The sequence below is a fragment of the Shinella lacus genome (assembly GCF_010994755.1).
Lineage (GTDB): Bacteria > Pseudomonadota > Alphaproteobacteria > Rhizobiales > Rhizobiaceae > Shinella > Shinella lacus.
Genome location: NZ_WHSB02000023.1, coordinates 1 through 57,671, shown reverse-complemented (window position 1 = coordinate 57,671; position 57,671 = coordinate 1). Strand labels below are relative to the sequence as shown.

Here is a 57,671-nt window from a genome sequence, read left to right as displayed (position 1 = left end):
TGGCGGCATGTTTCGAGCAGATGTCCTCGGAAATGTCGGCGACGGTGTCGCGCGTCTCGCCATAGGGACGGAGCTGGCCGAGCGTCGGCACGTTGCCCGCCCGCATCGTCAGCCCCTTCTCCAGCATGCCGGCCGAAATGTCGGCGCGCGCACCAAGGCTGTCGGAGCCGAGCACCACGGAAACGACGCTGCGGCCGTTGCGGGTGGCGGAAGACACCTGGTTGAAGCCCGAGGCGCAGATGAAGCCGGTCTTCATGCCGTCGGCGCCATCGAAGCGGCCGATCAGCATGTTGAAGTTCGGATATTGCTTCTTGCCGGTGGTAAAGCCTTCCAACGCGAAATAGGAGGCATATTGAGGGAATTCACGCTTCAGCGTCACGGCCAGCACCGCGAGGTCGCGCGCCGTCGTGTACTGGCCCTTGCCGGGCAGGCCGTGCGGATTGATGAAATGCGAAGAGCTCATGCCGATGCGGGCGGCCTCCGCGTTCATGCGCGCGACGAAACCCTGTTCCGAGCCGCCGACCGATTCGCCGATCGCCACGGCGACGTCGTTGGCCGACTTGACGAGGATGATCTTCAGCGCGCTGTCGAGCGTCATCTTCTGGCCGGGCTTGTAATACATCTTGCTCGGCGGTTCGGCAGCCGCGTTCTTGGTCATCGTGACCGTGCTTTCCAGCGTCACCTCGCCGGCCTTGATGGCGCGGAAGACCGTGTAGGCCGTCATCAGCTTGGTGAGGGAGGCGGGATACCAGCGCTGGAAGGCGTCCTCGTGCTCGATGACTTTCAGCGTGTTGACGTCCACCAGCATGCGCGGGTTGGCCGCCGCGGTGGTTGCCAGAAGGGTGGCTGCGAGCAGCAGGCTGGAGCCCAAAATCCGTGCGCTCCGGCGCGTCGTTCGTCCGTTCATCTGCAAGGGTCTGTCCTCGAAATCGGGAGTTGTCTCGAACCGTCGCCCTATTTAACCTATATGGCACCGTGATGGCAAAGCCATCGAGCAGAGATGGCCAATTTTCCGGCCGAACAAGACAGGATGATCGCATGCCCATTCTCAACCGCGCCGCAGAAATGCAGGACGAAATCGCTGAATGGCGCCGCCACATCCACAAGGAGCCGGAAATTCTCTTCGCCGTGGAGAAGACGGCGGCCTTCGTCGCAGAAAAGCTGCGTTCGTTCGGCGTTGACGAAATCGTGACCGGCATCGGCCGCACCGGCGTCGTCGGCCTCATCCGCGGCAAGGGCGAGGGACGCACGATCGGGCTTCGCGCCGACATGGACGCGCTGCCGATCGAGGAGGCGACCGGCAAGCCCTGGGCCTCGACCACAAGGGGCAAGATGCATGCCTGCGGCCATGACGGCCACACCGCCATGCTGCTCGGCGCGGCAAAGTATCTGACGGAGACGCGCAATTTCTCCGGCAATGTCGCGGTCATCTTCCAGCCGGCAGAAGAGGGCGGCGGCGGCGGCAACGAGATGGTCAAGGACGGCATGATGGAGCGTTTCGGCATTGCCGAAGTCTATGGCATGCACAATCTTCCGGGCATGCCGGTCGGCTCCTTCGGCACGCGCCCAGGCGCGATCATGGCGGCGACCGACGAATTCACCATTACGGTCAAGGGCCGCGGCGGCCATGCGGCGCTGCCGCACAAGACGGTCGACCCCATCGTCATCGGCTCGCAGGTGGTGGGTGCGCTCCAGACGATCGTCTCGCGCGTCGCCGATCCGATCGCCTCGCTCGTCGTCTCCGTCACCAAGTTCAATGCCGGCTTTGCGCACAATGTCATTCCCGAGCAGGCGCAGCTTGCCGGCACGGTGCGCACGCTGGACCCCAAGATGCGCGAGGAGGCGGAAGCCCGCATCCGCCAGATCTGCAGCGGCCTTGCCGCGGCACACGGCGCGGAAATCACGGTCGGCTACCACCGCAACTATCCCGTCACCGTCAACCACCCGGACGAGACCAGCCATGCCGTCACGGTGGCGCGCGACATAGCAGGCGAGGCTGCGGTCGACCCGGCGCTCAACCCGATGATGGGTGGCGAGGATTTTTCCTACATGCTGCTGTCCCGCCCCGGCGCCTTCATCTTCATCGGCAACGGCGACACCGCCGGCCTGCACCACCCGGCCTACGACTTCAACGACGACGCCATCCCGCATGGGGTGACCTATTGGGTCAAGCTCGCCGAAAGCCGGCTTTCCGCCTGAAAACCACTTGGCTAAAAGGCCCGGCTTTTGTATGGGTGCAGTCAGTGGTCCCGTAGCTCAGCAGGATAGAGCACCAGATTCCTAATCTGGGGGTCGCGCGTTCGAATCGCGCCGGGATCACCATTTCTTCCAAAGATGATCCAGAACGCCGTCAGAGGATGAAGTCGGTCGCCTTGAGATTGATCTTTCCGTCAAGGAGGATGGAGAAGTCGGCGGTTCCGTCGCCGTCGATGTCGCTGAAAACCGTCGTCTTGCCGTCGGCGATTTCATAGCGCAGTTCGCCGGCCTTGCCGGTGAAATCGCCCTGGCCGAGGAATTTGAAGAACGGGGTTGCCCCGCTGCCGTTGTCGAGGGCGATCTTGCTGAGGTCGATCTTGTCGCCGCCCTTCTGGCTGAAATCCGTGATCGTGTCGCGGGTCCTGGCATCGGCGCCGGAATCGCCCCTGGCGGTGAACAGGAACACGTCTGCGCCCTTGCCGCCGGTCAGGACATTGCGGCCCGCGCCGCCGGCAAGGATGTCGGCGCCGAGGCCGCCGAACAGGTTGTCCGCTCCCGCGCCACCCTCAAGGCGATCGTTCCCGGCACCGCCGTAGAGCGTATCGTTGCCTGCTTCACCGCGCAGCGTATCGGCGCCGTCTCCGCCGCCCATCGTATCGTGGCCCTTGCCGCCGAAGAGGGTGTCGGAACCCTTGCCGCCATAGACCTGGTCGTCGCCGTCTCCGCCGTTCAGGCTGTCGTTACCGTCCCCGCCATAGAGCTTGTCTTCGCCGGCGCCTCCGAGCAGCGTGTCGTTGCCTTTGCCGCCAAAGAGTGCGTCCTTGCCGTCTCCGCCCTGGAGATCGTCGTTCCCATCGCCGCCGCCGATCGTGTCGTCGTCTTGCCCGCCGAAAACGGTGTCGTTACCGCCGCGCGCGAAAATGGTGTCGTCGCCTTTTCCGCCATCGACGATGTCGCGGCCATTGGTGCCGAAAAGCTGGTCGGCGCCGTCCGTGCCCTTTGTCGTTGGCGGATCAAGGGGGCGCGTCACGGTCTCAAGCGTAAACTTGCGCTGAAATATGCCGATATCGTCTTCAGCGCTGTTGCCCGACCAGCTGATGACCCAGCTGCCATCGTCAAGAACGGCGATGGAAGGATATCCCAAGGCAAAGTCGGCACCGTTTACCAGGGTTTCCCGGCCCACGGGCCTTCCCAATCGATCGAACACTTGCTGGAAGATCGCGCCGGAGATATCAGCCCAGGCAACCACCCAGCCGCCGCCGGGAAGGGACGCCGCAGTCTGCAGGGCTTGTGCGTCGAATGTCGTGGTGTTGACCCGGCTTTCAACGCCTCGCATCGAACCGTCGGCGTTGAAGGCCTGTTGATAGATGCCCAGACTGTCCCCATCCTGATATTCGGACGTCCAGGTTACCACCCAGCCGCCGTCTGCCAGAGTGGTGACGATCGGGTCGAGTATGCCGTAGTCGTCGTAATTCGCGCTGGTCAGCGTTTCCGAGTCTCTCGGCGTGCCGTCCGCGTCGAAGGTGCGAATGTGCAATTCGAACGAATCGTTGAAAAAGTCGTAGATAGTCCACACGGTCACCCAGCCGCCATCGGCAAGCGTCGCCACGCTTGGCTGGACACTGATAAGGTCGCCGGTGCTGCTGGAAAGCTGTGTCAGCCCGGTGGAGACGCCATTCAGATCGAAGCGCTGCTGGTAGATGCTCGTGTCGCCGCCCGATGTCTCCAATGTCCAGGTGACGACCCAACCGCCATCCGGCAGGGCGGCGGTGCTTTGTTCGTATTCGTCGTCGCCCACAAGGCCCGGACTGATGTCTGCCAGAAGCCCAACTGTGTTGCCAGTGGCGTCAAACCGTTGCTGGAGGACCTGTTCCGTCGTGCCGTCAGAGGTCGAAAAGTTCACGACCCACCCACCATCGGCGAGCGCGGTCACGGATGGGGAGAGTTCCAGGTCGGCCGACAGGGCATCTATGCGCGTTTCAACGCCTCTGCGGGTTCCATTCGCATTGAAGGCCTGTTGCAGGACTTCGCTATGCGTGCCTGCCAGATCGTACGCTATCCAGGTCACCACCCAACCGCCATCGCTCAGGCCGGTAACGGATGACTCGAACTCCACGTCATCCACCTGCGTGTTGACAAGCGAAATTCCGCCCATGATCAGTGCCATGAAACCGCCCCAGCCCCTCGTGCAGGTCTCGGCCCTCTGTTTCGCGTGAAAGCGCTGCGGAGGAACCCTCTAACGGCAAATTGCCGACCCCTGTTCACGGAAAGAGTAATACACAAATCGGCGATCAACTGCGCTCATTTTTTGAGACGCCGCCAAGCCTTCATTTCGCGTTGCACTCGACGAGGTTCGTTGGCGTGACGACGCAGTTTGCGGGGCGGTCGGTCGTGCAGGCGGCGAGCAAGGTGAGGGTGAGGATGATAGTGACGGGGCGCATCGGGCCTCCCTTGCGCTGCCCTGTTCGCATCGTCAGACGTCTTCCTTTTCGCGCTCCGGGGTCACCACGCGGGGCTTGGGGCGGATGGAGGGGACGAGCGAGGGTTTGGCGACGACCTTTGGCGTGGGCGCCTTGATGCCGAGCATGTTGCGGATGCGGTCGCTGACGAGTGGGCGGAAGCGGGTGGCGCGGAAGGGCATGTCGTCGGCGCCGTAGCCTTCCGGGCCGTCGTCCTTGCCGCGGTAGAGTTCCATCAGCTTGATACCGTAGAAGTCGCCGTCGACATAGTGGCGGTAGTGGCCGGCCCAGCGCACGGTGTAGATCTGGCCCTTGCGGATGCCCTGGTCGATCGAGACGTTCTTGAAACGGTCGTTGATGCAGACGACCTTCTGTCCGACCTGGAACGTGGGCATGCGGTGTTCCTTCTCAGAGCAATTCCAGCAAAAGTGTGAAGCGGTTTTGCGTTCGGAATTGCGTAAAGACCAAGATGTCGCGCCGGCTCAGCCGGTCTTCTTGCAGGTGACGCCCGATGCGTTCTCGCCCCTGGTCAGGTCGTAGAGCGTCGCCTCGTCGCCCTTGGTCCACCACTCGTAGCGGCCGCCGGCATATTTGGCGCCGGAGGCGGCCATGACATTGGCGGCGATGACCGTCTCTTCGGCGATCCGCAGGACCGCGAGCGAATTGGAGCCGACATTGATATATTCGACGACGACGCGCTGGTCGGCGTCGCACTGGTAGTTCAGCGTCTCGCGCGCCACGTTCTGTTCCGGCCCCGGAAGGCGGATGACGATGTCGGTGTTGTTCTTGAGCGCGGCAAGCCGGATCGGCGGTGCGCCTTCCTTGCCGGTCAAGTGCAGGATGCCGTTTTCGAGCTTCCACGAGGTGACCGTGCCGAGCGCGTCGAAGAACTTCTGCTCCTGGTCCATGATGGCAGGCGCGCACATCTTGCGCGTCGCGGCGGCGGGAGCGAAGGCGATGTTGCCGTTCTGCACCTTCAGCTTGCCGCGATAGGTGTTGCAGCCGCCATTGCCGCCGTAATTGCCGTCCGGCTTGATCTCCAGCGTCGTCTGCAGATCGTCGATCACGCCGTTGCCGCCGATATCCTCGGCAAGCCAGGTGCCGCCGAGACCACCCGGGACCGGCTCGTCGGCATAGGCCGGAACTGCCGCCAGAAAGGCGAGGCAGGCGAGGGTCCATACTCTCAGGCGTCGGTGCACAGATTTCTCCAATCGCGTCAGGGCGGAAGACCGCTTTGCCGGGACGTTATGGCCGACCGGGCGAAAAGGTCAAGCCGCGGGTTCCACAAGACGAACCAAGCCTTCGCTTTACAGCATTTCGATGACTTGTTGCAGGCGTCTTTCGCCTGTAGAGCCATTTGTAGAAAACAAGAAAAACGCGGAATTCACCATGGCTCCCGACCAGCGGCAGAAACGCCGCATCACCATTCTCGGCTCCACAGGTTCCATCGGCACCAGCACGCTCGACGTCGTGCGCCAGCTCGGCGGGCGCGAACGCTACGAGGTCGTGGCGCTGACCGGCAACGGCAATGTGGACCTGCTCGCCGCGCAGGCGAAGGATTGCGGTGCGCGGCTGGTCGTGACTGCCGACGAGAGCCGTTATGCCGACCTGAAGAATGCGCTTTCCGGCAGCGGCATCGAGGCGGCCGCCGGGCGTGCGGCGCTGATGGACGCGGCTTCGGGCGATGCGGATTGGGTGATGGCGGCGATCGTCGGCACGGCCGGCCTGGCGCCGACGCTGGCGGCGGCGAAGCGGGGCGCGGATATCGCGCTCGCCAACAAGGAATGCCTCGTCTCGGCCGGCGATCTGTTCGTCCAGGCGGTCGCCGAGGGCGGCGGGCGGCTCATTCCCGTCGATAGCGAGCACAGCGCGATCTTCCAGGCCCTGGAGGACGACCAGCGCCATGCCGTCGAGCGCATCGTGCTGACGGCCTCCGGCGGGCCGTTCCGCACCTGGAGCCGGGAGCAGATGGCAGGTGTGACGGCGGATATCGCCCGCGCCCATCCCAACTGGTCGATGGGGCTGAAAATCTCGATCGGCAGCGCCTCGATGTTCAACAAGGCGCTGGAAATGATCGAGGCGAAACATCTGTTCGATGTGCGGCCGGACCAGATCGAGGTCGTGGTGCATCCGCAGTCGATCATCCATTCCATGGTCGGATATGTCGATGGTTCCGTGCTGGCGCAGCTCGGCTCGCCCGACATGCGCACGGCGATCGGTTATGCGCTGACCTATCCGCAGCGCTCGGCGCTCAATGTCGACCGGCTGGATTTCGCAAAGCTCTCGCGGCTCGATTTCGAGGCGCCGGACGAGGTGCGTTTCCCGGCGCTCAGGCTTGCCCGCACGGCGCTGGAACGCGGCGGTTTGCAGGGGGGCGTGATGAATGCTGCCGAGGAGGTGGCGTTCCACGCTTTCGTCAGCGGGCGCATCGGGTTTCTGGAAATGGCCGATATTGCCGAGCAGGTGATGGACAGGCTCAGCCATCTGCCGCAGGCCACGTCGATGGACGACGTCTTCGCCGCAGACGAAGAAGCCCGGCGGGTGGCCGCCGGGCTCATCGGATAGGTCTCGCTTAATTTCGTTTAAGCAACGGCGCGGGCGAGCGCGCAGCGCGACCAGAGCGAATGCAGGGCGCCGACGAGATGGTCGATATCGGCATCCGTGTGCAGCGGCGTCGGCGTGATGCGCAGGCGCTCGGTCTTCTTCGGCACGGTCGGGTAGTTGATCGGCTGGACGTAGATGCCGAAATTGTCGAGCAGCAGGTCCGAGATCCATTTGCACTTGGCGGCGTCGCCCACCATCACCGGCACGATGTGGCTGGGGTTCGGCATATGCGGGATGCCGGCGCGGTCAAGAGCCGAGCGGAGGCGCCGCACGCGCTCCTGATGGGCGAAGCGTTCGACCTGGCTGACCTTGAGGTGGCGGATGGCGGCGCATGCACCGGCGGCGATCGTCGGCGGCAGGGAGGTGGTGAAGATGAAGCCGGAGGCAAACGAGCGGACGAAATCGCAGAGCGCGGCCGAGCCGGCGATATAGCCGCCCATCACGCCGAAGGCCTTGCCGAGCGTGCCCTCGATGAGGGTGAGGCGGTGCATCAGGCCTTCGCGTTCGGCAATGCCGCCGCCGCGCGGGCCGTACATGCCGACGGCATGCACTTCGTCAAGATAGGTCATCGCGCCGTATTTGTCGGCGAGGTCGCAGATTTCCTTGATGGGGGCGATATCGCCATCCATCGAATAGACCGATTCGAAGGCGATCATTTTGGGCGCACGCGGGTCGGCGCTGGCAAGCTTGGCTTCGAGATCCTTGAGGTCGTTGTGCTTCCAGATCACGCGCTCGCATTTCGAGTGGCGGATGCCCTCGATCATCGAAGCGTGGTTGCCGGCATCGGAAAAACAGATGATGCCGGGGATCTTCGAACAGAGCGTGCCGAGGGCTGCCCAGTTGGACACATAGCCCGAGGTGAAGAGCAGGGCCGATTCCTTGCCGTGCAGGTCGGCGAGTTCGCGCTCCAGCAGGACATGGTGGTGGTTGGTGCCGGAAATGTTGCGGGTGCCGCCGGCACCGGCGCCACACTGGTCGATGGCGTTCTTCATCGCCTCGGTGACGGTCGGGTGCTGGCCCATGCCGAGATAGTCGTTCGAACACCAGACCGTGACGTCCTGCGGGCCGCCTGCCGTGTGGCGCGTCGCCTTCGGGAAGTTGCCCTTCTGGCGCTCCAGGTCGGCGAAAACGCGGTAACGGCCTTCCTGATGCAGGCCGCCAAGCTCGTTCTTGAAGTAGGTCTCGAAGTCCATCCAGAGTCTCCAGTCCGGCAATCGCCCGGACACTAGTTACCGGACACCGTCATCGTTGGCTGTCGTTCAATCGGCTATATCAGGCGCCCTTCCGCTGCAACGATCAGCGCTGCGGCAAATTGCGCCACCTTTGAACCATTCCAATGTATCTTAAGCCCCCAAAGGCCATTTCCTGTTGATGCATGTCAAGTCTGCATGAAAAAAGGACGGTCTCAACCGTCCTTTTAATCGAACAGTTTCAACTTTTTCGAGGGGTCAGGCGGCGGCGACCGCGCGCTTGGCCATGACTTTCACCAGATTAGCCCGGTATTCCGCGCTTCCGTGGATGTCGGAAAGCAGGTCGGAGGCGTCCACGTCGACGCCGGCGGCGGCATCAGCCGACCAGTTGGCGGCAAGCGCATCCTCCAGCCCGGCATGGCGGAACACGCCGTTGGAGCCGGCGCCCGTCACCGCCACCCGCACGCCGCCATCCGCCCGTTTCGCCACGAAGACGCCGGCCATCGCATAACGCGAGGCCGGGTTGGGGAATTTGGAATAGGCGGCCCTGGCCGGCGCGTCGAAGGTGACGGCGACGATGATTTCGCCCTCTTCCAGCGCCGTCTCGAAGAGGCCCGTGAAGAAGTCGTCGGTGGGGATTTCGCGGGCATTGGTGACGATCGTCGCGCCCAGCGCCAGCATGGCGGACGGGTAGTCGGCGGCGGGGTCGTTGTTGGCGATCGAGCCGCCGATCGTGCCCATATGCCGCACATGCGGGTCGCCGATATGGGAGGCGAGGTGGCAGATCGCCGGGCAGGCCGCCTTCAGCTCCGCCGAGGTCGCGACCTCGGCATGCGTCGTGCCGGCGCCGATCCGGACCCGGCTGCCGTTGACGGAAATGCCCTTCATTTCCGCGATATGGCGGAGATCGACGAGATCGGACGGGGCCGCCAGCCGCTGCTTCATGGTGGGGATCAGCGTCATGCCGCCGGAGACATATTTCGCCTCGTCGGAGGAGGACTGCTGCTTGACGGCGTCGGTGATCGAGGACGCGCGATGGTAATTCGTGGCGTACATGGTTCCCTCCGTCAGTTGGCGGCAAGCCGCGCAGCCGCCCAGACCTTCTGGGGCGTTGCGGGCATGGTGAGGTCGTTGTTGCCGATGGCGTCGGTGATGGCGTTCATCAGCGCCGGCGGCGAGCCGATGGCGCCCGCCTCGCCGCAGCCCTTGATGCCGAGCGGATTGTTCGGGCAGGGCGTGACCTGGTGCGAGACGTTGAAGGACGGCAGGTCGTCGGCGCGCGGCATGGTGTAGTCCATGTAGCTCGCCGTCAGCAGCTGGCCCGTGTCGGGATCATAATGCACGCCCTCCAGCAGCGCCTGGCCGATGCCCTGCGCGATGCCGCCATGCACCTGGCCCTCGACGATCATCGGGTTGATGATGTTGCCGAAGTCGTCGGCGGCGACGAACTGCACGATCTTGGTCTTGCCGGTCTCCGGATCGACCTCGACCTCCGCGATGTAGCAGCCGGCCGGGAAGGTGAAGTTGGCCGGATCGTAGAAGGCGCCTTCCTTCAGGCCCGGCTCCATGCCGGAGGGCAGGTTGTGCGCGGTATAGGCGGCGAGCGCCATCTGGAACCACGGCACGGTCTTGTCGGTGCCGGCGACCTTCAGGGCGCCGTTCTCGATGACGATGTCGCTCTCGTCGGCCTCCATCAGGTGCGCTGCGATCTTTTTCGCCTTCGCCTCCACCTTGTCGAGTGCTTTCACGATGGCGGACATGCCGACGGCGCCGGAGCGCGAGCCATAGGTGCCCATGCCCATCTGCACCTTGTCGGTATCGCCGTGTACGATGGAGACGCTGTCGATCGGCACGCCGAAGCGGTCGGCGACGAGCTGGGCGAAGGTCGTCTCATGGCCCTGGCCGTGGCTGTGCGAGCCGGTCAGCACTTCGATCGTGCCGACCGCATTGACGCGCACCTCCGCCGATTCCCAGAGGCCGACACCGGCACCGAGCGAGCCGACCGCGGCCGACGGCGCGATGCCGCAGGCCTCGATATAGCAGCTCATGCCTATGCCGCGTTTCATGCCCCGGCTGGCGGCTTCCGCCTTGCGGGCGGGAAAACCGTTCCAGTCGGCGGCCTGCATGGCGGCTTCCAGCGAGGCTTCGTAGTCGCCGGCGTCGTAATTCATGATGACCGGCGTCTGGTAGGGGAAGGTGCGGATGAAGTTGGCGCGGCGCAGTTCCGCCGGCGAGACGCCGAGTTCGCGCGCCGCCGTCTCCATCGTGCGTTCGAGCAGGTAGGTCGCTTCCGGCCGCCCGGCGCCGCGATAGGCATCGACGGCGACGGTGTTGGTGTAGACGGCGCGCACATTGGCGTGGATCGCCGGGATGGCGTACTGGCCCGAGAGCAAGGTCGCATAGAGATAGGTTGGCACGGCGGAGGAGAAGAGCGACATGTAGGCGCCGAAATTGGCGATCGTGTCGACCTTCAGCGCCGTGATGCGGTTGTTCGCGTCGAAGGCCATCTTGACCGTCGAGACATGGTCGCGGCCGTGGGCGTCCGTCAGGAAGGCCTCGGTGCGGTCGCACGTCCACTTCACGGGCACGCCGGAGCGCTTGGAGGCCCAGAGACAGACGATCTCTTCGGGATAGATGTAGATCTTCGAGCCGAAGCCGCCGCCGACATCGGGGGCGATGACGCGTAGCTTGTTTTCCGGCGCGACATTGTAGAAGGCGCTCATGACGAGGCGCGCGACATGCGGGTTCTGGCTCGTCGTGTAGCAGGTATAGTGGTCCTCGGCGGAATCGTAGATGCCGAGCGCTGCCCGCGGTTCCATCGGGTTCGGCGCGAGGCGGTTGTTGATGATCTTCATTTCCGTGACATGGGCGGCGGCTGCGATGGCCGCATCGGTCGCATCACCGTCGCCGATCTGCCAGTCGTAGATGAGGTTGCCGGGCGCTTCCGGATGCAGCTGCGGCTGGCCGGCTTCGAGCGCCTTCACCGCATCGGTGACGGCGGGCAGCACGTCGTAGTCGACGACGACGGCTTCGGCCGCGTCGCGCGCCTCGCCCATCGTGTCGGCCACCACCACGGCGACGGCGTCGCCGACATAACGCACCGTCTCATGCGCGATCGGCCGCCAGGCGCCCATCTTCATCGGCGAACCATCCTTGGAATGGATCATCCAGCCGCAGATCAGGTTGCCGATGCCATCGTCCAGCATCTGCTTGCCGTTCAAGACCGCGATGACGCCCGGCATCTCCTCGGCCGCAGACGTATCGAGGCTCCTGATCTTCGCATGCGCGTGCGGCGAGCGCACGAATGCGGCATAGCGCATGCCCGGCACGGACATGTCGTCCGTATAACGGCCCTGGCCCATCAGGAACCGCTTGTCTTCCTTTCGCGCGACGCGCGCGCCGATACCTTCGACACCCATCTTCATCTCCTCCACAGAATGAGCGAATAGCGAATAGGGAGTAGCGAATAGGGGGGAGTGGCGTGGGTGCGGTGTTGCGCCCTATTCGCCACTCGCCATCCCTATTCGCTGCCCTTATTCCGCAGCCTGCCGGCCTGCCGCGCCCATGTCTTCGGCAGCGGCGAGGATGGCTTTCACGATGTTATGGTAGCCGGTGCATCGACAGATATTGCCTTCGAGGTTCTCGCGCACCGTCTTCTCGTCGAGCTGAGCCCCGTAGCGGTTGATCATGTCGACCGCAGTCATCACCATGCCGGGCGTACAGAAGCCGCATTGCAGGCCGTGATTGGCCTTGAAGGCGGCCTGGACGGGGTGAAGCTCGCCGTTGGCGGCAAGGCCCTCGATGGTAAGGATGTCGGACCCCGCAGCCTGGGCCGCGAGGATGGAACAGCTTTTGACGGCCTTGCCGTCCATGTGCACGACGCAGGCCCCGCACTGGGAGGTATCGCAGCCGACATGGGTTCCGGTGAGGCTTAGATTGTCTCGGATGAAGTGCACAAGCAGCGTGCGGTCCTCACACTCCTTGCTCACCTTCCGGCCATTGACGGTCATTGCCACTTTCGCCATTCGTTCCTCCCTGGCGGTTCCTTGTCCGCTGGGGCCGATCGATCCGACGTTACATGCAGCGGGCGTCTCGCGACGCGGGCCTGGGATCAGACGACACCAGCAATCTTCATTCGCGCGCATTGCATTCCGGCAGCCTGAGGCCGCACTCGACGCGGCCCCAACAGTCATATCATTTGACTTTTTGCGGCGCCGATCAACCGCTACTTTGGGGCGCAGGCGAAATTTCTCGTGACCGCCGATAGGCGCGGGCTTACCAAACGAAATGGAAACGATATTTATTCGCCGCTCAAAAAAATAGTTGAATGGCATGGACTTCCCGATTTCCGAGTATATTTTCGATCCCGGACAGACCAACCGTCGATGACGGCCCCGGTATGTGTCTGAGTAGAAGGGGATAGGCGGACCCGGCAAACGCGGCCGCCACTCAACTTTGGAGAAGATCTTCATGAAGAAAGTCATTGCGCTCGTTCTGGTCGGCCTCGCCGTCGCCAGCTGCACGCAGACGGAAAAGGGTGCGGGTATCGGCGCCGTCTCCGGCGCGATCATCGGTGGCGCCGTCACGGGTGACGTCCGCGGTGCTGCCGTGGGTGCTGCCATCGGCGGCGTTTCGGGTGCTGTCATCGGCAGCGTTTCCGAACAGCCGGGCCAGTGCTACTACCGTGACCGCTACGGCCGCCGCTATATCGACCGGTGCCCGTCGGGTTACTAATACCCCAATTCATGCAACCTATACGAAGCCCCGGAGTGTCTCCGGGGCTTTTGCTTTTGCGAGTGTGACGTAAAATCACCGCTCCGGTGCTTCAAATCTTGTTTCCATCCGTGTAAAACCACCGTTAACATTACGGAAAACCTAACGCGTTAGGGTCTTTTCCTGCCTGAAAGCTCTGGATGAACCAGAGCGCCCGAAGTTTGTGACGGAAGCTGCCGGTCCGCCGTTTGCCCCGCACCCCAAGGAGTAAAGGCGACGGACAACTGCGGATGCGGGATAAAGTGAACCGGCCGGAAAAGAGTTTTGCGTTTCTGAGAGCTGGCACCGCGCTCGCGGTTGCTGCCGCGTTGTTCTGCGGCCCGCTTTCCGTCGGACCGGCCTCGGCCTTCGAAATCTTCGGCATGAAGTTCTTCGAGGACGAGGAGGAAACCAACGCCGTCATCGATCCCGTCAACTACACACTGACGCTTGAGCCGGGCACGGACGACGGCGACCTGAAAGAGGCGATCGAGAACACGGCGCGCCTCAAGCAGGACGAGGGCACGCCGGTTTCCGGCGATCTCGGCCTCGTCATCAAGGCGCGTGACGACCGCGACCGCATCCTCGCCGCGCTCTATGAAAACGCCCGCTACGGCGGCGTGGTGACGGTCACCATCGACGGCCAGGACCTCGATTCCCTGCCGCCCAATCCGGAATTCAACACGAGCGGCGCCATCCCGGTGACGATCAGCGTCGAGCCCGGCCCGGCCTTCACCTTCGGCGACGTCGTCTTTTCCGGTGATGCCGAGGGGCGCAATCCGGCCGACTACGGGCTGGTGCCCGGTGCCCGGGCCGATTCCACCATCATCCTGAAGGCCGGCGAGAAGATGGTCGTCGATCTCAAGGCGGAAGGCCGGCCGCTTGCCAAGCTGACGGAACGCAACGCCACGGCCGACCACAAGACGCAGACCGTGGATGTGGTGATCGCCGCCGAGGGCGGGCCGGTGGCGCCTGTCGGCGAGGTCGGCGTGACCGGCACCAAGACGGTCGATCCGGGTTTCGTGCAGCGCTATTCGCGCATCAATGCCGGCCAGCCCTATTCGCCGGAGGCGCTGACAAAGGCCGCCGAACGACTGCGCACGCTCGGCGTCTTCTCCAGCGTCACGATCCGCGAGGCAGACAAGCTGGCGCCGGATGGTTCGCTGCCGATGACCATCGAGGTCTCCGAGGGCAAACACCGCTATTTCGGCGTCGGCGCGCAGGTTTCCAACACCGACGGTCTGGGCCTGCAGGGCTATTGGGGCCATCGCAACCTGTTCGGCGAGGCGGAATCGCTGCGCGTGGAAGGGGCGATCAACCGGATCGGCGAGACCAAGGATGTCGGCAATCTCGATTATTCGAGTGCCATCCTGTTCTCCAAGCCCGGCGCCTTCGGGCCGGCGACCACGTTCAATGCCAGCGTGAAGGCCTCGATCGTCGATCCGGATGCCTACAGGGCCTTCACGATCACGGGGGCTGCCGGCGTCGCGATCGAGCTTTCCGATACGGATACGGTGAGCGGCGGCGGCGAGGTCATGTGGAGCGACGTCGACGACGCCTTCGGCAAGAACAACTATCTCACCGTCGCCATTCCGATCGAATATGTGCGTGACACGCGCGACGACAAGCTGAACCCGACGGAAGGCTATCGCGCGATGCTGAGCGCGAAGCCGAGCTACGAGATCGAGCGCGGCACCTTCTTCTCCAGCTTCGAAGGCGCGATCACCGGCTACCAGGCGCTCGGCGAGGAAAAACGCTTCGTGCTGGCCGGAAAGATCGCGGCCGGCACGATCATCGGCGGCGACGAACTCTCCGACATTCCGGCGACGCGGCGCTTCTTCCTGGGTGGTGGCGGCACGGTGCGCGGTTACGGCTACCAGGAGATTTCGCCGCGCGACAGCCGCAACAAGCTGCTCGGCGGCCGCTCCTACGTGGCAGCCTCGGCGGAGGCGCGCATCGGCGTCACCGAGACGATCGGCGTCGTGCCTTTCCTCGATGTCGGCACGGTTTCGACGGACGAGGTGCCGGATTTCAACGATATCCGGGCGGGTGCCGGCATCGGCCTGCGCTACGCGACGCCGTTCGGGCCGCTCCGGCTCGATGTCGCGGTGCCGCTCAAGAAATATCCGGGCGGAACCTCTTTCGGGGTTTATGCCGGTATCGGCCAGTCCTTCTGACTGTCGCCCCAATTTTCGTCTAGGCTCTTGATCGATTGCGCGATTTGGATTCAAGACGTTGAGGAGCGAATGTTTGCGCTCCCCGCACGCGAAATGGATGATGCATGAACAGGCTGTCCCGAATTCTCCGCGCCACGCTTCGATATATCGGCTACGCCCTCGTGCTTGTGCTGGTTGTTCTTGTCGCGGCGATCGGATTTGTCGGTTTTACCGATGCGGGCGCGCGTTTTGCGGTTTCGCAGGTGGAGAAGATCGCGGCTGCGAGCGGACAGGTCATCTCGATCAGCGAACCGTCCGGCCTGCTCACCGGCAAGCTGCGGGCCGGCACGATCACCATCGGCGACGACAAGGGCACCTATGCGGAAATCCGCGACCTCGCGGTCGACTGGTCGCCGTGGGAACTGTTGTTCTTCAGCTTCGATGCCGAGCGCATTGCCGCCTCGTCCGTCTCCCTGCTGCGCCTGCCGGAGCCCAAGCCGGATGCGGAGAAATCCGATACGCCGTTCACGCTGCCGGTAGAGGTTCATGTCGACGCGCTGGAGGTTCCGGAGCTTTTCGTATCGGGCACGGTCGCGGGCCGCGACCAGCGCATCGTCCTGTCGGGCAGTGGCGATGCCACGGCCGATAGCGTCGCGGTCAAGCTTTCCGCCTCGGAACAGGCGCGGCCCGATGCCCGCGTCAACGCCGACATCGTCTTCAACCCGGCCGACAACCAGCTTCGCCTGGAAGCCGACGTCGCCGAGCCGAAGGGCGGGCTGCTGGCGGCACTGCTGAAGCTGCCGAACGATCCCGCCGTCGCGATCCGGCTCACGGGTGATGGCCCGCTCTCCGAATGGACTGGCCGCCTTTCCGCAGCCCTCGACGGCACGGAAATGCTGCGCGTCGACGGGCGCCATGACCTCTCGGCTAATGGGCTGCACACGATCGCGCTCAGCGGCGGCGGAACGTTCGACGCGCTGATGCCGCCGCAGCTTCGCCCGCTCTTTGCCGGCGAGACCGGCATCGATGTCGTCGCGGCCTTCGACGGCTCGGACATGCTGCGCATCGAGAAAGGCTCGATTTCGACCGGCGCGATGACGCTCGGCGCATCGGGCACCGTCAGCGCCAAGGGCGCAAACGACCTCGACGTGAAACTGGCCGGCCGGGATGGGCCGATCGATTTCCGCTGGCCGCTGGCCGGGGGCGATGCGCGCGTGCTGATCGACGGCGCCGATATTTCACTGACCGGCGAGGCGAGTGCTGCGGCGCTCCAGGTGGATGCGACGGTCGTTTCCGCCGAGCTGCCGGCCGGTAGGGTGGAAAACGTCCGCCTTTCGGCCAGGAGCGATGCCTTCAACGTCGCAAGCCAGTCCGGCCGCGTGGATGTGACGCTGGAAACGGGTGGTACGGCATTTGCCAATGCCGATCTCGACCGTATGGTGAAAGGTCCCGCGAAGCTCGTCGCTACGCTGAACGTGTCGCCAAGCGAGATCGCCTTCGACCCCGCGACGCTCGAGAGCGCCAGCATCGGCGGCACGCTCTCGGGCCGCTACGGCCTCGAAAGCCGCGAGGCGGATGTCAACTTCCGGCTCTTCGCGCTGCCGGCCGTCCTGCCGCCGGCGCTGTCCGGCAAGTTCGACACGACGATCGCGATGGAAGGACGGGTCCAACTGGCGAGCGACGGCGGCGTCCAGGTCTCCGGCCTTCAGGTCAAGTCCGGCACGCTGGAGACTGCGGGCACGGTGTCGCTCGGCGGCGGCAATCTCGACGCCGCACTGACCGGCAAGGTGCTCAACCTCGGCAAGCTGCTCGCGGATGCCTCGGGCGAGGCGGCCTTCGAGCTTTCCGCGACCGGGCCGGTGCAGGGGCTCGATGTTTCGGCCAAGGTCACATCGAGCGGCGCGACGCTCTCCGGCCGCACACTCAGCGATCTCGTCGTGACGCTCACCGGCAAAGCCGTTGCCGACAGCCCGTCCGGCGAATTGACGGCGACCGGCGCGCTCGACGGGCAGCCGATCAACGTGCGTTCCAACATTACGTCGGAAGGCGGGCGCATCTCGGTGCCGGTGCTGGAGGCGGAAATCGGCCCGAACACACTGAAGGGGTCGCTGGCACTCGCCGAGAATTTCATGCCGAACGGCATCATCCGCTTCAATTTCCCGGATCTTGGCCTGCTCGCCGCCATGGCCGGCCAGCAGGCGGCCGGCGACCTCGCCGGCCAGGTGGAAATCGCGACGACCAACGGCAAGACATCGGCGACGGTGCAGGCGTCCGGCTCCGCCATCCGGCGCGACGCGGTGAGCATCACCAAGCCGGCCGTCGATCTCACCATCGCCGACCTTGCCACCGCCGCGATCACCGGCACGGTGCGCGCCGAGCGGATCGCGTCCGGCGAGAACCGGCTTGACGCGCTGCGCCTCGATTTTTCGCGCGAAGGGCAAGCGACCAATTTCGATCTCGCCGGCCGGCTCGACGGCGCGCCGCTCGTGACGAAGGGCAAGGTCCTCCAGCGAGACGGCGGCCTCGATGTCGCCTTGCAGGCCTTCGAAGCGGCACCGCGGCGCATCGCGCTGAAGCTCGCCAAGCCGACGACCATCGGCGTCACCAATGGTGTGGCGACGCTCGACGGGCTCACGATCCAGGCAGGCCGCGGCTCCGTCGCGGTCTCCGGCCGGGCGGGGGAGACGCTCGATCTGTCGCTTCGCCTCAGTGCGCTGCCGGCCGATCTCGTCAATAATTTTGCGGCCGGTCTCGGTGCCGAGGGTGCAATCAGCGGCACGGTGACGGTCAAGGGCCGGGCGGCGGCACCCGTCGTCGACTACGCGCTCGACTGGAGCGGGGCGCAGACGAGCCAGACCCGCGGGGCGGGCATCGGCGCGCTCAGCATCAATGCCAAGGGCGCCTTCGCGAACAACCAGGTCCGGCTCGATACGGTGCTCTCCGGCGCCGGTGGTCTTTCCTTCCGCGGCGGCGGCACGGTCGGCATCGGCGGTGCCACGCCGCTCGGGCTGAAATTCAACGGCACGGTGCCGTTCGGCCTGTTGCAGGGGCAGCTCTCCGCGCAGGGTTTCGTGCTGACCGGCAATGCCAATGTCGACGTGTCGATCGGCGGCACGGCGGCGGCGCCGTCGGTTACCGGCAGCATCACGGCGGGCGGCGCGCGCCTCGTCGATGTGCGCCGCAACCTCGCGGTGGAGAACCTGACGATCCGCGTCACCATGGACGGGCGCCAGGCGGTGATCGAGACCGTCTCCGGCAAGCTCGCCAGCGGTGGCCAGCTTTCGGCGAGCGGCCGCGTCGGCATCGATCCGGCAAGCGGCTTCCCGGTTGACGTCACGGTGAAGCTCGGCAACATTACCTATGTTGACGGCACGCTGGTGACCGCCAATGTCGCGGGCGACCTGACGCTGAAGGGGCCGGTTGCGGCCCTCTCGCTGGGCGGCAAGGTGCGCATCAACAAGGCGAACGTCACCATTCCGCAGAAACTGCCGGCCTCGCTCTCCGAAATCGCCATCAAGCACCGCAACGCGCCGGCCGACGTCAAGCGCATGACGGCGGATGTCCAGCGCGACCAGGGCGGCGGCGGCGATGGCGCCTCGCGGGGCATCGCGCTCGATCTGACGATCGAGGCGCCGGGCCAGCTTTTCGTACGGGGACGCGGCATCAACGCGGAGCTCGGCGGCAGCCTGAAGATCACCGGCACCTCGTCATCGCCTGTCGTCTCCGGCGGCTTCGAGCTTCGGCGCGGGCGCATGGAGATCCTGACGCGCCGCCTCGATTTCACCAGCGCCCATATCGGCTTTGCCGGCGGCCTCGTGCCGACGGTCAACCTGGTCGCCGCAAGCACGGCCGGCACCACGGAAATCACCGTCACCGTGGCGGGCCAAGCCAACAATCCGACGGTCACCTTCGCCTCCTCGCCCTCTCTGCCGCAGGACGAAATCCTGGCACAGCTCATCTTCAACCGCTCGATGTCGAACCTTTCGGCAGTGCAGATCGCGCAGCTCGCCTCCGCCGCAAGCCAGCTTGCCGGCGGCAGCTCGACCGGACTGCTCGACAGCCTGCGCAGCAAGCTCGGCGTCGACGACCTCGACATCACGACCGACGCCGAAGGCCGGGCGGCCGTCTCGGCCGGCAAATACCTGAACGAGCGAACCTATATCGAGCTGAAGCAGGACCCGGAAACCAACGGCGCCAAGGCTGTCATCAATCTCGATGTCGGCCGTGGGCTAAAACTGCGCGGCGAAGCGGGCAGCGGGGGCAGCGCGGGTGCGGGTATCTTCTACGAGAAGGAATACTGAGGCCGATAGGCTCTCGCACTTCGCCTCACCCTGAACGTCATCCTCGGGCTTGACCCGAGGATGACGTTCAGGGTGGGGCAACAGGTGAGCCGGCTCACGCCAGCGCGTTCTTCGTCGTTTTCAGCAAAATATTCGTCTCGGTCACCGTGATGCCGTCGATGAGGCGGATGCGGTGGAGCGTTTCGTCGAAGGTGCCGAGGTCGCGGTCTTCGAGTTCGGCGATGAAATCCCAGCGGCCGTTGGTGGAGTGCAGCGCGCGCACCTGCGGCAGGCCGCGAAGCTGGGCGGCCACGCGGTCGGCCATCTTGCCGTGCACCTCGATCATGACGATGGCGCGCACGCCGCTTCCGGTCAGCTCCGCGCCGGTGCGGATGGTGAAGGCGGCGATCGTTCCCGATGAGACGAGCCGCTCGATGCGCGCCGCCACCGTCGCCCGCGAGGCGCCTGTGGCGGCGGCGAGCGAGGAGACCGGCGTGCGGGCATTGTGGCGCAGCGCGCTGATCAGCGCGTGGTCGAGATCATCGAGACTTACCATTGTGTCGCCCGGTGCTTTGCAAAATGCTGAAATGAGCCGCCTATTTGTCAGTTTTTCCTCTTTTTGCCAACAGCGTGAGGGGTAATAATCGGGCAAAACCGGGCGTACCGGCCCTCACGCACCTGCGGGGAAACCATGGCTGAAAATGACAAGCACATCGCGCTGATCGGCGCACCACTCGAAGAAGGTTCCGGCCGCCGCGGCGCGGCGATGGGGCCGACGGCGCTGCGCATCGCGGGCGTCGACACGACCCTGATCGAACTCGGGCACACGGTGACGGACGAAGGCGACCTGCGCCCGCTGCCGGCGCGCGACCTCGCCAACCATCCGAAGGCGAACAACCTGCAGATCGTCGCGGCCTTCACCCGTGCGCTCGACACGGCGGTCTACGATGCGGCGCGCGGCGGAAAGTTCCCGCTTATTCTCGGCGGCGACCACGCGCTGTCGATGGGCTCCGTCTCCGGCATGGCGCGTTATGCCGCCGATGTGGGCCGCCCGCTCTTCGTGCTCTGGCTCGATGCGCATGCGGACTTCAACTCGCCGGCAAGCTCGCCCTCGGGCAACATGCACGGCATGCCGGTCGCCTTTTTCTGCGGCGAGGCCGAATTCGCGCCGATCCTCGAAGCGGGCCGCCCGATGGTCGATCCGAAGAATGTCTTCCAGGTCGGTATCCGCTCCGTCGATGCGCGCGAGCGCGAAGAGATCGCCGAGCACGGCGTCAATGTCTACGACATGCGCTCGATCGACGAAACCGGCATGGCGCATATCATGCATGACATCATCGCCCGCATCAAAGCGGCAAACGGCCTGCTGCATGTCAGCCTAGACGTCGATTTCCTCGATCCGGAACTGGCGCCGGGCGTCGGCACCACGGTGCCGGGCGGTGCGACCTTCCGCGAGGCCCATCTCATCATGGAGATGCTCTGCGACAGCGGCCTCGTCTCCTCGCTCGACCTCGTCGAGCTGAACCCGTTCCTCGACGATCGCGGCAAGAGTGCGCGCATCCTCGTCGAACTGACCGCAAGCCTCTTCGGGCGCCGCATTCTCGACCGGCCGACCCGCAGCGCCTGAACCCCTGGAGGACTTATGACGCCGTCGACCGAAAGCCTGATCGAAACCGAGTACCGTCTCGGCGCCCATAACTACAAGCCGCTCGACGTCGTGCTGTCGCGCGGCGAGGGCGTGTTTGTCTGGGATATCGACGGCAACCGCTATCTCGACTGCCTTTCGGCCTATTCGGCGGTCAACCAGGGGCATTGCCATCCGAAAATCCTGGCGGCGATGGTGGAGCAGGCGCAGAAGCTGACGCTCACCTCGCGCGCCTTCCGCAACGACCAGCTTGCGCATTTCTACGAGGAGATCGCGGCGCTCACCGGTTCGCACAAGGTGCTGCCGATGAATTCCGGGGCGGAAGCCGTGGAGACCGCGGTGAAGGCGGTGCGCAAGTGGGGCTACGAGGTGAAGGGCGTGCCGGAAGGGCGCGCCGAGATCGTCGTGTGCTCCAACAATTTTCATGGCCGCACCATGGGCATCGTCGGGTTCTCGACGGATCCGGATGCGCGCACCGGCTTCGGCCCCTTCGCCCCCGGTTTCCGGCACGTGCCCTTCGGCGATCTCGATGCGTTTCGCGCGGCGATCAACGAAAATACCGTCGCCTTCCTGATCGAGCCGATCCAGGGCGAGGCGGGTGTGATCATTCCGCCGGCCGGTTATTTCACGGCGGTGCGCGAGCTCTGCACGAGACATGGCATCACGCTGATCCTCGATGAGATCCAGACCGGCCTCGGCCGCACCGGCAAGCTGCTCGCCGAGGAGCATGAGGGCATCGAGGCGGATGTGACGCTGGTCGGCAAGGCGCTGTCCGGCGGCTTCTATCCGGTTTCGGCGGTGCTTTCGAACAGCGAAGTGCTCGGCGTGCTGCAGCCCGGCCAGCATGGCTCGACCTTCGGCGGCAATCCGCTGGCCTGCGCCATCGCGCGTGCCGCGCTGAAGGTGCTGGTCGAGGAGGACATGATCGGCAATTCTGAGCGCATGGGCGACCGTTTCCAGGAAGGCCTCAAGGGCATCCGCTCCAATATCATCAAGGACGTGCGCGGCCGGGGCCTGATGCTGGCCGTGGAGCTCGACCCTGCCGCCGGCGGCGCACGCAAATATTGCGAGGCGCTGAAGGAGCGCGGCATCCTCGCCAAGGATACCCATGGCGACACGATCCGCATCGCCCCGCCGCTGGTCATCACCGGCGACCAGGTGGATTGGGCGCTCGAACAGTTCGAGGCCGTGCTGCGCACCTGACGGCGGCGGCAGGCGGGAAAGATCGAAGGCCCTGCGGCGACGCGGGGCCTTTCCGCATTTTCGGCACGACAAATGACCGGCGTTTGAAAGATTTTAACCAGGGCATGCATAGGATCGCATCACGAAGCAGACCAAACTGGGCAGATCCAACTGGAAAGATCCCGATGACCTCCATCAAGACGACTGGCTTTGCCGGTGACACGCTCGAAATCATTGCATTCCGCCTGCATGATCAGGAATTCTGCGTGAAGACGACCACGATCCGCGAAATCCGCGGCTGGGCGCCGTCCACGCCGATCCCGCATTCGCCGCCGGACGTCATCGGCGTGATGAACCTGCGCGGCACGGTGATCCCGATCATCGACCTCGCCCACAAGCTCGGCATGAAGAGCACGGAAGCCAACGAGCGCAGCGCCATCGTGGTGGCCGAAGTGCACAGCATGGTCGTCGGCCTCGTCGTCGACCGGGTGTCCGACATCCTCACCATCCGCAGCGAGCAGATCCAGCCCGTGCCGGAAGTGACGACTTCCTTCGACAAGGCCTATGCCGAGGGCATCATCGCCCACGAGAACGGCATGATCTGCTTCCTCAACCTGTCGCGCATGTTCAAGGAGCGCGACGTGGAAGACATGGCGGCCTGATCGCCCTCAACTATTCACGACATGCCGGAACCGCCGTGCGTTTGCACGGCGGTTTTTTATTGTCTACTTAAAAACGCAACTTTCGAGTGAATTCGAGAATCATCAGGTAATCGCTTGCCTGACGTTACGTGAATACCTCGTTTTCCAGTCTATCCGTAAGTTATTGTTATATAACAGATCCAAAAAGTCGCCGCTCGATTTTCATCAAATCTTAAGTCTGTTTCGCCATCTTTGATTGTAGAAGGAAATTTCTTCGGTCCGGCATGACGCCTCCCGCGAAGATGTATTCACCGCAGATCGTGCACGGTCGCCAAGGTGCTCCGTGCAGGAACGTCAACAACCGACGATCGCCGCGCGCCATCCGGCAAGTCTTGACGATCGCACAGAGGGACAGGTCATGCTTTCATTCGCGAAGTCCATGGATGCGGGCCAAATATTCGACGCGCTGTCACGTTCGCAGGCCGTGATCCAGTTCGATCTTACCGGCACTATTCTGTCCGCCAACGAGAATTTCTGCCGGGCGCTCGGTTATGACCTGAAGGACATCGTCGGTAAGCACCACCGCATCTTCTGCGAAGCCGGTTATGCGGCGAGCGAGGAGTACCGCCAGTTCTGGGCGCGGCTCGGACGCGGCGAATATGATTCGAGCAGCTACAAGCGCCTGCGCAAGGATGGCAGCGAGATCTGGATCCAGGCCTCGTACAATCCGATCCTGCGCCGCGGCAAGCCCTACAAGGTCGTCAAGTTCGCCACCGACATCACCGAGGCGAAGATGCGCGCTTCGGAGGATGCCAGCAAGCTGGACGCGATCTCGCGCTCGCAGGCCGTCATCGAATTCACGCCGACCGGCGAAATCCTCTATGCCAACGAGAATTTCTGCGCCGGGCTCGGTTACGATCTTTCGGAAATCCGCGGCAAGCATCACCGGATGTTCTGCGATCCCGCCTATGTGCAGACGCAGGCCTATGCGGACTTCTGGAAGAACCTCGCCGACGGGCAATTCATCTCCAACGAATTCGTGCGCTACGGCAAGGGCGGGCGGGAAATCTGGATCCAGGCGGCCTATAATCCGATCCGCGACCTTACCGGCCGGGTCTACAAGGTCGTCAAGTTCGCCACCGACGTGACCGAACGCATGTCGGCCATCAACATGCTCGGCGGTGCGCTGAAGGCGCTGGCGGATGGCGACCTGACGCAAAATCTCACCAAGGCCTTCGTTCCCTCGATGGAAGCGGTGCGCAGGGATTTCAACGAAGCGGTCGCCGGCCTGCATGACGCGATGCGCACGGTCGAGACCAATGCCAACGCCATTGCCTCGGGTGCGCAGGAGATCCGCTCGGCTGCGGACGATCTCGCCAGGCGCACCGAGCAGCAGGCGGCCTCCGTGGAGGAAACCGCTGCGGCGCTCGATGAAATCACCACGACGGTCGCCGATTCGAGCCGCCGCGCCGACGAAGCCGGGACGCTCGTCGCCAGGACCCGGTCGGGTGCCGAAAAATCCGGCGAGGTCGTCAAGAAGGCGATCGGCGCGATGGGGCAGATCGAGCAGTCCTCGCGCGAAATCTCCAACATCATCGGCGTCATCGACGATATCGCCTTCCAGACCAATCTCCTGGCGCTGAATGCTGGCGTGGAAGCGGCGCGGGCGGGCGAAGCGGGCAAGGGCTTTGCCGTCGTGGCGCAGGAAGTGCGCGAACTCGCGCAGCGCTCGGCCAGTGCGGCCAAGGATATCAAGGCGCTGATCAACACCTCGGGCGAGCAGGTGAAAAGCGGCGTGGCGCTGGTCAACGAGACCGGGCGCGCTTTGCAGGAAATCCTTGGCCAGGTGCAGGAGGTCCACTCCAACGTGGCGGCGATCGTCGAGGCCTCGCGCGAACAATCAACCGGGCTTCGTGAGATCAACCAGTCGGTCAATTCCATGGACCAGGCGACGCAGCAGAATGCGGCAATGGTCGAGGAAAGCACGGCGGCCAGCCACGCCATGGCGCGCGAGGCAGACGCGCTGCACACCCTCATCCGCCGCTTCAAGCTTGCCGGCAATGCCCAGCCGGCCCAGCGGGCGCCGTCGCCGGCACCCGTATCGCAGCTTCATGCCGTGGCGCGCACCCAGCGGGCGCCGCGTGGCTCCTCGGCGCAGGCAGCGGAGAACTGGGAAGAGTTCTAAGCGCGCATCGCGGCATGAAAAAACGGCCGGCAGCAATGCCGGCCGTTGGCGTTTCACGGGGGGTGGTCTCAGGGTGCGGGTGGCGCGCTGTTTTCGCGCGCCGGCGGCACTTCGGCCGGCGGCGGACGGTGGATCAGCGGCACGGCTTGCAGGACGAGGCTGTCCAGCCCTTCGCCGCCGTGATTGTCGACGATATCGAAAAGCTGCCGGCGCATGCGGGGCTCCCAGAACTTGTTGATGTGGGTCGCCACACCGTTCGGCCCCTCGCTTGCGGGCTGCGAGTGGAAGAAGGTGGCGATCTGGTTCGCCATTCTCGGGATTTTGCTGCCTTCCGACATGTTTGGCTCCTAACCGTTGCCCAGGCGCCGTTCCGCGCCGGACACGATGCGCTCCGCACCGGTGAAAATCTCGAATTCCTCGCCGCGCACCAGCGCGATCAGCGTCATGCCGGCGTCCTCCGCCGTGCGGATGGCGAGCGCGGTGGGTGCGGAGATGGCGATGATGAAGGGGCTGCCGATGATCGCCGTCTTCTGCACCATCTCGACGGAAACGCGGCTCGTCACGACGACGGCACCGGCGCTGCCCACATGCCCGGCGCGGCGCGCGGCGCCAACAAGCTTGTCGAGTGCATTGTGCCGGCCGACATCTTCGCGCACTGCGATGAGGCCGGTGCCCGGCACGTAGAAACCTGCGCCATGCACGGCGCGCGTCACCATATGCAACGGCTGCTGGCCGTTCAGCAGACGAACGGCGTCCGCCACCTCGTCTTCGGTGAGCGTAAGCGTCGACGAACGCACGGAGGGCGTCACGCGCACGGCCTGTTCGATCGATTCGATGCCGCACAGGCCGCAGCCCACGGGGCCGGCCATGTGGCGGCGGCGGGCGGTCAGCGCGTCGTTCTGCGGATCGGCAAGCCGGACCTGCACGTCGATGCCCTTGTCTTCGGCCACCACCTCGATTGTCTCGATCTCGGAGGGGTCGCTGATGATGCCCTCCGTCAGGCTGAAGCCGACGGCGAAATCTTCGAGATCGGCCGGGCTCGCCATCATCACGGCATGGGTCGAGCCGGCATAGGAGAAGGCGACCGGGGTTTCCTCCGGCACGAAGCGGTCACCGGCGGTGAGCCGCCCGTTGCGGCGGGCGGTCTCCGGAACCTTGGTCGACGTGGAAAAGTCCGGCACGCGGGATCCTATTCTGCTGCCTCCAGCTTGCCGCTGATCCGGCGCGACTGGCGGGCGAGTTCGTCATATTCGATCTGCCAGTCGGACGGGCCGTTCGACGGCGAGATCTGCACGGCCGTCACCTTATACTCCGGACAATTGGTCGCCCAGTCCGAGAAATCGGTGGTGATGACGTTGGCCTGCGTCGTCGGGTGGTGGAAGGTCGTGTAGACAACGCCCGGCGCCACGCGGTCGGTCACGAGCGCGCGCAAGGTCGTCTCGCCGGCGCGGCTGGCAAGGCGCACCCAATCGCCGTCGCGGATGCCGCGGTTTTCCGCGTCGTGCGGATGAATTTCCAGCCGGTCCTCCTCGTGCCAGACGACGTTTTCCGTGCGCCGCGTCTGAGCGCCGACATTGTACTGGCTGAGGATGCGGCCGGTGGTGAGCAGCAGCGGGAAGCGCGGGCCGGTCTTTTCGTCGGTCGCGACATATTCCGTGCGTATGAACTTACCCTTGCCGCGTACGAAGCCGTTGATGTGCATGATCGGCGAGCCCTGCGGGTTCTTTTCGTTGCAGGGCCACTGCACCGAGCCGACCTTTTCCAGATAGTCGTAGGAGACGAGCGCGAAGCTCGGCGTCGTCGCCGCAATCTCGTCCATGATCTCTGACGGATGGTTGTAGTTCCAGTTGAGGCCCATCGCCTGTGCGAGGTTCTGGGTGACTTCCCAGTCCGCATAACCGTTCTTCGGCGTCATGACGCGGCGCACGCGGTTGATGCGGCGCTCGGCATTGGTGAAGGTGCCGTCCTTTTCCAGGAAGGTCGAGCCCGGCAGGAAGACGTGGGCATAGTTCGCCGTCTCGTTGAGGAAGAGATCCTGCACGACGACGCATTCCATCGCGGCCAGGCCAGCCGAGACGTGTTTGGTGTCCGGGTCGGACTGGAGGATGTCCTCGCCCTGGATGTAGATGCCCTTGAACGTGCCCTCGACGGCAGCGTCCAGCATGTTGGGGATGCGCAGGCCCGGCTCGTTGTTGAGCTTCACGCCCCAGAGCTTTTCGAAGATGTCGCGCGTCGCGTCGTCAGAGATGTGGCGGTAGCCCGGCAGTTCATGCGGGAAGGAGCCCATGTCGCACGAGCCCTGCACGTTGTTCTGGCCGCGCAGCGGGTTCACGCCGACGCCGGGGCGGCCGATATTGCCGGTCGCCATGGCGAGGTTGGCGATAGCCATGACGGTCGTCGAGCCCTGGCTGTGTTCGGTGACGCCGAGGCCGTAGTAGATCGAGCCGTTGCCGCCGGTGGCGAAGAGCCTGGCGGCGCCGCGCAACTCTTCCGCCGGCACGCCGCTGAAGGGCTCGATCGCCTCCGGGCTGTGGCGCGGTTCGGCGACGAAGGACGCCCAGTCCTCGAATTCCGACCAGTCGCAACGCTCGCGGATGAATTTTTCGTCGTAGAGGCCTTCCGTCACGATGACATGGGCGAGTGCCGTGACGACGGCGACGTTCGTGCCGGGCTTCAGGGGTAGGTGATGGGATGCCTTGATATGCGGCGAGGAGACGAGTTCGGTGCGGCGCGGATCGATGACGATCAGCTTGGCGCCCTGGCGCAGGCGCTTCTTGAGGCGCGAGGCGAAGACCGGGTGGCCGTCCGTCGGGTTGGCGCCGATGACGATGACAACGTCCGTGTGCTCGACCGAATCGAAATTCTGCGTGCCGGCGGAGGTGCCGAAGGCCTGGCCGAGGCCGTAGCCGGTCGGCGAATGACAGACGCGGGCGCAGGTATCGACATTGTTGTTGCCGAAGCCTGCGCGGATCAGCTTCTGGACCAGATAGGTCTCTTCGTTCGTACAGCGCGACGAGGTGATGCCGCCGATCGAATCACGGCCGTACTGATACTGGATGCGGCGGAACTCCGCGGCGACATGGGCATAGGCCTCTTCCCAGGTCACTTCGCGCCACGGGTCCGAAATCTTTTCGCGGACCATCGGGTTGAGGATGCGGTCGCGATGGGTCGAATAGCCATAAGCGAAGCGGCCCTTGACGCAGGAATGGCCGCGGTTGGCCTGGCCGTCCTTCCAGGGCACCATGCGCACCAGTTCCTCGCCGCGCATTTCCGCCTTGAAGGAGCAGCCGACGCCGCAATAGGCGCAGGTGGTGACGAGGGAATGTTCCGGCTGGCCGATGGCGATGACCGATTTTTCGGTGAGCGTCGCCGTCGGGCAGGCCTGCACGCAGGCGCCGCAGGAGACGCATTCCGAATCGATGAAATGCTCGTGCATGCCTGGCGAAACGCGGCTGTCGAAACCGCGGCCTTCGATCGTCAGCGCGAAGGTGCCCTGCACCTCTTCGCAGGCGCGCACGCAGCGCGAACAGACGATGCATTTCGATGGGTCATAGGTGAAATAGGGGTTCGATTCGTCCTTCGGCATCCAGCGGGCGTTCGTCTCGCCGTTGCTGCGCGCCTTGACGTGGTTGTCGCCCTCATAGCCGTAGCGCACGTCGCGCAGGCCGACGGCGCCGGCCATGTCCTGCAATTCGCAGTCGCCGTTTGCCGCACAGGTGAGACAGTCGAGCGGGTGGTCGGAGATGTAGAGCTCCATCACGCCCTTGCGGATGGTCTTCAGCCGGCTCGTCTGGGTATGGACGACGAGGCCCGGCGCGACAGGCGTGGTGCAGGAGGCGGGTGTGCCGTTGCGGCCCTCGATCTCGACGAGACAGAGGCGGCAGGAACCGAAGGCGTCCACCATGTCGGTGGCGCAGAGTTTCGGCACCTGGATGCCAGCCTCCATGGAGGCGCGCATGATGGAGGTGCCCTCGGGCACGGTGATCTCGTTGCCGTCGATGGTGAGCGTCACCATCTTTTCCGCGCGGGATGCGGGCGTGCCGTAGTCGATTTCGGGAACGAGGGACATGGGAACCTCCGGATCAATTTTTGCGCCGCGGGCGGTGCCCGGGCGACTTGGTTCTGTTCTAGGACTTCGTATCGGCGAGCGTTGCCGCAACAAGCGCGTTGGCATGGCCATGGCCGAGACCGTGCGTTTCCTTCAGGAGCGCCACGATCTGCATATGCGCCTTGCCATCCTGCGCGCGGATGATGGTCTTCCAATGTTCGATCGGCTGGCCGTATTTCTTCTCGATCGAGGGAAAGTAGGAGGCCGGGCCTTTGACTTTTTCCGCTTCGCTCATTCCGCCGCCTCCACCATCGGTGCGGGCGAAAAGTCCTCCGGGAAATGGTTCATGGCGCTGAGCACCGGATAGGGCGTGAAGCCGCCCAGCGCGCAGAGCGAGCCGAATTTCATCGTGTTGCAGAGGTCGGCGAGCAGTTCGCGGTTCTTCTCCGGCTCGATGCCCTGGGCGATCCGGTCCGCCGTCTCGACGCCGCGCGTCGAGCCGATGCGACAGGGCGTGCACTTGCCGCAGCTTTCGACGGCGCAGAACTCCATGGCGAAGCGCGCCTGCTTCAGCATGTCGACCGTGTCGTCGAAGACGGTGATGCCGGCGTGGCCGATGAGGCCGTCCTTGGCCGCGAAAGCCTCGTAGTCGAAGGGCGTATCGAACAGGGCGCGCGGGAAATAAGCGCCGAGCGGGCCGCCGACCTGCACGGCGCGCACCGGACGGCCGGTGGCCGTGCCGCCGCCGATGACGTCGATGATCTCGCCGAGCGTCAGGCCGAACGCGGTCTCGTAAAGGCCGCCGTGCTTGACGTTGCCGGCGATCTGGAGCGGGATCGTGCCGCGCGAGCGGCCCATGCCGAAGTCTCGGTAGAAATCAGCGCCCTTGTCCATGATGATCGGCACGGAGGCGAGCGAGATGACGTTGTTGACCACCGTCGGGCGGCCCATGAAACCCTGCAATGCCGGCAGCGGCGGCTTGGCGCGCACGATGCCGCGCTTGCCTTCCAGACTGTTGAGCAGCGCCGTTTCCTCGCCGCAGACATAGGCGCCGGCGCCGACGCGGATTTCCATGTCGAAGGCCTTGCCGGAACCAAGCACCGAGGGGCCGAGCACGCCGGCGCCGCGCGCCACTGTGACCGCCTCGTTCATGGCGTCGATCGCCTGCGGATATTCCGAGCGGATATAGACGAAGCCCTTGGTGGCGCCGGTCGCAAGGCCGGCGATTGCCATGCCCTCGATCAGCACGAAGGGATCGCCTTCCATGATCATGCGGTCGGCAAAGGTGCCGCTGTCGCCTTCGTCGGCGTTGCAGACGATGTATTTGCGGTCGCCCGGCGCATCCAGCACGGTCTTCCACTTGATGCCCGTGGGGAAGCCGGCGCCGCCGCGGCCGCGCAGGCCGCTGTCAGTGACCTGCTTGACGACATCGGCGGGCGCCATTGCGATGGCGTTTTCGAGGCCCTTCAGGCCGCCATGGGCCTTGTAGTCGTCCAGCGAGACGGGATCGATGACGCCGCAGCGGGCGAAGGTGAGCCGGGTCTGGTTCTTCAGGAACGGAATCTCTTCCGTTCCGCCAAGACAGAGCGGATGCGCTTTACCTTCGAGGAGCCCGGCGTCGAGCAGGGCTGCGACGTCGGATGGTTTGACCGGGCCATAGGCGATGCGGCCTTGCGCCGTCTCCACCTCGACCAGCGGCTCCAGCCAGTGCATGCCGCGCGAGCCGTTGTGCACGATCGTGATGTCGAGCTTGCGGGTCTCCGCCTCGCGGGAAAGCGCCTTGGCAACGCGGTCGGCGCCAAGCGCAAGGGCTGCGGCATCGCGGGGAACGTAGATGCGAACGGTCATCGGCGTGCCTCCGCGACGAGTTCTTTTGCAAGTTCGGCATCGACCCTTCCATGCACCGCGCCGTCGAACATCGCGGCCGGTGCGCAGGAACAGAGCCCGAGACAGTAGACGGGCTCCAGCGTCACCGCGCCGTCCAGCGTCGTCTGGTGGAAATCAATGCCGAGCAGCGATTTCACGCGCTCGGCGACCTCGTCCCCGCCCATCGCCTGACAGGCCTCGGCGCGACAGAGCTTTAGCACATGCCGCCCCGTCGGGTGGTCGCGGTAGTCGTGGTAGAAGGTGACGACGCCGTGCACCTCGGCGCGCGACAGGTTCAACTGCTCGGCAATGACCGGCAGGCTTTCCTGCGGCACATAGCCGAACTCCGCCTGGATTTCGTGCAGGATGGGCAGAAGCGGCCCTTCGAGCCCCTTCAATTCGCCGACGATCGCCAGCGTCCTCGCACCTACATCGTTGCCGGTCACGTGCACATTCATGGTCAGGCCTCCCAACCGACACGAATGAACCGCTACGAAATCAGGGGTTCTAACGCGCCGACACCATTGAAACTGTTCGGCGAAGACCGGAACCCTGTCGATCTGCGCGGCATAATCCCAACAGCTTCTCAGTCGGGAGACGGCGGGTCAATAAAGCAAAGCCGTTGATCGATAGAAAATTCCTATCAATCGATCCCTTTTTCGGCAAGCACGCGCGCTTCGTGCAGCAGGGCGGAGACGAGCGGCGTAAAGGGCTCGCGATGGGTTGCGACTAGGCCGACAGTATGGTGCGGCTCTGGGTCTACAAGCGAAACTATACTTATTTCCTCAGGAAATCCAAATGATTTTGCAACATTTCTTGGCATGATGCTGGCCCAGCGTCCCGTGCGCACATGGGAGAACAGCACGATCATCGAGTTGGCCTCCAGCGAGGGCTCGACGGTGACGCCGGCTTCGGCGAAGTGCCGGTTGATGATGCGGCGGTTCTGCATGTCTGCGGTCAATAGACAAAGCCTAACGCTGCCCGCGTCCTGCCAGGTCACGGTTTCGCGATCGGCGAAGGCGGTGCCCTTGGCGGTGACGAGGCAATAATGCTCGTGCAGCAGCGGCACGCTGGTGACGCGCCCAAGCGGCTCGTTTTCGAGATAGGTGAGGCCGGCGTCGATCTCCAGGTTTTCGAGCAGGCCGAGGATCTTGATCGAGGTCGTCGACAGGATCGAGAAGGTGACGTCCGGGTGCTTTTCCTGGAAGGGCGCGGTGATGCGCGGCACCATGGCGAGCGTGGTGGGGATGGCGGCAAGGCGGATATGGCCGGAAAGGCCTTTTCGCGCGGCGCGCATCTCCTCGCGCATCGTGCGGGTGTCGCCGACGATGCGGCGCGCCCATTCGAGCACGCGCTGGCCTTCCGGCGTCAGGCCCTGGAAGCGCGAGCCGCGCACGACGAGCATCACGCCGAGCTGGTCTTCCAGCTGGCGGACCGCCGCCGAAAGCGTCGGCTGCGAAATGCCGAGCTCTTCCGCCGCCCGCGCAAAATGTTTTTCGCGGGCGAGCGCGATGAAATATTCGAGCTTGTCTATCATCGGCAACCGGCCTCCTTCCCCTTGATACAAAAGAACAGTGGCGGCACCAATGCCCCGCGCCCTATATCTGGGACGAGGCAAGCGATCACGAGGAGAAAGCCATGACGTTCCAAGCACTGTTAGTCGAGAAGGCCGGCGACGGCGCGGTTTCCGCGTCGATCCAGGAGCTGGACGATTCGCGGCTTCCGGATGGCGACGTCACGGTCGCCGTCGAATATTCGACGCTCAACTATAAGGACGGGCTGTGCATCAACGGCAAGGGCGGGCTGGTGCGGACCTTCCCGCATGTGCCGGGCGTGGATTTCGCCGGCACGGTCGAGGCCTCGGACGATCCGCGCTACCGGCCGGGCGACCGGGTGGTGCTGACCGGCTGGCGCGTCGGCGAGATGTGGTGGGGCGGTTATGCGACGCGCGCGAAAGTGAAGGCCGACTGGCTGGTGCCGTTGCCGGAAGAGCTCTCGACGCGGCAGGCAATGGCGATCGGCACGGCCGGGCTCACCTCCATGCTGTCGGTCATCGTGCTGGAAGAGGCCGGGCTTTCGCCGCTGAAGGGCGAAGTGCTGGTGACGGGTGCTGCCGGCGGCGTCGGCTCGGTCGCCGTCGCGCTGCTGGCGAGGCTCGGCTATTCGGTTGCAGCCGTGACGGGTCGGCCGGAGACCGCCGATTATCTGAAGAGCCTCGGCGCCGAAACCATCGTAGATCGGGGCGAGCTTGCGGAAGCGAACAGCAAGCCGCTCGAATCGGAGCGCTGGGCCGGCGCCATCGATGCGGTCGGCGGCGACATGCTGGCGCGGGTGCTCAAGCAGATGAAATATGACGGCGCCGTCGCCTCGGTCGGTCTTGCCGCCGGTGCTGCCGTGCCGTCCTTCACCGTCATTCCGTTCCTGTTGCGCGGCGTCAGCCTGCTCGGCATCGATTCGGTCATGCGGCCCTATGACCAGCGCGTCGACGCGTGGAACCGCATCGCCAGCGACCTGCCGATGGACAAGCTGGAGGCCATGATCGTCGAGCACCGGCTCTCCGACCTGCCGGACCTCGCGAACCAGATTCTCGAAGGCAAGGTGAAGGGCCGCGTCGTCGTCGACGTGAACGCCTAGCAGATAAGCTGGCCGCCGTTCACCTCCAGCACCTGGCCGGTGATGTAGCCGGACAGCGCGTTGGAGGCGAGGAAGAGATAGGCGGGGGCGCAGTCCTCCGCCGTGCCGAGCCGCTGCAAGGGGATCGTCTTGCGCGTCGCCTCCAGCTTGTCTGCCGATGAATAGCGGGAATGGAAATCCGTGGTGATCGTGCCGGGGGAGACGCAATTGACGCGGATGCCGTCGGGCGCGAGTTCCCGGGCGAGGCCCTTGGAATAGGTCGAGACGAAGGCCTTGGTTGCCGAATAGATCGCCGAGCCGGGGCTGCCGCCGGTCAGCGCCGAGATCGAGACCGTGTTGACGATCGCGGCATGCGGCGCACGACGCAGCGCCCGCAGCAGCGCGCGCGTCACTTCGACGACGGACGTCTGGTTGAGGCGCACGACCGTTTCATATTGCTCGTCGGTCAGGTCCGCGGCCGGGAAACGGCCGACCATGGTGCCGGCATTGTTGATGAGCACGTCGACATGCGGGAACAGGCTGTCCACCCGTTGCAGGATCGCGCCGATGCCGCCTTCCTCCAGAAAGTCGCCATAGACGATATGCGCCCGGGCTTCGCCGACGGCGGCCTCCAGGAAATCGGGCAGCGGGCCAGACGCGGCGCGGCCGCCATGCAGCAGCACATGGGCGCCGCAATCGAGGAACTGCCGGGCAATCTCCAGCCCGATGCCGCGCCCCGCGCCGGTCACGACGACATTTGCGCCCTTGAACAAGGCTGGATGAAACATGGGTTCTCCTCCGCTAATCGCCGCTCAACCGTTTGCCAGTATCACAAAAATAAGGGCATGCTCCAAGAAGGCGGAACGGATCAATTGATGTGCTTTCGTTTTTGCATATTATGAAAACAAACGAAAGCAAGGGAGGGGCTCATGTTTCTGACGGGGCGCCAGACGGAGATTCTGGATCTCGCAAAAACCCAGGGCCGGGTGCTGGTGGAGGATCTCGCGGCGCGATTCTCCGTCACGCCGCAGACCATCCGCAAGGACCTGAACGATCTGTGCGACAGCAAGGCCTTGACGCGCATTCATGGCGGCGCGCTGTTTCCGAGCGGCAACGAGAATGTCAGATATGAGGCGCGGCGCTCGATTGCCGCTCCCGAAAAGCAGGCGATCGGCCGCGCGGCCGCTGCCATGATCCCCGATAATTCCTCGCTCTTCATCAATATCGGCACGACGACGGAAGCCGTTGGCGAGGCGCTGCTCGAACACAAAGAGCTGATGGTCATCACCAATAACATCAATGTTGCCAATCGCTTGCGGGTCCATCCCTCGATCGAGGTGGTGATTGCCGGCGGCGTCGTGCGGGGTGCGGATGGCGGGATCGTCGGGGAGGCCGCGGTCGATTTCATCCGGCAGTTCAAGGTGGATTATGCGGTGATCGGCGTCTCGGCAATCGACGAGGACGGCGCGCTGCTCGACTTCGATTATCGCGAGGTGAAGGTGGCGCAGGCGATCATGGCCAATTCCCGCCATGTCATCCTGGTTTCGGATTCGACGAAATTCGAAAGGACCGCGCCGGTGCGCATCGGCCACCTCTCGCAGGTCCATACCTTCATCACCGACAGCTGTCCTTTCGAGGGCATTCGCGGCATTTGCCAGGAGCATGACGTGCGCCTGATCGAGACGTCCGCGGCGGGTTGATGCCGCCTGAACGCATTTGTGTTGCATTCGTTTGACATTCGGAATGTTTTCGTTTTAACTCCACTGGCTTTCGCAACTGCGCAAAATTTGTGCGATGCGAAATGGGAGGGGACTTTGGACGGCGACGTGATCCGCGATATTTTTGTCATCGGTGGCGGCATCAACGGCTGCGGCATTGCGCGCGATGCGGCGGGCCGTGGTTATTCGGTGGTGCTTGCCGAGATGAAGGATTTTGCCTCCGGCACGTCCTCGGCCTCCACCAAGCTCATCCACGGCGGCCTGCGCTATCTCGAACATTACGAATTCCGCCTGGTGCGCGAAGCGCTGATGGAGCGCGAAGTGCTCTGGGCGATGGCGCCGCATGTCATCTGGCCGATGCGCTTCGTGCTGCCTTTCCAGACGGGCGGGCCGCGCCCGGCCTGGCTTATCCGCCTCGGCTTGTTTCTTTATGACTATATCGGCGGCCGCAAGCTGCTGCCGGCGACCCGCACGCTGGACCTTGCGAAGGACCCGGCCGGCGGCCCGCTCAAGAAGCTGTTTCGCAAGGCCTTCGAATATTCCGACGGCTGGGTGGACGATGCGCGCCTCGTCGTGCTCAACGCCCGTGATGCCGCCAATCGCGGCGCGGATATCCGCACCGGCACCAAGGTGGTTACCGCGCGCCGCGAAAACGGTCACTGGAACGTCGAGACAGAGAATGTCGACACCGGTGCGCGTGAGGTTTTTCGCGCCCGCATGCTGGTCAATGCGGCGGGGCCTTGGGTCGACAAGGTGCTCGCCTCGTCCTTCGGCCGCAACGACGTACACAATGTCCGCCTCGTGCAGGGCAGTCACATCGTCGTGAAGAAGAAATTCGCCGATCCGCGCGCATACTTCTTCCAGAACCCGGACGGGCGTATCATCTTCGCCATTCCCTACCAGGAAGAGTTCACGCTGATCGGCACGACCGACCGCGACTATCAGGGCGATCCCCGAGATGTTCGCATCAGCGACGCGGAAATCGGCTATCTTTGCCAATCGGCGAGCGAATATTTTTCCGAGCCGGTGACGCGTGACGACATCGTCTGGACCTATTCCGGCGTGCGCCCGCTTTTCGACGACGGTGCCAGCAAGGCACAGGAAGCGACGCGCGACTACGTCTTGAAGATCGAGGGCGGCGATGGCGTGGCGCCGCTGCTCAACATTTTCGGCGGCAAGCTCACCACCTACCGGCGTCTTGCCGAATCGGCGCTGGAGAAGATCGGGGAAGCGATCGGCGTGAAGGGCGACCGCTGGACGGCCCAATCGCGGCTGCCGGGCGGAGACTTCAAGGTCGACGGATTCGACGCCGAGGTGAAGGCGCTTTCATCCCGCTTTCCCTTTCTGGCCAGCGTGCACGCGCGCCGCCTGGTTCGGCTCTATGGCACGCGTGCCGCGGCAATGCTGGACGGGGCGAAGACGATCGACGATCTTGGACGGCATTTCGGCAGCGACCTCTACGAGCGTGAAGTGCGCTGGCTGATGAAGGAAGAATGGGCCCGGCACGCCGAGGACGTGCTGTGGCGGAGGACCAAACGAGGATTGCATCTGACGGCCGACGAAACGGCTGCGCTGGAAGACTACATGACGGCCGCGGAGGCGGCCCCGCACTAGCGCCTGATCCGGTGGCTGGGAGGAACGACGGAGATAGGAATGCTTGAACTCAGAAACATCGCGAAGGTGTCGGGGGCGGAGACGCATATCCACCCGACGAACCTCGTGCTCGAGCGCGGCTCGCTCAATGTGCTGCTCGGCCCGACTTTGTCCGGCAAGACCTCGCTGATGCGGCTGATGGCCGGCCTCGACAAGCCGACCGCCGGCTCCGTCTGGTTCGACGGCAAGGACGTGACGGGCGTGCGCGTGCAGGATCGCGGCGTCGCCATGGTCTATCAGCAGTTCATCAACTATCCGGCGCTGACCGTCTACGAGAACATCGCCTCGCCGATGCGCATCAAGGGTGCGGACAAGGCGACGATCGACCGCGAAGTGCGGAAGGCCGCCGAGCTCCTGAAGCTGACGCCCTATCTCGACCGCACGCCGCTCAATCTCTCCGGCGGCCAGCAGCAGCGCACGGCACTGGCCCGCGCCATCGTCAAGAATGCCCGCCTCGTGCTGCTCGACGAGCCGCTCGCCAATCTCGACTACAAACTGCGCGAGGAACTGCGCCTCGAACTGCCGAAAATCTTTGCCGCCTCCGGCGCGATCTTCGTCTATGCGACGACGGAGCCTTCGGAAGCCCTGCTTCTCGGCGGCAACACGGCGACGCTGTCGCAGGGCAGCATCACCCAGTTCGGCCGCACGATCGATGTCTATCGCCGCCCGCGCGACCTCGTCACGGCGCGCACCTTCGCCGATCCGCCGCTCAACACGATGCAGGTGCTGAAGAACGGCGGCAGTTTCGAGGTCGGCGGCAAGCCGGTGCTTCCGGTTCCGGCGCATCTTGCCGGGTTGCCGGATGGCCCCTGCACCATCGCCTTCCATCCGCATCACCTCTCGCTTTCCAGCCAGAACCCGGCCTCGGCCAGCCTCCAGGCGCGTACCGCGATTTCGGAAATCGCCGGGTCGGAGAGCTTCATCTACATCCAGTTCGAGGGCAGCCATTGGGTCATGCTCTCGCCGGGCATCCACGACATCGAGCCGGACGCGATCATCACCGTCCATGTCGACACGCGCCATCTGATGGCCTTCGGCACGGACGGCAGGGCGATCGCTGAGCCCGCGGCCGCGGCGGCCTGAGGAGGAAACCATGGCACGCATCACCCTCGACCACATCCGCCACGCCTACGGCGAAAAGCCGAAGTCGGAAGCGGACTATTCGCTGAAGGAAGTCCACCATGAGTGGAACGACGGCGGCGCCTATGCGCTGCTCGGCCCCTCCGGCTGCGGCAAGACCACGCTGCTCAACATCATTTCCGGCCTGCTGCAGCCGTCCGAAGGCCGCATCCTGTTCGACGGCAACGACGTGACGAACCTGTCGACCCAGCAGCGTAACATCGCGCAGGTCTTCCAGTTCCCGGTCATCTACGACACGATGACGGTCTACGACAACCTCGCCTTCCCGCTGCGCAACCGCGGCGTGGCCGAGCCGGAAGTCGACCGCCGCGTGCGCGAAATCCTGGAGATGATCGATCTCTCGGATTGGGCGAAGAAGACGGCGCGCGGTTTGACCGCCGACCAGAAGCAGAAGATTTCGCTCGGCCGTGGCCTCGTGCGCAACGACGTCAACGCCATCCTGTTCGACGAGCCGCTGACCGTCATCGACCCGCATATGAAATGGGTGCTGCGCTCGCAGCTGAAGAAGCTGCACCGCCAGTTCGGCTTCACCATGGTCTATGTCACGCACGACCAGACGGAGGCGCTGACCTTCGCCGACAAGGTCGTCGTCATGTATGACGGCCAGATCGTGCAGATCGGCACGCCGGCAGAACTCTTCGAGAAGCCGAGCCACACCTTTGTCGGCTATTTCATCGGCTCGCCGGGCATGAACGTGCTGCCGGCTTCGATCGACGGCAGCAGCGTCAAGATCGGTCAGGAAACGCTGACGCTCGGCTACCAGCCGCAGATCGCCGTGGGTGCGAAGACCGAACTCGGCATCCGGCCGGAATTCATCTCGCTTTCGCGTGACGGCATGCCGGTCTCGATCAGTAAGGTCGAGGATATCGGCCGCCAGAAGATCGTGCGTGCGGAGTTTGCCGGCAAGCCGATCGCGATCGTCGTGCCGGAAGATGGGGAAATCCCCGCCGATCCGCGGGTGACCTTCGATCCGGCCGCCATCAACATCTACGCCGATTCCTGGCGTATCGGCAGGGAGGGCTGACGATGAACAAGACCTGGAACAACAAGGCCTGGTTCATGGTCCTGCCCGTCCTGCTGCTCGTCGCCTTCTCGGCGGTGATCCCGCTGATGACGGTGGTGAACTATTCGGTCCAGGACACGTTCGGCAACAACCAGTTCTTCTGGAACGGCGTCGGCTGGTTCTCCGACGTGCTGGAATCCGATCGTTTCTGGCAGGCACTCGGCCGCAACCTGCTGTTCTCCGGCATCATCCTGGCAATCGAAATCCCGCTCGGCATCCTGATCGCGCTCAACATGCCGAAGAAGGGGCTTGGCGTGCCGGTCTGCCTCGTGCTGATGGCGCTGCCGCTGCTCATTCCGTGGAACGTCGTTGGCACGATCTGGCAGGTTTTCGGGCGCGTCGATATCGGCCTGCTCGGCCGCACGCTGGATGCGCTCGGCATCAGCTACAACTACGTCAACAATGTTTTCGACGCCTGGCTGACGCTGATCGTCATGGATGTCTGGCACTGGACGAGCCTTGTCGTGCTGCTCTGCTATGCCGGCCTCGTCTCGATCCCGGAGGCCTATTTCCAGGCGGCCAAGATCGACGGCGCCTCGCGCTGGGCGGTGTTTCGCTACATCCAGCTGCCGAAGATGAAGCGCGTTCTTTTGATCGCCTTCCTGCTGCGCTTCATGGATAGTTTCATGATCTATACGGAGCCCTTCGTCGTCACCGGCGGCGGCCCCGGCAACTCGACGACCTTCCTGTCGATCGACCTCGTCAAGATGGCGATCGGCCAATTCGACCTCGGCCCGGCCGCGGCAATGTCCATCATCTACTTCCTGATCATCCTCCTGCTGTCATGGATCTTCTACACGGTCATGACCAGCAGCGACGAACAGGCGTGAGGGAGGAAACCATGACCTCACAGGCAACCACTGCAAACCCGATCCAGACCAGCACGGCGGCCCGCACCGGCGTGAAGGCCGGCGCGAACAGCAAGCGCAGCCTCTCCTGGCTCGTGCCGACGCTGTACATCGTCTTCCTGATGCTGCCGATCTACTGGCTCGTCAATATGAGCTTCAAGACGAATGCGGAGATCACCGGCGCCTTCTCGCTCTGGCCGGTCAATCCGACGCTTCGCAACTACACGGTGATCTTTACCGATCCGGCCTGGTATTCCGGCTATATCAACTCGATCATCTACGTGGTGCTGAACACGCTGATCTCGGTTTCCGTGGCGCTGCCGGCGGCCTATGCCTTCTCGCGCTACCGGTTCCTCGGCGACAAGCACCTGTTCTTCTGGCTTCTCACCAACCGCATGGCGCCGCCGGCCGTTTTCGCGCTGCCGTTCTTCCAGCTCTATTCGGCCTTCGGCCTGATCGACACGCATATCGCTGTCGCCATCGCGCACTGCCTGTTCAACGTGCCGCTCGCCGTCTGGATCCTCGAAGGCTTCATGTCGGGCGTGCCGAAGGAAATCGACGAGACGGCCTATATCGACGGTTACTCGTTCCCGAAATTCTTCGCCAAGATCTTCGTGCCGCTGATCGCCTCCGGCATCGGTGTCGCTGCCTTCTTCTGCTTCATGTTCTCCTGGGTCGAACTCCTGATCGCCCGCACGCTGACGACGACTGACGCCAAGCCGATCGCCGCCACGATGACGCGCACGGTCTCGGCGTCCGGTATGGACTGGGGCGTGCTGGCGGCGGCCGGCGTGCTGACCATCATCCCCGGCGCGCTCGTGATCTATTTCGTCCGCAATTACATTGCCAAGGGCTTTGCCCTTGGCCGCGTCTGAGGGGGAGGGGCTGATGGCCGCTGTCGTAAACCGCAACAATCGCTGGCCCGTGGCGCTCGTCGCCGTGCTCGTCCTCTATATCGTCATCGCCGGCGCGCTGTTCATGGGGCTTCCGGTCAAGGACGGCGAGCGCGACTTCTTTGCGCCGTTGATCACCGGCGGCTGGATGGCCTGGTCGTTTCCGACCGCCATGTTCTTCCTGACGATCTTCACGCTGATCGCGCTGATGGCCGTCTGGGAATATGCCCGGCCCGGCGGCAATCCGCGGGTCGGCATCCTGCGCTTCGAGACGACGCGCGGCGACCGGCTCTTCGTGTCGCTGCTCGGCTCCGCATTCATTCATCTCGCATGGTTGGGCCTCGTCGGCGCCAACCTGTGGTGGGCTCTTGCCTTGTCCGTGGTCTACGCCATCGGCGTGTTCCGCTTCGTCTAGGCAATCGGGAAGGGAGGCCCCGGGGAGAATTATGGGGCCTTCAACGCATGCAATCGCAAAACCCTAAGGGAGGATCAATATGCGAAAGCAACTTCTAACGACGACGGCAGTCATGCTGCTGGCGTTCACCGGCTCCGCATTTGCGGACATGGATGCTGCCAAGAAGTTCCTGGACGCGGAAATCGGCGATTTGTCCTCGCTCGACCGCGCTGGCCAGGAAGCGGAAATGCAGTGGTTCATCGACGCCGCCAAGCCGTTCGCCGGCATGGAAATCAAGGTCGTCTCCGAAACGATCACCACGCATGAATACGAATCGAAGGTCCTTGCACCGGCCTTCACCGCGATCACCGGCATCAAGATCACCCACGACCTGATCGGCGAGGGCGACGTCGTCGAAAAGCTGCAGACCCAGATGCAGTCGGGCGAAAACGTCTATGACGCCTATGTCAACGACTCCGACCTCATCGGCACGCATTGGCGCTACCAGCAGGCCCGTTCGCTCACCAAGTGGATGGCCAACGAAGGCAAGGACGTCACCAACCCGAACCTCGACCTCAACGACTTCATCGGCCTGAAGTTCACGACCGCTCCGGACGGCGACCTCTACCAGCTGCCCGACCAGCAGTTCGCGAACCTCTACTGGTTCCGTTATGACTGGTTCAACGACGCGAAGAACCAGGCGGACTTCAAGGCGAAATACGGCTACGACCTCGGCGTTCCGGTCAACTGGTCGGCTTACGAGGACATCGCCGAGTTCTTCACCGGCCGCGAGATCGACGGCAAGAAGGTCTATGGCCACATGGACTACGGCAAGAAGGACCCGTCGCTCGGCTGGCGCTTCACCGACGCCTGGCTCTCGATGGCCGGCAACGGCGACAAGGGCCTGCCGAACGGTCTTCCGGTCGACGAATGGGGCATCAAGGTCGACGAGAACTCGCGTCCGGTCGGCTCGTGCGTTGCGCGTGGCGGCGACACCAACGGCCCGGCTTCCGTCTACGCCATCCAGAAGTATCTCGACTGGCTGAAGGCCTATGCACCGGCTTCCGCCCAGGGCATGACCTTCTCGGAATCCGGCCCGGTTCCCTCGCAGGGCGAAGTCGCCCAGCAGATGTTCACCTATACGGCGTTCACCGCCGACTTCGTGAAGGACGGCCTGCCGGTCGTGAACGCGGACGGTACGCCGAAGTGGCGTTTTGCTCCGAGCCCGCACGGCGTCTACTGGAAGGACGGCATGAAGCTCGGTTACCAGGACGTGGGTTCCTGGACGCTTCTGAAGTCCACGCCGGACGACCGCGCCAAGGCCGCATGGCTCTATGCGCAGTTCGTCGTCTCCAAGACGGTTGACGTCAAGAAGAGCCATACCGGCCTGACGCTCATCCGCGAATCCTCGATCGCCCACAAGTCGTTTACGGAACGCGCACCGAAGCTCGGTGGTCTGATCGAGTTCTACCGTTCGCCGGCCCGCGTCCAGTGGTCGCCGACCGGTACGAACATCCCGGACTATCCGAAGCTGGCCCAGCTGTGGTGGCAGGCCATCGGCGATGCGTCGTCGGGTGCCAAGACCGCACAGGAAGCGATGGATTCGCTGTGCGCCGAGCAGGAAAAGGTGCTGGAGCGCCTCGAGCGCGCCGGCGTCCAGGGCGATATCGGCCCGAAGCTCGCCGAAGAGCACGATCTTGCCTACTGGAACAAGGATGCCGTCGAAAAGGGCAACATTGCTCCGCAGCTCAAGATCGAGAACGAGAAGGAAAAGCCGCTCACCGTCAACTATGACGAACTCGTCAAGAGCTGGCAGAAGTAAGATAAAACGGTAGCGGGCGGTTTTTCCGCCCGCACTCATCATCCGATCCCCTTTGCCCGCGTACCGAAAGGTGCGCGGGCCTTTTCGTTTCAGCCGAGTTTTTTCACCCAGAGCGTATCGATGATCGCCGGGAAAAGGCTTTCCAGCATGTCGGCTTCGTTGCCACCGCAGTCGTCGATGCGGGCGAGTTTCTTGTCGAGCGTCAGATGGGCAAAACCGTGTGCCGTCGACCAGATGCCGATCAGCATCGCCTCGCCCTCGGCGTCGAGCTCGGCGCCCTCCGGCTGCCCGCGAATGGCGAGCACGGTGCTTTCGAGCGCGTCCCATGCCTGTCCGGTTGCCTGCTCAAGTGAGGGCTGGTCCTTCTGCAGCATGTCGTGGCGGAACATCAGGTGGAAGCGCCCTGGAAAATCGAGCGCAAAGCGGACATAGCCGACGCCCTGCGCCTTGAGGCGGTCGGGGGGCGTGCCGCTTTCTCCCGCGACCATCAGGCGACGGGCGAGTTCCTGGTAGCCGAGGGCTGCGACTTCCGTCAGCAGGCCGGCGGTGCCGCCGAAATGATGCGAGGGGGCGGCGGGCGAGACGCCGGCACGGCGCGCCGTTTCGCGCAACGTGAAGCCTTCGAGGCCGCGTTCGGCAAGCAGTTCGTCGGCGGCGCGGATCAGTGCGTCGCGCAGGTGGCCGTGGTGATAGCCGCGTTCGGTGGTGTTCTTTTCGTTCATTGCAGGTCTCACGCGAATGTGATCTTTACAGTGTAAAGATCATGCTGTAGTGCAATATAAACACTGTTCAGATTCGATGCGAGGTATCATAATGCGTGCAGACGGTGTGGCAACCGCCGCGGGCGGGACAAGTGGGGACGCGTGGACGCTTTCGCAGATGCCGGACCAGACGGGCCGCCTGGCCATCGTCACCGGCGCCAATAGCGGCCTCGGCTTCCAGACGGCACGGGAGCTTGCCCGCAAGGGCGCGCAGGTCATCATGACGGCGCGCGACGAGGGGAAGGGGCAAATGGCGCTGGCGCGCCTCCGCGCCGAGCTTCCCGATGCCGCAATCGAGCTTCGGCGTCTCGATCTCGCGGATCTTGACGACGTCGAGGCCTTTTCCGATGCGCTGCTTGCCGAAGGCCGGCCGCTCGATCTCCTGATCAACAATGCCGGCGTCATGATGCCGCCGCGAGGAGTGACGCGACAGGGGCACGAGACCCAGTTCGGCGTCAATCATCTCGCCCATTTCGCGCTGACGCTTCGCCTGTTGCCGCTTCTTTCCGCTGCGGCGGGAAGCCGCGTCGCCACCGTGAGCTCCGATCTGCATCGCCGGGGCCGCATCCATTTCGAGGACCTGAAGGGCGAGAAAAGCTACAGCCGCATGGGTTTCTATGCGCAATCGAAATTCGCCAACGTGCTCTTCGCGCTGGAGCTCGACCGCCGGCTGAAGGCCGCGCGCCTGCCGGTGATCAGCGTGCTCGCCCATCCCGGTTATGCCGACACCAATCTCCAGACCAGCGCCACCTCCGGCGTGCTGCGGCTCTTCATGCGCATCGGCAACCGCTTCATGGCGCAGACTGCGGAACAGGGCGCGCTCAACCAGCTCTATGCGGCTACCGTAGAGGGCCTGAAAGGCGGCGCGTTCATCGGCCCGGACGGTTTTCGTGAGATGCGCGGATCGCCGACGCTGGTTCATCCGCTGGCCGCGGCAACCGACCCAACTCTTGCCGCAAAATTCTGGCGACTGTCCGAAGACCTGACCCTCCTGAAATTCCCCACGATCGCGGAGCGCATGCAATGACCACAACGACAATGGACGGCTGCCATTTCTTCCGCGAGTGGATCCGCGATCCGCTGCGGGTGGCGTCGATCACGCCCTCGGGCAAGGCGCTGGCCGATCTCATCGTGCGCGAGATCGGGCCTGAGACCGGCCGCGTCATTGAACTTGGGCCGGGCACCGGCGTTTTCACGCGCGCCCTGCTGCGGCGTGGGGTCGCGGAAGAGGACATCCTGCTCGTTGAGAAGGGGGTCGAATTCGCCGCACTGCTCCAGCAGCGCTTCCCCAAGGCGAAGATCGCCTGTATCGATGCGACGGATGTCGCGCGGTCCTGCCCGGAGACTGCTGGTGCTGCCATCAGCGGCCTGCCCTTGCTCTCGATGCGGCCGGAGACGGTGCGGGCGATCCTGGCCGGGACGTTTGAACGGCTTGGCGAGGGGGCGGCGCTCTATCAGTTCACCTATGGCCTGCGCTGCCCGGTGCCGCGCGCCGTGCTCGACGGGCTCGGGCTTACGGCCGTCCGCGTTGGCGGCACGCTGCGCAATGTGCCGCCCGCCTTCGTCTACCGCATCAGCCGCAAGGGCTGAGCGTACCGTTTGCCGGATTCCATGCATTGCACACCGCGGGGTCTTCCGCTAAGAGACCCCGCGGTTTCTCCCGCGCGCTCGCGCGTACATATGGAATAGCGGTACACACTCATGGCACGCATCGTGATGAAATTCGGCGGAACGTCCGTCGCTGACCTCGACCGTATCCACAATGTGGCCCGCCATGTGAAACGCGAGGTCGATGCCGGCCACGAGGTCGCCGTCGTCGTTTCCGCCATGTCCGGCAAGACCAACGAGCTGGTTGCCTGGGTGCAGGGCATGCCGAAGGTGACGGGCGCCAACTCGCCCTTCTACGACGCGCGCGAATATGACGCGATCGTCGCTTCCGGCGAACTGGTGACCGCCGGCCTTCTCGCTATCGCGCTCCAGTCGATGGGCATCGACGCCCGCTCCTGGCAGGGCTGGCAGATCCCGATCAAGACCGACAACGCGCATGGCGCCGCCCGCATCCTCGACATCGAGGGTTCGGAAATGATCCGCCGCATGGGCGAGGGCCAGGTGGCCGTCGTCGCCGGCTTCCAGGGTCTCGGCCCGGACAATCGCGTGGCCACGCTCGGCCGCGGCGGTTCGGATACCTCCGCTGTTGCGATTGCCGCGGCCGTCAAGGCGGATCGTTGCGACATCTATACCGACGTCGATGGCGTCTACACGACCGACCCGCGCATCGAGCCGAAGGCGCGCCGCCTGAAGAAGATCGCCTTCGAGGAAATGCTCGAAATGGCGTCGCTCGGCGCCAAGGTCCTGCAGGTGCGCTCGGTCGAGCTTGCCATGGTGCACAAGGTGCGCACCTTCGTTCGTTCCTCTTTCGAGGATCCCGATGCGCCGGGCATGGGCGATCTTCTGAACCCGCCCGGTACGCTGATTTGTGATGAGGAAGAGATCGTGGAACAGGAAGTCGTAACCGGCATCGCCTATGCCAAGGATGAAGCGCAGATTTCGCTCCGCCGCGTCGCCGACCGGCCGGGCGTTTCGGCCGCGATCTTCGGCCCGCTCGCCGAATCGCATATAAATGTCGACATGATCGTCCAGAACATTTCCGAGGACGGCTCGAAGACCGACATGACGTTCACCGTGCCCTCGGGCGACATGGAGAAGGCGCTGCGGGTGCTCGAAGGCGCCAAAGAGCAGGTCGGTTTCGACGTGATCCAGCACGAAACGGGCCTCGTGAAGGTCTCCGTCATCGGCATCGGCATGCGCAGCCATGCGGGTGTTGCGGCCTCCGCCTTCCGGGCGCTGGCCGACAAGGGCATCAACATCAAGGCGATCACCACCTCCGAGATCAAGATTTCCATTCTTATCGACGGTGCATATGCGGAACTCGCTGTTCGGACTTTGCATTCCGTTTACGGTCTCGATAAGAAGTAAGGACCGGCTGACTCGGCGCCGATCTTCTGATCGCCGGCGTAGCCAAGCGTCGGTGAGGTAACGTCATTTTCAGGAGACGCCACGCGATGAGAGATCTCTCCGCGGGTCCGCGCGTTCTTCTCAAGCGGCTGCGCGAATTGATGGCGGAGCCGCTCGAGCCGCAGGAGCGCCTAGACCAGATCGTGCGCCAGATCGCGCAGAACATGGTCGCGGAGGTGTGTTCCGTTTACGTGCTGCGCTCCGATGGCGTGCTCGAACTTTATGCGACCGAAGGTCTCAATCCCGGTGCCGTGCACCTGGCACAGCTCAAGATGGGCCAGGGCCTCGTCGGCACGATTGCCGCTTCCGCGCGGCCCCTGAACCTCTCCGACGCGCAATCCCATCCCGCGTTCACATACCTGCCGGAAACGGGCGAGGAGATCTACCACTCCTTCCTCGGCGTTCCTATCTTGCGAACCGGCAGGGCGCTCGGCGTGCTTGTCGTGCAGAACAAGGCGAGCCGCACCTACCGCGAAGACGAGGTGGAGGCGCTCGAAACGACGGCGATGGTGATTGCGGAAATGGTGGCGACCGGGGAGCTGAAGAAGCTCACCAAGCCCGGCCTCGAACTCGACCTCTCCCGCCCCGTCGCGATCGAGGGTTCGAGCTTCGGCGAAGGCATCGGCCTCGGCTATGTCGTGCTGCACGAGCCGCGCATCGTCGTCACCAACCTGTTGAACGAAGATTCCGAGCACGAACTCGGCCGTCTGGCCGAGGCGCTCGGCTCGCTGCGCATCTCGATCGACGACATGCTGTCGCGCCGCGAGGTGTCGATGGAGGGCGAGCACCGCGAGGTGCTGGAAACCTACCGCATGTTCGCGCATGACCGCGGCTGGGTAAGAAAGCTCGAAGAGGCGATCCGCAACGGCCTGACGGCGGAAGCGGCGGTCGAGCGGGTACAGAGCGAGACGAAGGCGCGCATGATCCGCCTGACGGACCCGTATCTGCGCGAGCGCATGCATGATTTCGACGATCTGGCGAACCGCCTGCTGCGCCAGTTGACGGGCTACGGCGCGAAACTATCGGCCAGCAGCTTCCCGAACGATGCGATTGTCGTGGCGCGTGCCATGGGTGCCGCCGAACTGCTCGATTATCCGCGCCAGAACGTGCGCGGCCTCGTGCTCGAAGAGGGCGCGGTGACGAGCCATGTGGTGATCGTCGCGCGCGCCATGGGCATTCCGGTGGTTGGCCAGGCGGCGGGCGCGGTGGCGCTTGCGGAAAACGGTGACTCCATCATCGTCGATGGCGAGGATGCACGGGTGCATCTGCGGCCGCTGGCGGATCTCCAGCGTTCCTACGAAGAGAAGGTCCGCTTCCGGGCTCGCCGGCAGGAACAGTACCGGGCGCTGCGGGCCGTCGAGCCGGTGACGAAGGACGGCCGCCACATCAATCTCCAGATGAATGCCGGCCTTCTGGTCGACCTGCCGCATCTCAACGAATCCGGTGCCTCCGGCATCGGCCTGTTCCGCACCGAACTCCAGTTCATGATCGCCTCGACCATGCCGAAGGCGGAGGAGCAGGAGGCGTTCTATCGCAACGTGCTGAAGCAGGCCGGCGGCCGGCCGGTGACGTTCCGCACGCTCGATATCGGCGGCGACAAGGTCGTGCCCTATTTCCGCGCGGCGGAAGAGGAAAACCCGGCGCTCGGCTGGCGGGCCATCCGCCTGTCGCTCGACCGGCCGGGCCTGCTGCGCACGCAGCTTCGCGCCATGTTGCGGGCGGCGGCGGGCGCGGACCTGCGCATGATGCTGCCGATGGTGACCGAAGTCTCCGAGCTGAAGGAGGTCCGCGACCTTCTCCAGAAGGAGATCCAGCGCCAATCGAAGATCGGCGAGCAGTTGCCTAAGAAGCTGCAATTCGGCGCGATGCTGGAAGTGCCGGCGCTGCTCTGGCAGCTCGACGAGCTGATGGCCGAGGTCGATTTCGTCTCGGTCGGCTCGAACGACCTGTTCCAGTTCGCCATGGCGGTCGACCGCGGCAATGCCCGCGTCTCCGATCGTTTCGACACGCTCGGCCGGCCGTTCCTGCGCATCCTGCGCGACATCGTGCGGGCCGGCGAGCGCAACGAGACCTCGGTGACGCTCTGCGGCGAGATGGCGAGCAAGCCAATTTCCGCCATGGCGCTGCTCGGCATCGGTTTCCGCTCCGTCTCGATGTCGCCGGCGGCGATCGGCCCGGTGAAGTCGATGCTGCTTTCACTCGATGCGGCAAAACTCGAGGCGGTGCTGATGCCGGCACTCGACGACACGAAGCCGACGGCCTCGATCCGCCAGATCCTCACCGACTTTGCGGCCGAAAACGGCGTTCCGCTTTGAAATTGACTGGAGTTTAAACGGTGGCGAAGCTTCCCGTTGAAAAGATGCGTGACCTTGAACGCCGTTTCGGCGAGATCGAGGCACGCATGTCGGCGGGGCCGGATTCGGAGACCTATGTGCGTCTCGCCTCGGAATATTCCGAGCTTCAGCCCGTCGTGACGAAAATCCGCGAATACCAGAAGGTCAATGGCGAGATCGCCGACCTTGAGGTGCTGCTCAACGACAAGGCGACCGACCGGGAGATGCGCGATCTCGCGGAGATGGAGCTGCCGGAGCAGAAGGAGCGGCTCGAAGGTCTCGAAAAGGAGATGCAGATCCTGCTTCTCCCGAAGGACGCGGCCGACGAGAAGAGCGCGATCCTTGAAATCCGCGCCGGTACGGGCGGCTCGGAGGCAGCACTTTTTGCCGGCGACCTGTTTCGCATGTACGAGCGTTACGCCGCCGCCAATGGCTGGAAGGTCGAGGTGCTCTCTTCCAGCGAGGGCGAGGCGGGCGGCTTCAAGGAAATCATCGCCACCATCACCGGGCGCGGCGTGTTCGCCAAGCTAAAGTTCGAATCGGGCGTGCACCGCGTGCAGCGCGTTCCGGAAACAGAGGCGAGCGGGCGCATCCATACGTCCGCAGCGACCGTCGCGGTGCTGCCGGAAGCGGAAGAAATCGACATCGAGGTACGCGCGGAAGACATCCGCATCGACACGATGCGTTCGTCGGGTGCCGGCGGCCAGCACGTCAACACGACGGACTCGGCGGTGCGCATCACGCATCTTCCGACCGGCCTCGTCGTGACGAGCTCGGAAAAATCGCAGCACCAGAACCGGGCCAAGGCCATGCAGGTGCTGCGCTCGCGGCTCTATGACATGGAGCGCCAGCGCGCCGACAGCGAACGCTCCGCCGACCGCAGAAGCCAGGTCGGCTCCGGCGACCGGTCCGAGCGCATCCGCACCTACAATTTCCCGCAAGGCCGCGTCACGGACCACCGCATCAACCTGACGCTCTACAAGCTCGACCGTATGATGATCGGCGAAATCGACGAAGTGGTCGATGCGCTGGTCGCCGATTACCAGGCCGGCCAGCTGGCACAGCTCGGCGAACAGGGCCGATGAGCGGCGCCACGCTCGCCGAGGCGCTGGCCACGGCGCGGCGCCGGCTTTCGGAGGCGGGCCTTGCGGATGGCGCGCTCGACGCGCGGCGGCTGATCGCCGGCCTTCTCGACCTGTCGCCCACGGCCTTCGTCACCGATGGCGCGCGCGCGCTCGACGGTGCGCAGCAGGCGGCCATCGACCGGGCGCTGGCGCGGCGCGTGGCGCGCGAGCCGGTGCACCGCATCCTCGGTCGCCGGGCCTTTTCGCGGCTCGATCTCGCGCTCTCGCCTGAAACGCTGGAGCCGCGGCCGGATACCGAAGTGCTCGTCGACACGCTGGTGCCCCACGCGACGCGCATGGTTGGCGAGACCGGCGGCTGTCGCATCCTGGATCTGGGCACGGGAACGGGGGCGATCTGTCTTGCGCTGCTCGATCTCGTCGCGGGCGCCACGGGTGTCGGAACCGATCTTTCGCCCGGCGCCCTTGAAACGGCGCGGCGCAATGCCGACATCAATGGGGTCGCAGACCGCTTCGAGGCGGTCGAGAGCGACTGGTTTGCAGCTGTGGCCGGGGTGTTCGACATCATTGTGTCAAATCCTCCCTATATCGTCCGCTCCGTGATCGGAACGCTGGACGACGAGGTGCGGCTCTACGATCCGATCCTGGCGCTGGATGGCGGAGACGACGGGCTCGATGCCTACCGCACGATTGCAGCCGGGGCGGGCGATCATCTTCGGGACAACGGCCTGGTGGCTTACGAAATCGGTTACGACCAGAAGGATCAGGTCACCGCGATCATGCGCGAAAACGGTTTTGCGCGAATCGAGGCGGTCAGGGATTTCGGCGGCAACGACCGCGTTCTCCTCTTCACAAAAGCGGCGGTTGTTTAAATCTTGTTGCGCAAGCGCAGCAATTTCCGCAACCGCAAAGAAAAGGCTTGGAATCGTAGAGGAAGCGGGCTAGGTTGCGGGCACGCACTGGGCAAGAGGTCATGGCACAGAGATTCGTTCCTGCATGATCCGATCGCGAGGGTTGCTCTCTCCGAAGAGTTGCTAGGGTTGAAGACTGCCCCGTGCGGGTACCTGTTAATTTGACGTCTTACAGCGACAGGACCACCGACCGGCGTGGTTTGCCCGCGGGTAAGGATGCTTGATCTGGCGTGTCCCGATCAGGCGTCAGACACATGATCATCAAGACACGATACGTTAGGTGAGTGACATATGAGGCCAGGACAGCAAAACAAGCGCGGCCGCGGGCGTAACAACAACAATAACAATAATAACAACAGCAATAACAACAATAACAACAACAACCACCGCAAGGGTGGCAATCCCCTGACGAGGACCTACGACAGTTCGGGTCCGGACGTGAAGATCAGGGGCACGGCCCAGCATATCGCTGAGAAATATTCGGCGCTGGCCCGCGACGCCCATAGCTCCGGTGACCGCGTCATGGCGGAAAACTATCTTCAGCATGCCGAGCACTACAATCGCATCATTGCCGCCGCTCAGGCGCAGATGCAGGACCGCTTCCCGCGGGATGAGCGCCCGGACAATGCCGATCGGAACGATTTCAACGACCGTGACGGCTACGACCGTGATCAGGACGAAGTCGATTCGACGGCCGTCGACGAGCCGGCACACGTTGCCGCAGCACCGGCCCCAGCCCCCGTGGTGGTTCCTGTCGAACAGCCCGTCATCGACGGTTCCGGCCCGCAGCCGGTGATCGAAGGCACGCCGGCTGAAGTCTCGCTCGAAGAGGAAGCCGCTGCCCCCGCCGGCCGTGCTCCGGCACGCCGCCGCAGCGCACCGCGCCCGCGCCGTCCGCGCCGTGGCGAAGCCGGGGCCGCCGGCGACGAAGCACAGCCTGCCGGCGAAGACGCTCCGGCGCTCGAAGCCTCGGAATAACGGCATCTGCCCAGCATCGAAGAACCCGGCCTCGCGCCGGGTTCTTGCGCTTTGCAAGGTCGACCTGGAAAAATCTCGGCCCGGGCCTGCGGCGCTCCCTTTAATTCACAAAATGCCTCCACCATATTCCCCTCAGGCGGTTGACCCGGCGCAAGGCCGGAGCACCGCACGCATGAAAGGTTCGCCTTGATGGGAGCCTTATCCTAATCGTCGACCGGTGCCTTGAAGGGCCGGCCGAGTACTGGAGGCAGATGATGAATATTGAAAAATACTCCGAACGCGTCCGCGGGTTCCTGCAATCCGCCCAGACGAAGGCGCTGGCCGACGGCCATCCGCAGTTCACCGCAGAGCATGTTCTGAAAGTGCTGCTCGATGACGAGCAGGGCATGGCCGCCTCGCTTATCGAACGGGCTGGTGGCAGCGCGCGCGATGCGCGGACCGCCAACGATGCCGCCCTCGCCAAGCAGCCGAAAACCACCGGCGGCAACGGCCAAGTCTACCTTTCGCAGCCGCTCGCCAAGGTCTTCTCGACCGCCGAAGACGCCGCCAAGAAGGCCGGCGACAGCTTCGTCACCGTCGAACGCCTGTTGCTGGCGCTCGCAATCGAAAAATCCGCCGCGACTGCCGAAATCCTGGCGAAGGCCGGCGTGACGCCGACCAAGCTCAACCAGGTGATCAACGACATCCGCAAGGGCCGCACCGCCGATACGGCGAGCGCCGAGCAGGGTTTCGATTCGCTCAAGAAGTTCGCCCGTGACCTGACGGCCGATGCGCGCGAAGGCCGCCTCGACCCGGTGATCGGCCGCGACGACGAAATCCGCCGCACCATCCAGGTCCTTTCCCGCCGCACGAAGAACAACCCGGTCCTCATCGGCGAACCCGGCGTCGGCAAGACGGCGATCGCCGAAGGCCTTGCGCTGCGCATCGTCAACGGCGACGTGCCGGAGAGCCTGAAAGAGAAGAAGCTGATGGCGCTCGACATGGGCGCGCTGATCGCTGGTGCGAAATATCGCGGTGAATTCGAGGAGCGCCTGAAGGCCGTACTTGCCGAAGTGCAGGCGGAAGACGGCGAGATCATTCTGTTCATCGACGAGATGCACACGCTGGTCGGGGCCGGCAAGGCGGAAGGGGCGATGGACGCCTCCAACCTGCTGAAGCCCGCGCTCGCCCGTGGCGAATTGCACTGCGTCGGCGCCACCACGCTCGATGAATACCGCAAGCATGTCGAGAAGGACGCTGCCCTTGCCCGCCGGTTCCAGCCCGTCATGGTGGACGAACCGACCGTCGAGGACACGATCTCGATCCTGCGCGGCCTGAAGGAAAAGTACGAGCAGCACCACAAGGTCCGCATCGCCGATGCCGCCCTTGTTGCCGCCGCGACGCTCTCCAACCGCTACATCTCGGATCGCTTCCTGCCGGACAAGGCGATCGACCTGATGGACGAAGCCGCCTCGCGGCTGCGCATGCAGGTCGATTCCAAGCCGGAAGAGCTCGACGAACTCGATCGCCGCATCATCCAGCTGAAGATCGAGCGCGAAGCCTTGAAGAAGGAAACCGACCGCTCGTCGCAGGACCGGCTTGAAAAGCTCGAACTGGACCTCACCGCGCTCGAAGAGCAGGCCGATGCGCTGACCGCGCGCTGGCAGGCGGAAAAGTCGAAGCTCGGCCGCGCCGCCGACCTGAAGGGCCAGCTTGATGAGCTGCGCAACGAACTGGCCATTGCCCAGCGCAAGGGCGAGTTCCAGCGCGCCGGCGAGCTTGCCTATGGCATCATTCCGAAGCTCGAAAAGGAGCTGGAAGACGCCGAGGGCCGCGATGCCGGCGATGTCGATCCGATGGTGCAGGAGGTCGTGACCGCCGACAACATCGCCCATATCGTCTCCCGCTGGACCGGCATTCCGGTCGACAAGATGCTGGAAGGCGAGCGCGACAAGCTGCTGCGCATGGAAGACGATCTCGCCAAATGGGTTGTCGGCCAGGGTGATGCCGTGCAGGCGGTTTCCCGCGCGGTGCGCCGTGCGCGCGCCGGCCTTCAGGATCCGAACCGGCCGATCGGCTCGTTCATCTTCCTCGGCCCGACCGGCGTCGGCAAGACGGAGCTCACCAAGGCGCTCGCCCGCTTCCTCTTCGACGACGAGACGGCGATCCAGCGCATGGACATGTCGGAATATATGGAGAAACACTCCGTGGCCCGGCTGATCGGTGCGCCTCCGGGCTATGTCGGTTATGAGGAAGGCGGTGCCTTGACCGAAGCCGTCCGCCGCCGGCCCTACCAGGTCGTGTTGTTCGACGAAATCGAAAAGGCGCATCCGGATGTCTTCAACGTGCTCCTGCAGGTCCTCGACGACGGCCGCCTGACCGATGGCCAGGGCCGCACCGTCGATTTCCGCAACACGATGATCATCATGACCTCGAACCTCGGTGCGGAATATCTCACCGCGCTTGGCGAGAACGAGGATAGCGATACGGTGCGCGACCAGGTGATGGATGTCGTGAAGATGGCATTCCGGCCGGAATTCCTGAACCGCGTCGACGAGATCATCCTGTTCCACCGCCTGCGGCGGACGGAAATGGGCGCGATCGTCGCCATCCAGCTGGAGCGGCTGCGGAAGCTGCTCGTCGATCGCAAGATCGTTCTCGATCTCGACGAGGAAGCCGTGCACTGGCTGGCGGAAAAGGGTTACGATCCGGTCTATGGTGCGCGTCCGCTGAAGCGGGCGATCCAGAAGCATCTTCAGGATCCGCTGGCGGAGAAGATCCTCTCCGGCGATATCCCGGACGGCGTGACCGTCAAGGTGACCGCCGGTTCCGACCGGCTGCTCTTCTCGCCGCGCGTTGCGACGGTGAGCAAGGCCGCCTGAGGCGCATCATCGATCTTGAAAAAAGAAGCGCGGGTCTCGGCCCGCGCTTTTCTCGTTCAGTGGGTTTCCGCGACTTCCGTCGGGTCGTCGCCGCGGCCGAGCAGGTCGTCGATGCGCTTGCGCTCCAATTCGAACTGGGCGAGCGCCTTGCCTTCCAGCGATTTGCCGCCGGGCAGGCGGATCTTCAGCGCATCCACCTTGTTGCCGTTGACGATCAGCTCGTAGTGCAGGTGCGGGCCGGTCGAAAGGCCGGTCGTGCCGACGAAGCCGATCACCTGGCCCTGGCGCACTTTCACGCCCGGCTTGATGCCCTTGGCGATCGCGCTCTGGTGATTGTAGGACGAGACGTAACCGTTGGCATGACGGATCAGCGTCTGGTTGCCGTAGCCGCCGGAATCCCAGCCGGCCTTTTCGACCACGCCGTTGCCGGCCGCGATGATCGGCGTGCCGCGCGGTGCCGCCCAGTCGACGCCGGTATGCATGCGCGAGAAACCAAGGATCGGATGGCGGCGCATGCCGAAGCCGGAGCGGAAGACTCCGTTCGGCACGGGATTGCGCAGCAGGAACTGCCGGATGCTCTTGCCGGCCTCGTCATAGTAGTCGACGGATTCGTCGTCCGGGTTCTGGAAGCGGTAGACGCGGGTTTCCGTGTCGCCGAACTTGGCATCGAGGAAGAGGATTTCCGACTCTTCCGTCGCCGTGCCCTTTTCGTCGGTGACGGAGAAGAAGGCTTCAAGTGAATCCGTCGGCCGAAGCTGCGCCTGGAAATCGACATTGCTGGCGAGGATGCGGATGACTTCCGTCGTCATGTCCTTGCCCATGCCGTAGGAGAGGGCGGCGCGGTAGATGCCGTCATAGACGCGTGGCAGGTCGCGCCCGGCAATGATCGCCGGCCGGCCGTCATCGTCGAAGGCGGTCGCCACCGCATCGAGCACCGGCGGTTCGGCGCCGCTGACGAAACGGCCGCTGTCGTCCAGCGCCGCCGTCGTCACATGGCGGCCGCGCGAATAGACGCTGGCGCGCACGATGCTGGCTTCCTTGCCCTTCTGCGAAATGCAAATGCGCAGCACGTCGCCCTCGGCAAGCTCGCGGCTGCCGAGCTGGCTTTCGAGATAGGCGGAAAGATCGTCGCCCTGCGCCTTGGTGTACCCGGCCGCCGTCATGATCTGGTCGATCTCGGCCGTGCGGCGCACGGGGATGACGTCGTCGGCATATTCGGTATCGTCGGGCGTCAGCGTGTCGAAGTTCGAAACGCTCATATTCTCCTCGACCACGCGGGCGGTCAGCCCCTGCAACAGGTCGAGGTCGGTGCTTTCCGAGGCGAAGCGCTGCGGGTCGACATAAGAGAGGGAGGCGACCTGCGAACTACCGTCCGTCAGCACCGAACCGTTGGTACGCACATTCTCCTCGACTTCCTCGATCGACATCTGGTCGGCATAGTCGAGCGCCGAGCCGCCGGTCGGGAAGGCATCTGTCTGCAAGGCCACTTCGGATTCGACGTCCGAACCATAGATCGTGCCCATGCGCGAGGCAGGCGCGGCATCCCGGCCGTTGGTGGAGAAGATCGCCAGCGGATCGAAGCGCGGATAATCCTCGCTCGTCGCGTGGTTTGCCGCGAGCGCCATCTTCACATGGGCAAAGGGCTGGCGGCGCACGACTTCCTTTTCACCGTCATGGATCATGGTGGAGATTTCCATGATCTTCTTGTCGGCGGGTTTGGCGACGATCGCCGTCTCTATGACGCGCTCGCCGCGTTTTGCCGTTTCGCCGGTCTTGCTCGTCTGGTTGGGCGTGCCGAGGGCCGCGAAGGCTTCGGCCGGAATGGCAAGCTGCTGGCGGCCGTCCAGGGCAGCAAAGAGAGCCACACCCATAAGGATGGAAGAGGTGATGCCGGTCAGGAAGGTGCCGGAGAGCCAGCGTAGGGAAATTTCGCGACGGTCGGGCGCCTTGCGCCCGTCAGCGAGGATCGGCGGTTCGTTGCCGAGGGATCGGATCATGTTCCGGTCAGTGGTCATGCCGATTGCGCTTCGCCCTGTGTCGTTTGTTATGGTTTTCAGCGCGCGACCATGCACGCGGGAGGGCATGCGAGTCAAATCACGCGGGTTCTTAACAATCCTTAAGACGTGCGGATTGTGAAAATCTGAGGGCAGGCGCTGCCGTTTGCGGTTCGGTGGGCGCAAAAGCCCTGAAAATCCGGGGGAAGTGAGAGGGCGGGATGCTTTTCCGAAGAAATTTTCAAAAAAATGTCACATGCCCTGTTGACGTGTTCGTATAGGTGGGCTTATAACCCGCTCATCGAACGAGAGCGGCGGCGCTTCTGGCGGCCGACGAACTCGCTCCAAGGTTTCCTGACGGAGCTGGTGAGAATTGAGCCGAACCTGG

At 64.2% G+C, this 57,671-nt stretch carries 45 protein-coding genes and 1 tRNA gene (1 of these 46 running past the window's edge); 27 read left to right on the top strand and 19 right to left on the bottom strand.

Annotation, left to right across the window (positions count from 1 at the left end; genetic code table 11):
- Window positions 1-907: the 5' portion of a D-alanyl-D-alanine carboxypeptidase family protein gene (locus GB927_RS32415; protein WP_256121314.1), read on the bottom strand. Its footprint begins 206 nt before the window's first position; only the first 907 of its 1,113 coding nucleotides appear in the window; the start codon lies at window positions 905-907; the stop codon falls past the left edge of the window.
- A 131-nt stretch (window positions 908-1,038) separates the two neighbouring features.
- Between GB927_RS32415 and GB927_RS32410 the strand changes: the two genes are divergently transcribed.
- Window positions 1,039-2,199, top strand: coding sequence for a M20 aminoacylase family protein (locus GB927_RS32410; RefSeq protein ID WP_256121313.1), 1,161 nt, complete (start codon window positions 1,039-1,041; stop codon window positions 2,197-2,199).
- A gap of 46 nt (window positions 2,200-2,245) precedes the next feature.
- Window positions 2,246-2,322, top strand: a tRNA-Arg gene (locus GB927_RS32405).
- 28 nt (window positions 2,323-2,350) lie between these two features.
- Here the strand turns inward: GB927_RS32405 and GB927_RS34345 are convergent.
- From GB927_RS34345 to GB927_RS32380, 3 genes are all read right to left on the bottom strand, one after another.
- Entirely contained in the window at window positions 2,351-4,363 is a 2,013-nt protein-coding gene (locus tag GB927_RS34345; protein ID WP_305112946.1) for a calcium-binding protein, read from the bottom strand.
- Window positions 4,364-4,669: 306 nt separating this feature from the next.
- Window positions 4,670-5,050, bottom strand: coding sequence for a CAP-Gly domain protein (locus tag GB927_RS32385; RefSeq protein WP_256121312.1), 381 nt, complete (start codon window positions 5,048-5,050; stop codon window positions 4,670-4,672).
- An 87-nt stretch (window positions 5,051-5,137) separates the two neighbouring features.
- A complete protein-coding gene (locus GB927_RS32380) occupies window positions 5,138-5,854 on the bottom strand; it encodes an META domain-containing protein (RefSeq protein ID WP_256121311.1) in 717 nt (238 codons plus the stop codon).
- 190 nt (window positions 5,855-6,044) lie between these two features.
- On the opposite strand from GB927_RS32380, the gene dxr reads away from it, so the two are divergent.
- Window positions 6,045-7,220 carry a 1-deoxy-D-xylulose-5-phosphate reductoisomerase gene (gene dxr / locus GB927_RS32375; RefSeq protein WP_256121310.1) on the top strand — a complete coding sequence of 392 codons (1,176 nt, stop codon included), beginning with the start codon at window positions 6,045-6,047 and terminating at the stop codon, window positions 7,218-7,220.
- Window positions 7,221-7,237: 17 nt separating this feature from the next.
- Here the strand turns inward: dxr and hemA are convergent, their stop codons facing one another.
- From hemA to GB927_RS32355, 4 genes are all read right to left on the bottom strand, one after another.
- On the bottom strand, window positions 7,238-8,452 hold the full coding sequence (hemA, locus tag GB927_RS32370; RefSeq protein WP_256121309.1) for a 5-aminolevulinate synthase: 1,215 nt from the start codon (window positions 8,450-8,452) through the stop codon (window positions 7,238-7,240).
- A gap of 255 nt (window positions 8,453-8,707) precedes the next feature.
- Window positions 8,708-9,505 (bottom strand): FAD binding domain-containing protein, encoded by a 798-nt coding sequence (locus GB927_RS32365; protein ID WP_256121308.1) that lies wholly within the window; start codon window positions 9,503-9,505, stop codon window positions 8,708-8,710.
- An 11-nt stretch (window positions 9,506-9,516) separates the two neighbouring features.
- Complete coding sequence (locus tag GB927_RS32360) at window positions 9,517-11,868, bottom strand: xanthine dehydrogenase family protein molybdopterin-binding subunit (protein WP_256121307.1); 2,352 nt, start codon at window positions 11,866-11,868, stop codon at window positions 9,517-9,519.
- A 114-nt stretch (window positions 11,869-11,982) separates the two neighbouring features.
- Entirely contained in the window at window positions 11,983-12,474 is a 492-nt protein-coding gene (locus GB927_RS32355; RefSeq protein WP_256121306.1) for a (2Fe-2S)-binding protein, read from the bottom strand.
- A gap of 445 nt (window positions 12,475-12,919) precedes the next feature.
- On the opposite strand from GB927_RS32355, the gene GB927_RS32350 reads away from it, so the two are divergent.
- From GB927_RS32350 to GB927_RS32340, 3 genes are all read left to right on the top strand, one after another.
- The gene (locus tag GB927_RS32350) at window positions 12,920-13,183 is read left to right on the top strand and encodes a YMGG-like glycine zipper-containing protein (protein WP_256121305.1); all 264 of its coding nucleotides are present in this window, start codon (window positions 12,920-12,922) and stop codon (window positions 13,181-13,183) included.
- Between the two features lie 269 nt (window positions 13,184-13,452).
- The gene (locus GB927_RS32345; RefSeq protein ID WP_256121304.1) at window positions 13,453-15,378 is read left to right on the top strand and encodes an autotransporter assembly complex protein TamA; all 1,926 of its coding nucleotides are present in this window, start codon (window positions 13,453-13,455) and stop codon (window positions 15,376-15,378) included.
- Between the two features lie 104 nt (window positions 15,379-15,482).
- Window positions 15,483-19,658 carry a translocation/assembly module TamB domain-containing protein gene (locus GB927_RS32340; RefSeq protein ID WP_256121303.1) on the top strand — a complete coding sequence of 1,392 codons (4,176 nt, stop codon included), beginning with the start codon at window positions 15,483-15,485 and terminating at the stop codon, window positions 19,656-19,658.
- Between the two features lie 94 nt (window positions 19,659-19,752).
- Here GB927_RS32340 and GB927_RS32335 read toward each other — a convergent pair whose 3' ends face one another.
- Entirely contained in the window at window positions 19,753-20,193 is a 441-nt protein-coding gene (locus GB927_RS32335; protein WP_256121302.1) for an Lrp/AsnC family transcriptional regulator, read from the bottom strand.
- 135 nt (window positions 20,194-20,328) lie between these two features.
- Between GB927_RS32335 and rocF the strand changes: the two genes are divergently transcribed.
- The 4 genes from rocF to GB927_RS32315 all read left to right on the top strand — a co-directional run bounded on the left by rocF (window position 20,329) and on the right by GB927_RS32315 (window position 25,290).
- Complete coding sequence (gene rocF, locus GB927_RS32330; protein WP_256121301.1) at window positions 20,329-21,264, top strand: arginase; 936 nt, start codon at window positions 20,329-20,331, stop codon at window positions 21,262-21,264.
- A 15-nt stretch (window positions 21,265-21,279) separates the two neighbouring features.
- Window positions 21,280-22,485 (top strand): ornithine--oxo-acid transaminase, encoded by a 1,206-nt coding sequence (rocD, locus tag GB927_RS32325; protein WP_256121300.1) that lies wholly within the window; start codon window positions 21,280-21,282, stop codon window positions 22,483-22,485.
- A 164-nt stretch (window positions 22,486-22,649) separates the two neighbouring features.
- The gene (locus GB927_RS32320; protein WP_256121299.1) at window positions 22,650-23,126 is read left to right on the top strand and encodes a chemotaxis protein CheW; all 477 of its coding nucleotides are present in this window, start codon (window positions 22,650-22,652) and stop codon (window positions 23,124-23,126) included.
- A gap of 397 nt (window positions 23,127-23,523) precedes the next feature.
- Window positions 23,524-25,290: a methyl-accepting chemotaxis protein gene (locus GB927_RS32315; protein WP_256121298.1), complete on the top strand. Its 1,767-nt coding sequence runs from the start codon at window positions 23,524-23,526 to the stop codon at window positions 25,288-25,290.
- A gap of 68 nt (window positions 25,291-25,358) precedes the next feature.
- On the opposite strand, the gene GB927_RS32310 is transcribed toward GB927_RS32315, so the two are convergent.
- The 7 genes from GB927_RS32310 to GB927_RS32280 form a co-directional block, all read right to left on the bottom strand.
- Window positions 25,359-25,628: a formate dehydrogenase subunit delta gene (locus GB927_RS32310; RefSeq protein WP_256121297.1), complete on the bottom strand. Its 270-nt coding sequence runs from the start codon at window positions 25,626-25,628 to the stop codon at window positions 25,359-25,361.
- Between the two features lie 9 nt (window positions 25,629-25,637).
- The gene (gene fdhD, locus GB927_RS32305) at window positions 25,638-26,471 is read right to left on the bottom strand and encodes a formate dehydrogenase accessory sulfurtransferase FdhD (RefSeq protein ID WP_256121296.1); all 834 of its coding nucleotides are present in this window, start codon (window positions 26,469-26,471) and stop codon (window positions 25,638-25,640) included.
- A gap of 8 nt (window positions 26,472-26,479) precedes the next feature.
- On the bottom strand, window positions 26,480-29,359 hold the full coding sequence (gene fdhF, locus GB927_RS32300) for a formate dehydrogenase subunit alpha (RefSeq protein WP_256121295.1): 2,880 nt from the start codon (window positions 29,357-29,359) through the stop codon (window positions 26,480-26,482).
- Between the two features lie 58 nt (window positions 29,360-29,417).
- On the bottom strand, window positions 29,418-29,633 hold the full coding sequence (locus tag GB927_RS32295; RefSeq protein ID WP_256121294.1) for a DUF4287 domain-containing protein: 216 nt from the start codon (window positions 29,631-29,633) through the stop codon (window positions 29,418-29,420).
- The gene (locus GB927_RS32290; RefSeq protein ID WP_256121293.1) at window positions 29,630-31,186 is read right to left on the bottom strand and encodes a formate dehydrogenase beta subunit; all 1,557 of its coding nucleotides are present in this window, start codon (window positions 31,184-31,186) and stop codon (window positions 29,630-29,632) included. The genes GB927_RS32295 and GB927_RS32290 overlap by 4 nt, the downstream gene beginning before the upstream one ends.
- A complete protein-coding gene (locus GB927_RS32285) occupies window positions 31,183-31,662 on the bottom strand; it encodes a formate dehydrogenase subunit gamma (RefSeq protein ID WP_256121292.1) in 480 nt (159 codons plus the stop codon). The genes GB927_RS32290 and GB927_RS32285 overlap by 4 nt, the downstream gene beginning before the upstream one ends.
- A 185-nt stretch (window positions 31,663-31,847) precedes the next feature.
- On the bottom strand, window positions 31,848-32,741 hold the full coding sequence (locus GB927_RS32280) for a LysR family transcriptional regulator (protein WP_256121291.1): 894 nt from the start codon (window positions 32,739-32,741) through the stop codon (window positions 31,848-31,850).
- A gap of 101 nt (window positions 32,742-32,842) precedes the next feature.
- Here GB927_RS32280 and acuI point away from each other — a divergent pair, with 101 nt between their 5' ends.
- On the top strand, window positions 32,843-33,838 hold the full coding sequence (gene acuI / locus GB927_RS32275; protein ID WP_256121290.1) for an acrylyl-CoA reductase (NADPH): 996 nt from the start codon (window positions 32,843-32,845) through the stop codon (window positions 33,836-33,838).
- Here the strand turns inward: acuI and GB927_RS32270 are convergent.
- Entirely contained in the window at window positions 33,835-34,605 is a 771-nt protein-coding gene (locus GB927_RS32270; RefSeq protein ID WP_256121289.1) for an SDR family NAD(P)-dependent oxidoreductase, read from the bottom strand. The genes acuI and GB927_RS32270 overlap by 4 nt on opposite strands.
- Before the next feature lie 141 nt (window positions 34,606-34,746).
- On the opposite strand from GB927_RS32270, the gene GB927_RS32265 reads away from it, so the two are divergent.
- From GB927_RS32265 to GB927_RS32230, 8 genes are all read left to right on the top strand, one after another.
- Window positions 34,747-35,517 (top strand): DeoR/GlpR family DNA-binding transcription regulator, encoded by a 771-nt coding sequence (locus tag GB927_RS32265; RefSeq protein WP_256121288.1) that lies wholly within the window; start codon window positions 34,747-34,749, stop codon window positions 35,515-35,517.
- A 114-nt stretch (window positions 35,518-35,631) separates the two neighbouring features.
- Window positions 35,632-37,149, top strand: a complete 1,518-nt coding sequence (gene glpD / locus GB927_RS32260; protein ID WP_256121287.1) for a glycerol-3-phosphate dehydrogenase — start codon at window positions 35,632-35,634, stop codon at window positions 37,147-37,149.
- Window positions 37,150-37,188: 39 nt separating this feature from the next.
- Complete coding sequence (locus GB927_RS32255; RefSeq protein WP_256121286.1) at window positions 37,189-38,271, top strand: ABC transporter ATP-binding protein; 1,083 nt, start codon at window positions 37,189-37,191, stop codon at window positions 38,269-38,271.
- A 10-nt stretch (window positions 38,272-38,281) separates the two neighbouring features.
- Window positions 38,282-39,352, top strand: a complete 1,071-nt coding sequence (locus GB927_RS32250; RefSeq protein WP_256121285.1) for an ABC transporter ATP-binding protein — start codon at window positions 38,282-38,284, stop codon at window positions 39,350-39,352.
- Between the two features lie 2 nt (window positions 39,353-39,354).
- A complete protein-coding gene (locus tag GB927_RS32245; RefSeq protein ID WP_256121284.1) occupies window positions 39,355-40,221 on the top strand; it encodes a carbohydrate ABC transporter permease in 867 nt (288 codons plus the stop codon).
- A gap of 11 nt (window positions 40,222-40,232) precedes the next feature.
- Window positions 40,233-41,114 carry a carbohydrate ABC transporter permease gene (locus GB927_RS32240; RefSeq protein WP_256121283.1) on the top strand — a complete coding sequence of 294 codons (882 nt, stop codon included), beginning with the start codon at window positions 40,233-40,235 and terminating at the stop codon, window positions 41,112-41,114.
- Window positions 41,115-41,127: 13 nt separating this feature from the next.
- Window positions 41,128-41,547, top strand: coding sequence for a DUF2160 domain-containing protein (locus GB927_RS32235; protein WP_256121282.1), 420 nt, complete (start codon window positions 41,128-41,130; stop codon window positions 41,545-41,547).
- Window positions 41,548-41,626: 79 nt separating this feature from the next.
- A complete protein-coding gene (locus tag GB927_RS32230; RefSeq protein ID WP_256121281.1) occupies window positions 41,627-43,348 on the top strand; it encodes an ABC transporter substrate-binding protein in 1,722 nt (573 codons plus the stop codon).
- Between the two features lie 89 nt (window positions 43,349-43,437).
- Here the strand turns inward: GB927_RS32230 and GB927_RS32225 are convergent, their stop codons facing one another.
- Complete coding sequence (locus GB927_RS32225; RefSeq protein ID WP_256121280.1) at window positions 43,438-44,070, bottom strand: TetR/AcrR family transcriptional regulator; 633 nt, start codon at window positions 44,068-44,070, stop codon at window positions 43,438-43,440.
- A gap of 76 nt (window positions 44,071-44,146) precedes the next feature.
- On the opposite strand from GB927_RS32225, the gene GB927_RS32220 reads away from it, so the two are divergent.
- The 8 genes from GB927_RS32220 (at window position 44,147) to clpB (ending at window position 55,289) form a co-directional block, all read left to right on the top strand.
- Window positions 44,147-45,136 carry an oxidoreductase gene (locus GB927_RS32220; protein ID WP_369431763.1) on the top strand — a complete coding sequence of 330 codons (990 nt, stop codon included), beginning with the start codon at window positions 44,147-44,149 and terminating at the stop codon, window positions 45,134-45,136.
- Window positions 45,133-45,699: a class I SAM-dependent methyltransferase gene (locus GB927_RS32215; RefSeq protein ID WP_256121278.1), complete on the top strand. Its 567-nt coding sequence runs from the start codon at window positions 45,133-45,135 to the stop codon at window positions 45,697-45,699. Before GB927_RS32220 ends, GB927_RS32215 begins: the two co-directional genes overlap by 4 nt.
- A 111-nt stretch (window positions 45,700-45,810) precedes the next feature.
- A complete protein-coding gene (locus GB927_RS32210) occupies window positions 45,811-47,085 on the top strand; it encodes an aspartate kinase (RefSeq protein ID WP_256121277.1) in 1,275 nt (424 codons plus the stop codon).
- A gap of 86 nt (window positions 47,086-47,171) precedes the next feature.
- Window positions 47,172-49,439 carry a phosphoenolpyruvate--protein phosphotransferase gene (gene ptsP, locus GB927_RS32205; protein WP_256121276.1) on the top strand — a complete coding sequence of 756 codons (2,268 nt, stop codon included), beginning with the start codon at window positions 47,172-47,174 and terminating at the stop codon, window positions 49,437-49,439.
- Between the two features lie 20 nt (window positions 49,440-49,459).
- Window positions 49,460-50,542, top strand: a complete 1,083-nt coding sequence (prfA, locus tag GB927_RS32200; RefSeq protein WP_256121275.1) for a peptide chain release factor 1 — start codon at window positions 49,460-49,462, stop codon at window positions 50,540-50,542.
- The gene (prmC, locus tag GB927_RS32195) at window positions 50,539-51,411 is read left to right on the top strand and encodes a peptide chain release factor N(5)-glutamine methyltransferase (RefSeq protein WP_256121274.1); all 873 of its coding nucleotides are present in this window, start codon (window positions 50,539-50,541) and stop codon (window positions 51,409-51,411) included. The genes prfA and prmC overlap by 4 nt, the downstream gene beginning before the upstream one ends.
- Window positions 51,412-51,741: 330 nt before the next feature.
- Window positions 51,742-52,428 (top strand): DUF4167 domain-containing protein, encoded by a 687-nt coding sequence (locus GB927_RS32190; protein WP_256121273.1) that lies wholly within the window; start codon window positions 51,742-51,744, stop codon window positions 52,426-52,428.
- Between the two features lie 254 nt (window positions 52,429-52,682).
- Entirely contained in the window at window positions 52,683-55,289 is a 2,607-nt protein-coding gene (clpB, locus tag GB927_RS32185) for an ATP-dependent chaperone ClpB (protein WP_256121272.1), read from the top strand.
- Window positions 55,290-55,345: 56 nt separating this feature from the next.
- Here clpB and GB927_RS32180 read toward each other — a convergent pair whose 3' ends face one another.
- Entirely contained in the window at window positions 55,346-57,304 is a 1,959-nt protein-coding gene (locus tag GB927_RS32180) for a M23 family metallopeptidase (RefSeq protein WP_256121271.1), read from the bottom strand.
- Between the last annotated feature and the right edge of the window lie 367 nt (window positions 57,305-57,671).

Coding starts and splice junctions, on each gene's coding strand:
- GB927_RS32410 (WP_256121313.1), top strand. CDS start 1,039: ATGCCCATTCTCAACCGCGCCGCAGAAATGCAGGACGAAATCGCTGAA.
- GB927_RS34345 (WP_305112946.1), bottom strand. CDS start 4,363: ATGGCACTGATCATGGGCGGAATTTCGCTTGTCAACACGCAGGTGGAT.
- GB927_RS32385 (WP_256121312.1), bottom strand. CDS start 5,050: ATGCCCACGTTCCAGGTCGGACAGAAGGTCGTCTGCATCAACGACCGT.
- dxr (WP_256121310.1), top strand. CDS start 6,045: ATGGCTCCCGACCAGCGGCAGAAACGCCGCATCACCATTCTCGGCTCC.
- hemA (WP_256121309.1), bottom strand. CDS start 8,452: ATGGACTTCGAGACCTACTTCAAGAACGAGCTTGGCGGCCTGCATCAG.
- GB927_RS32365 (WP_256121308.1), bottom strand. CDS start 9,505: ATGTACGCCACGAATTACCATCGCGCGTCCTCGATCACCGACGCCGTC.
- GB927_RS32360 (WP_256121307.1), bottom strand. CDS start 11,868: ATGGGTGTCGAAGGTATCGGCGCGCGCGTCGCGCGAAAGGAAGACAAG.
- GB927_RS32355 (WP_256121306.1), bottom strand. CDS start 12,474: ATGGCGAAAGTGGCAATGACCGTCAATGGCCGGAAGGTGAGCAAGGAG.
- GB927_RS32350 (WP_256121305.1), top strand. CDS start 12,920: ATGAAGAAAGTCATTGCGCTCGTTCTGGTCGGCCTCGCCGTCGCCAGC.
- GB927_RS32345 (WP_256121304.1), top strand. CDS start 13,453: ATGCGGGATAAAGTGAACCGGCCGGAAAAGAGTTTTGCGTTTCTGAGA.
- GB927_RS32340 (WP_256121303.1), top strand. CDS start 15,483: ATGAACAGGCTGTCCCGAATTCTCCGCGCCACGCTTCGATATATCGGC.
- GB927_RS32335 (WP_256121302.1), bottom strand. CDS start 20,193: ATGGTAAGTCTCGATGATCTCGACCACGCGCTGATCAGCGCGCTGCGC.
- rocF (WP_256121301.1), top strand. CDS start 20,329: ATGGCTGAAAATGACAAGCACATCGCGCTGATCGGCGCACCACTCGAA.
- rocD (WP_256121300.1), top strand. CDS start 21,280: ATGACGCCGTCGACCGAAAGCCTGATCGAAACCGAGTACCGTCTCGGC.
- GB927_RS32320 (WP_256121299.1), top strand. CDS start 22,650: ATGACCTCCATCAAGACGACTGGCTTTGCCGGTGACACGCTCGAAATC.
- GB927_RS32315 (WP_256121298.1), top strand. CDS start 23,524: ATGCTTTCATTCGCGAAGTCCATGGATGCGGGCCAAATATTCGACGCG.
- GB927_RS32310 (WP_256121297.1), bottom strand. CDS start 25,628: ATGTCGGAAGGCAGCAAAATCCCGAGAATGGCGAACCAGATCGCCACC.
- fdhF (WP_256121295.1), bottom strand. CDS start 29,359: ATGTCCCTCGTTCCCGAAATCGACTACGGCACGCCCGCATCCCGCGCG.
- GB927_RS32295 (WP_256121294.1), bottom strand. CDS start 29,633: ATGAGCGAAGCGGAAAAAGTCAAAGGCCCGGCCTCCTACTTTCCCTCG.
- GB927_RS32290 (WP_256121293.1), bottom strand. CDS start 31,186: ATGACCGTTCGCATCTACGTTCCCCGCGATGCCGCAGCCCTTGCGCTT.
- GB927_RS32285 (WP_256121292.1), bottom strand. CDS start 31,662: ATGAATGTGCACGTGACCGGCAACGATGTAGGTGCGAGGACGCTGGCG.
- GB927_RS32280 (WP_256121291.1), bottom strand. CDS start 32,741: ATGATAGACAAGCTCGAATATTTCATCGCGCTCGCCCGCGAAAAACAT.
- acuI (WP_256121290.1), top strand. CDS start 32,843: ATGACGTTCCAAGCACTGTTAGTCGAGAAGGCCGGCGACGGCGCGGTT.
- GB927_RS32270 (WP_256121289.1), bottom strand. CDS start 34,605: ATGTTTCATCCAGCCTTGTTCAAGGGCGCAAATGTCGTCGTGACCGGC.
- GB927_RS32265 (WP_256121288.1), top strand. CDS start 34,747: ATGTTTCTGACGGGGCGCCAGACGGAGATTCTGGATCTCGCAAAAACC.
- GB927_RS32255 (WP_256121286.1), top strand. CDS start 37,189: ATGCTTGAACTCAGAAACATCGCGAAGGTGTCGGGGGCGGAGACGCAT.
- GB927_RS32250 (WP_256121285.1), top strand. CDS start 38,282: ATGGCACGCATCACCCTCGACCACATCCGCCACGCCTACGGCGAAAAG.
- GB927_RS32245 (WP_256121284.1), top strand. CDS start 39,355: ATGAACAAGACCTGGAACAACAAGGCCTGGTTCATGGTCCTGCCCGTC.
- GB927_RS32240 (WP_256121283.1), top strand. CDS start 40,233: ATGACCTCACAGGCAACCACTGCAAACCCGATCCAGACCAGCACGGCG.
- GB927_RS32235 (WP_256121282.1), top strand. CDS start 41,128: ATGGCCGCTGTCGTAAACCGCAACAATCGCTGGCCCGTGGCGCTCGTC.
- GB927_RS32230 (WP_256121281.1), top strand. CDS start 41,627: ATGCGAAAGCAACTTCTAACGACGACGGCAGTCATGCTGCTGGCGTTC.
- GB927_RS32225 (WP_256121280.1), bottom strand. CDS start 44,070: ATGAACGAAAAGAACACCACCGAACGCGGCTATCACCACGGCCACCTG.
- GB927_RS32220 (WP_369431763.1), top strand. CDS start 44,147: ATGCGAGGTATCATAATGCGTGCAGACGGTGTGGCAACCGCCGCGGGC.
- GB927_RS32215 (WP_256121278.1), top strand. CDS start 45,133: ATGACCACAACGACAATGGACGGCTGCCATTTCTTCCGCGAGTGGATC.
- GB927_RS32210 (WP_256121277.1), top strand. CDS start 45,811: ATGGCACGCATCGTGATGAAATTCGGCGGAACGTCCGTCGCTGACCTC.
- ptsP (WP_256121276.1), top strand. CDS start 47,172: ATGAGAGATCTCTCCGCGGGTCCGCGCGTTCTTCTCAAGCGGCTGCGC.
- prmC (WP_256121274.1), top strand. CDS start 50,539: ATGAGCGGCGCCACGCTCGCCGAGGCGCTGGCCACGGCGCGGCGCCGG.
- GB927_RS32190 (WP_256121273.1), top strand. CDS start 51,742: ATGAGGCCAGGACAGCAAAACAAGCGCGGCCGCGGGCGTAACAACAAC.
- clpB (WP_256121272.1), top strand. CDS start 52,683: ATGAATATTGAAAAATACTCCGAACGCGTCCGCGGGTTCCTGCAATCC.
- GB927_RS32180 (WP_256121271.1), bottom strand. CDS start 57,304: ATGACCACTGACCGGAACATGATCCGATCCCTCGGCAACGAACCGCCG.